We start from the raw sequence: 56,942 nt of genomic DNA on the forward strand, positions 1-56,942 counted from the left end.
CGGTATCTCATTCGGTGTATCTACATCTGTACAAGAAGTTACGGTCGATCAATACGGTGAGACGCCTGTAAAATCGATTATGAAAGGTCGTAAGGCTGAGACGACTGTACCGTTCGCATTGCACGATCTGAAACGATTATCAAAAGTAATGCCGAACTCTAAATTCGTAGAGAATGGCGACAAGCAAGCGTTATTCGTATCTGCGCAAGCGGGCTTCGATATGTTATCGACTGCGAAGAAAATGGTTATTAAACCGACTGCGCCTGACACTACGCCGAATGACTGGATCACTGTACCAAACGCAGCGGCGTCAGCTGATCCTGATTATACGTTCGATCCTGACAACGAGCGTATCGCAAATATTACGTTCAATGCGTTCCCTGAGGCTGACGGCACTCTATATATCTTAGGTGACGAAACTGTCAAGGAAAAAGAAACGGTAAAGGCTTCGGTAACTAAATAAGTGTGACAAATCGGGACTAGGGCTGCGGCTCTAGTCTTTTTTGTCGTTTATCGGCGTTTATGTTCTTGTAAAGCGCATTTTTGTGTTTTTGTCAAACCTGACAAGGAGGAAGATATATGCTTAGAAAAATCACCAATGTTTTTACAAAGAAAGAAGCGAATACGGCGATGCTAGCGCCTGACACGTTAACGCTAGGTACGAAGAAGGTTCGTATCAGAAAGGTTACGCCGAAAGAGTTCAAAGAGTTGATCGCCGTATCAGGTAACGTTCCGAATCTTATCATTCAAGTGATCAACGCACCTGCGGATCAGTACGCTGCATATGCGATCGCGGCCGTAGAAGCTGCGACAGACGACTTCGTAACGATCACTTCGCAATTAACGGGTATCGATGTTGAATACCTGCAAGGCGAAGTGGGAATGTCGGAGGTCATAGAATACCTCGTACAAATGGTTAAATACAACGATTTAGAGCGTATGGTAAAAAACCTTCTAAGCCTGTTACCAAAAGCGAAGAAGACAGAGGAAACGACGGAGACGATCGAAGCTACGACGGAAGCCTAGACGATCCCTTCGAAGATTTCTTACTCGAAATGGCCTCGGTAATGGGCGTTACACAAAGACAGATCGAAGAAGACTATTACCTTATCGATCTTGCTGCGTATGCTGAGAAATCAAGAAATCGAAAAGCTACGCGCAAACTGGATCTACTAACGATCATAAATGCTAGAAACCTAGAGCAAAAAGAGTACCGCGAATTAATCCGCACATGGACGAGAGAAGCAGGAATCAAACCGAAAGCAGAAAAGTTCAATCGTAGCAAATTCGAAGAGCTACGAGCACTATCGTAAAGGAGCGTGGTTGTATGGCAGCAAATGCAGGCGAAGTACGGGCGCGGCTCGTACTCGATAACGCTCAGTTTAGACAGGGCGTAAGTCAAGCAAGACAAGATATGCAGGGATTAAATCAGAATGCGCAATCATCTTCGCAGGGTATGTCGGCGTTAAGTAAGGCGTCGGCAGCCGCAGGGGTTGCCGTAGTAGCTGCGGTCGGATCATCGGTCAAAGCAGCGGCAAACTTCGAACAGTCAATGGCGAAGGTTAAAGCGATATCAGGAGCAACGGACGAAGAATTCAAACAGTTAAACGCAACTGCGAAGCACTTAGGTGCGACGACGCAGTTCAGCGCCTCGCAAGCGGCGGACGGTTTGGCGTTCTTATCTTTAGCGGGATTCAAGGCGCAAGATAGTATCGACGCAATGCCTGCCGTATTAAACTTAGCGGCTGCGGGTGCTATCGATCTAGGATCTGCGGCAGATATCGCATCTAATATCATGACAGGTTTCGGACTATCCGCGAAAGATACGGGATTCGCGGCGGACGTGTTAGCGAAGACCTTCACGACTGCAAATACCGACATGAATCAGTTAGGTATGGCGATGAAATACGTCGCACCAGTAGCGAAGTCGTTAGGTTGGGATATCACCGATGCAGCGACGGCAGTAGCGAAAATGTCCGATGCGGGTATTCAAGGATCGCAAGCGGGTACGTCTTTACGTGCTGCGTTACTATCGTTAGCGAATCCAACGGGACAAACACAAAAAGCATTCGAGAAGTTAGGTATTTCCGTAGTAGATGCAAACGGACAATTCAAACCACTTCCCGAATTGATCGGTCATATTAGTTCGAAAATGCAGGGCATGACGGACGCACAAAAAACTGTAACGGCTGCGCAATTAGTAGGTACGGAAGCATCAGCAGGATTCCTCGCATTATTAGATCAAGGACAAGGATCGTTACAAGCGTACAAAACGGCGCTAGAGCAATCGGGCGGAACGGCGGAACGTATCGCAAAAGTACAACAAGATACTCTTATCGGAGCATGGACGCAAGTTAAGTCGGCAGCGGAAGGCTTAGCGATCGGAATCGGCGAGGCTTTATTACCTGCGTTTACTTCGTTAGCACAAGGCGCGACGACTCTTATCGGAGCACTAGCCGAAATCGATCCGCGATTCGTGGCGGCAGGTTTAGCGGCTGCGGGAACGGCTGCGGGGTTAATGATCTTCGTAACAAATATCGGTAAAGTTGTATCGGCATTAAACGTACTGCGTCTCGCAATGGTTGCGAATCCATATACGTTAGCTATCGGAGCGGTAGCGGCTGCGGTTGGCGGTCTCACGTACATGTTATCAGGTGCGAAGGACAAGACCGAAGAGTACAAAGAAGTCAACATGGACACGTATAAATCGTTAGGCGAGCAATCTAGATCACTAGAAGATACCGCAAATCAGTACGACAAGCTGAAAAACAAGGTCGGCTTATCTTCCGAAGAGTTACTTCGCTATCGTGATCTACAAACGGAAATACAACGAGTCGAAGATCCCGAAACTAAGAAGCGATTACAACAAGAATTGCAAGGACTTCGAGATAAGACGAAAGCGAGCAACGACGAAATCGATAAGACGATTCAACTATCTGACGATCTTATCAGTAAAGCACCGCAAACGGCGCAAGCATACAGTACAACGGGACAAGCGATCGCAGAAAATACGGACGCAGCTCGCGAACTTGTAAAAGCGCTAAAAGAGAAGCAGCAAATCGAACTAGCGCAGCAGATCGCACAAGGCTATAAAAATCAGGTCAAGGATCTGCAAGACTACAAGAAAGCCGTAGACGAAGGTAACGAGGCGATCGGTAGGCGTAAGCAACTACAAGATAGCGTCGATATGTTACAGAATCGCGTTAACGAGCGTGAGAAAGAGTATAAGCAGCACGTAAAAGAGGGTAACGAAGTGCAAGCGTTCTTCGCTGAACGAAAGTTAAATAATGCGAAAAAGAGTCTAGAAGCTGCGCAAGAAGAGCAGCGAGCGAACGAGCAAACGATACAACAATCGCGCGCCGCTATCATGGACTTAGATACAAAACAAGCGAAGCTCGAAAACGCCGTACAAATTCGTATTCAAGAGCAAATGGCACAAGCAGGCGTCGCGGCAAAATCAGGCGAAGAGATCGCAGCACTCGACAAAGCTATCGCAGGTCATAATAAAAAGCTAGAAGCACTAGAGAAGGTGAAGAACTCGCAGGACGGTCTTAACGATAAGCAGCAGGAAGAGTACGACAATCACCTTAAATCGAAGGAAGCTGCGGAGAAGGCGAAGCAAGTTATCGAAGAAACGCGAGCGAATCACGCAAAGAACACCGAAGAGATCAAGAAGCAAAAAGAAGAGTACGGCAAACTTAACGAAGAGGCAGGAAAGCCCGTCGATAAAGAGGTCAATCTTAAAAAGGAGAAAGCCGAAGCCGATAACAAGAAGTTAGAAGACGACATCAAGAAGAAGGCGGACAAAGAGGCGGGACTAGATCCTTCGGAAGCCGAAAAGAAAAACGCCGACTTGAAAAAGAAAGTCGAAGAGCAGGCGAACAAGAAAGTCGATGTCGAGAAGTCGGAGGCCGATGCGAAGGTCAAGCAGCTCGATAAAGACGCAACTGCGAAGAAAGTCAAAGAAGTACAGGCGAATACCGCACCCGCTAACAAAGATATTAAGGATACTGACAAGTTAGCGACCGAAAAGAAGATCAAAGAAGTACAAGCAAATACCGCACCCGCTAAAAGGGACATTAAAGACGTCGATAAAGCGGCAACCGAGAAGAAAATAAAAGAGGTTCTCGCTAACAATGCGCCCGCAATGAGGACGATCAGCGATACCGACAAGAAGGCAATGGAAGCGAAAACGAAGCAGATTAACGCTGACGCATCGAAGGCGAAGAGTGAAGTAAGCGACCTAGATAGCAAGGCTACCGCACCAAAAACGAAACGAATTTCGCTAGAGTGGCTAGGTAACCTAAATCCGCTGAAATACTTCCATTCAGGCGGTACAGTAGGTGCGTCACCTTCGAATAGATCTACGAGACCGAAGTATCATAACGGCGGTAATCCTCGCGGACTAGTCGGAAGAGGTGCGAAGTTCGACGAAGTAGATGCGCGACTACTTAAAAACGAAATGGTACTAACGCAAGCTCAGCAGGCGAATTTATTCAACTTTATTCGTACTGCGAATCGACCTACTACGGTAGCCGCGTTTAGTCAAGAGAAGCCGCAGCAAGGTGGTGGAGGCGATCGCCGAGTAACGAATAACTTCCAAATCGCTGAATTACATGTGCGTGAAGAGGCGGACGTGGAGCGCATTGCAGCGGAATTAAAGCGCATGGAACGAGCGAAAGAAAGATCGAGGGGGAGATAGAATGTCATTCATCTATAGAGGACGACACGCAAGCAGATACATGTTAGTAAATACGATCGAGCGGGATCTACTACCGCAAAAAACCGCAAATCTATTAAAAGCGTCGGGTAAAATCGGCGCTTACGATTTCGGATCAGAAACGGACGTAATGCGTTATAACGTTGTCGCTACGATAACGGCAGATACGGAATTAGAGCGAGAAACGAAGCTAGATGACATTCGGCGTTGGTTAAACGTACCTGACGGCGAATTAATCTTCGATTTTAAGAATCACGTAAGTTACACGGCAAAGCTCGACGGATCAACGCCTATAACGCCAATTGGAACAAGCTGCATGATTCAATTCACATTACTATGTTCTGATCCAGTAGGTGACGGACTAGAGAAAGAATATAATATAGAGCGCGGAAATATGAAAACCGAAGTCGTGAACGACGGAACGGCCGAAGCGTATCCGAACGTACGTATTACATTCGCCGAAGATACACCGACAGTTTCCGTTATCGGAAAGGATTATGCGGTAACTGCGGGACAAGCGCCTGACTACAATAAACAGACAGTTCCATACGAAGAGCGTGTTTTATACGACGAGCTGATCGATGTACGACAATGGACGGATGCGAGCGAGATTTACGACGGGATCGTGTACGGTACATTCGAAAGTAACGGCTATCTATTCCACCAAAAGGGGTGGGACTACGGCGGAAACAAAGACAAGCCCGAAGATCGCTTCGCAGGTTGGCACGGCGCATCTATGTATCGTAACATTCCTGAGCCGATCGATAACTTTATGGTCGAGCTGCATTCTACGTTTAGATCGTGGGATCGCCGAGACATGGGAAGAGTCGGATTCTATCTACTAGATCAGAACGGCCGCAAGTTCGGTAATGCGCATCTAAACGATGTTACATGGCTTAAAACGCAGCAAATTGCGACAGTTAAGTTCGGCGACAATAAGAACGGTATCGCGATGGTTTACGATCGCGGCGGCTTCGATGGGGTTTGGTCTGAATGGAATAACGGAATTATCCGATTCGGACGCAAAGAACGCAAGGGCTACGTTACATGGTTTACGTACTTTGCGTTACAAGATGCGAAAACAGGACGATTCCATACCGAACTATATCGAGAGTATGCGGATTACACAGGGCGATACCTTAACAAATTAGCAGGCATACAACTCGAAACATCGGCGCTAGGTAATGGCGACAAACGCTACTACATGACGTTAGATCACATCAACGTATACAAGTACAACGAGAATCAACGCGAGCAGGTTAACGATATGGCGTTTAAGCGAGGCGACACGTTAGAGGTCGATATGGCTTCGGCGTCTATCTACAAAAACGGACTTCTAGCAAATGATATGTTAGATCCGTCTAGTGATTTCTTTAGCATTCCGACGGGACGATCAGAGATTGCGATCTACCCACCATCGGCAGGTGAAACAAGCATCAAATTCACAAATCGATATCTATAACCTAAAAATGCGAGTCTGTCAAATTACGATAGGCTCGCGTTTATGTATATGTGGGGATTCCACGGAAAGGCGGGATAAAATGACAAACGATGTTAACAACATGATTATCGTAACGGATCAATACAGAAGACAATTAACGATCCTTACGAATCACCTACCGAAGACGCCGCAGTTTTTCGAAGACGGCCACTTCGAGCAGTTAGACGGACTACTAACATATGAGTTTAGTACGCTAGCAAGCGATCCTGACACAAAACACTTAGTCGCAGGAAATAACGTAATCGTACGAAACAAAGATCGTAAACTCATGTTATTTACGATTATTCGTACGGTAGAAGAGCGAAAAGACAACAAGTATGTGCGTCGAGTATTCGCAGAAAATGCGGCCGTAGATGATCTATACAACCATATCGTAGACGGTCAAGCACTAGTCGCAGTTACGGCGAAAGATGCAGCGGAGAAAGTACTAGCGGGTACAGGTTGGAAACTAGGTATCGTAGATTATGCGGGACTACAAAATGTCAATCTACACGAATATCCTACCGCACTAGCTGCGTTACATCAGATTCGCGATCAGTACGGTTTAGAAATGGAATTCACCGTTTCATTTATGGGTATGAAAGTGCGAGATCGTTTCGTACATCTAGTTAAGCGACGCGGTAACGTTACTGGGAAGCGATTCACGTACGGAAAGGATCTAACAGGTGTAACGCGAGAAGTAGATCGATCAGATATCGCAACCGCGATTATTCCAATCGGTAAAGCTGACGAGACAGGGAAGCGCCTGACGATCGAAGCATTCGAGAATATCCACGACGGCTATGTATCACCTAAAGGGCAGAAATGGGTAGGCGACGAACACGCGATGCAGCTATATGGAAAGAACGGAAAGCACCTATTCAAGCGCTTAGATTTAAATAGCGTGGATAATGAGTATGAGTTAATGAAAAAGGCAGTAGAAGAGCTAAAACGCGTTAAGCAGCCACGAGCAACATACGAAGTTAGCGTCTTATTACTGGAATCGTTAACGGGCTATGAGCATGAAAAGGTACGTCTAGGCGATACGATCTTAGTAAAAGATACAATGTTCGAGCCTGCTCTCGCAGTTAATGCGCGCGTTATCGCAATCTACCGATCATATACGAATCCTGCGAAAGACTACGTATTACTGGGCGAATTCGTACCGCTAGTGATCGATAAGAATAGACAAATCGAAGCGATTCAAGAAACGATTAATCAAAATATGACGAAGTGGGAGCAAGGCGGCGAAGTCGTTTATAAGAGCGCCACTGAGCCACTACCTAGCAAGAGAACACCCGATATGCTATGGCTAGATACTTCTCAGCGTCCCAACGTTATGAAACGTTGGGACGCTGAGAAAAAACTATGGGTTAATGCGTCAGTAACTACACCGCAGGAGATCGGAGCAGAAACGCCCGAAGGAGCGCAGAAGAAAGCGGACAAAGCCGAAGGGACTGCAATCGCAGAAGCAGCGGAAGACGCGGCGATCAAAGCGAAGAAGGCCGAAGAAAAGGCGATCGAAGTAGCCGAAGAAATGGACGAAGAGATTAAGATCGAAATGAAGTCATATGTCGAAGGACTAACGGAAGAAGTCGAAGCCGAAGTCAAGAAACATGCGGATCAAAAGGCGAAAGACGCCGAACTGAATGCGAAACTATTCGCGGAAGGTTATGCGGAAAAAGAGTGGCATTACGGTGAAACACCGCCCGAAGATCTCACGCAGATATGGTTCGATATGTCAAGTACACCAAACAAGATCCGCAAGTATAACGAAAAAACAAAGAAATGGGAAGCAGCTTCGCCAACATCGCCGAAGGATATCGGAGCGGAAACACCTGCGGAAACATTGAAGAAGGCACAGGACGAAGCGAAGAAGGCACAAGATACAGCGATCAAGCAAGCCGAAGAAATGGACAGGGCGATCAAGACAGAAGCCGAAAGGATCGCTAAAGAAGCCGAAGGAGCAGCGAAGAAGCATACGGACGAAGTTACGAAGCAAGTCGAAGAAGCGTTAAAACAAGATGCTGATACAAAAGCGAATGCAGCGAGAGACGCAGCGATTAAAACGGCGAAAGAACTAGACGCAGCCTTGAAAACAGAAGCCGAAAGACTGGCGCAGCAGGCACAAAAAGAAGCAAATGCACATACGGACGAAGTAACGAAACAAGTCGAAGAGGCACTAAAGCAAGATTCGAAAAACAAGGCAGATGCAGCAAAGCAAGGCGCATTGACTGAAGCCGATAATCGTATTCTAGCAGCTCGTAAGGAAGCCGAAAAGAATGCGAAAACAGAGGCAGAAAGACTGGCGGAAGAAGCACGCAAGAAAGCCGAAGAAGCCGCGGCAGCAGATGCAAAGAAAAAGGCAGATGCAGCGCAGAAAGCGGCAGAAGAAAGGGCAGCGAAAGAACTAGGGGACAGAATCGCAGGTTTATCGAATGTCGGCCGCAACTTACTACTAGGTACAAAGGGCGTAACGCATATCGTAAAAGACGGTGCTACAAAAGATCATACGTACTTTAAATTCGCAGATTATGCGATCAAGGATATTCAAGGGAAGCCGCTAACGGTATCACTAAAAGTGTCGGGTAAGGTAGCGACGATCGGCAATACAAATCCGTGGATCGGTATGGAAGTAAGGATCGATTATGTAGATGGAACATCGCAATACATCAGCGGTAGAGGCGAGAAGATTATAAAACCAAACGTCGAATATAGTCGCCTTTTACTATCGGGGACAGGTAGCGTATTCGATAAACCGATCAAATCACTATCCGCGTATGTATTGGCTCGCGACTTTACAGGCGGGACAATTACGTTAGAAGAATTCAAAGTCGGGATCGGTACAATGGCGACCGACTACGACCAACCACGAGAAGAAGAGCTACAAGAAGTACGAGACACTATCGGATCAGCAAGCGGTCAAAACTTAGCGTTAAATAGTGCTGCGAAATTAGGTTGGTTGGGTTGGTCGGCTACACAAACAGGAGTCACTGATAAATGGACGATCGGAACTACTGGCGCATTAAACGGGTTTACGCACGTATTCCGATTAATAAATAAACAACCTTCAACGGCCGAAAACTTCTTAATCAATACAATTCCAGTCGCAAACGCTCGAATCTTAGGGAATAAAGTACAGTTCGGCGGGTGGGTTTATACCCACTCAATGACAACGGGCGGTATTCGTTTCTATGCGAGATTCCGAGGTATGGACAAAGACGGAAAAGAGATCATGAAGTACGCAAACGCAGGCGCAGCAAACGACATTCGCGGCCGCGGGTGGGAATGGATTACGTTCGAATTTAACGACTGGGCAGGAATGACAAGCCTCGACGAAGTTCGAATCACGGCGAACTGTCTAAAAGGATCTAACGGCGAGGCTTGCGTCACTGGCGTAATGATGAAAGTAAGCGAGGTATCTTCACAATGGACGCCATCACCGCTAGATTTCGAAGAGCTAGCAAGCGACGCGGGTGTTCTCACAAAGGGTACGTTATCCGCTGAAAGATTATACGGACAAACGATCGATGGGAATAAAGCAAACTTCGTAAACCTTAATGCTAGCAACATTAGTACAGGTACGTTAAACGCAGAACGTATCGGAGCAAATTCGATTAATGCCTCGAAGCTGCAAGCGAATTCCGTTACGGCTGAAAAAATCGCAGCGAATGCGGTCACGGTAGACAAACTCGCAGCAAATTCGATCAACGCTTCGAAGTTACAGGCGAATTCCGTAACCGTAGATAAGATCGCAGCAAATGCGGTTACTGCTGATAAGGTTGCGGCGAACGCGATCACGACGGACAAGCTGCATGTACTAGCGAAAAGTCTAGTCGCTAACACTTCGATAACTGGAAATGATTCTACAGGGTGGCAAGTATCGAAACATGCGACATCTACGGTAAACCTTCGAGGATCTGAAAATATGGGTGATGTTCTTGTCCATACGTTCACGACGACGGAGCACGATACACCTACGCTATATCATTCAGAGTTTTTCGAAGTAGATCCAAACCAAACATACAAATTCAGTATCGGAATGTTTGTCGAGAAGAACGAGAGAGAAGGATCGCAGTACTTCGGTGTACAAGCATACGACAAGAATAAAAAGGAACTTCCGATGCAGCCGCTAAATCCAACTAACGGCGCACTAAGCGGAACACCTCGTACGAATCCGTATTTTTGGTCAGGATTGGGTACGGTTGGACAGTGGCAGTTCATGGACGGTTATGCGGTAGCTTCGCAATCAGACGGAAACGAAGCGCCACAAGGTAGAAACATACAGTCGTCATATCGAATGCACCACGCTACAAAGTACTTACGTATGCGATTCTATAGCGGGTATTATCCGAAAGCGAAGAACAAAGCAGCGTCTATTTTATGGCATTCACCTTCGGTTACTGCGGTAGATAGCGGCGCAATCGTAGCGGATCGTATTACGGCAGGTAAGATCGATGCGAACAAAGTAGACGTTGTGAACTTAAAAGCGAATAACATTACGTCGGGTACTATGACTGCTGATCGAATTAATGGCGGTACGATCAACGCAGCGAATACGAATATTATCAACTTAAATGCAGGTAATATCACGAGCGGTACGATCGATGCAGCGAAGATCGGCGTTACGAATCTAAAGGCGGAGAATATTACGTCAGGGATTCTAAACGCAGCTAGAATCGGGGCGAACGCAATTAATGCAGACAAACTTGCAGCGAATGCAGTAACGGCAGCAAAGATCGCAGCGGATTCGATCACTACCGATAAGATTGCGGCGGCGGGTATCTCAGCAGATAAGATCACGTCGGGTACAATCGATGCACGTAAGATTACTGTAATCGGAATTAATGCGGCAAACATTACATCGGGTACAATCGACGCAGCGAAGATCGGTGTTACGAATCTAAAGGCGGAGAATATTACGTCAGGTATCTTAAATGCAGGTCGTATCGGAGCTAAGTCGATATCCGTCGATAAGCTAACCGTAGGTGATTTTACAAATATGTGCCCTAATCCGAATTTCGATAGAGGGTCGGGCGCAGAGTGGAACGGAATAACTGTCAAGGCATGGAATGCTACGGGAATCCCTGCGGGATCACCAACCCCTAACGTCGGGTCTATGAAAGATAGAAGAGACGCAACATGCGGGCAATTAATCCCAGTTAACGGCGGCGATCGTTTTCTGATCGAATATTCATCGTGTCATATCAGCGGCAACAATCAATTCGCAGTCGGGTTCTTCGTATTCGATCAAAATAGAACGGTATTTAATTACCCTGCTATACGACGCAATGCGGGCGGTTGGTCGAAGATGTCGGGCGAAATTCAACTACCTGATAACGCTAGATATATACAAGTATGGACGCAGATTAATGCAACGGAAAAGCACGGCGAGTGGGTGTTTACTGACGTAACGATCCGACGAATGACTGACAACAAACTACTCGTAAACGGATCTGTACATGCAAGTAAAATCGCAGCAAATGCGGTTACTTCTGATAAAGTGGCAGCGAATGCGGTAACTGCGGATAAGATTGCAGCCAATGCCGTTAACGCTTCGAAGATCGCAGCAGGTTCGATCACTACCGATAAAATCGCAGCAGCAGGGATTACGGCGGATAAAATCACGTCAGGTATTCTCGATGCGAATAAGGTACAAGTACGAAACCTAAGCGCAGCCGTTATCACTTCGGGAACGATGTCGGCGGATCGTATTACGGGCGGAACGATTAACGCTAACAATACGAATATCATTAACTTAAAGGCGCAGAACATCGCGTCAGGTACGATAAACGCCGATAACGTAACGATCAGTAACGGACGTGTAACGATCGGTAAGGATGGTGTACAAGTAACACAAGCCGACTTCCTAGTGAAAGACGCGAAGACAGGGTTTACACATTCTCTACAATCGCAAACCAACCTGATTGCCGACCACTCATTCGAAATGTTATCGGCGGACGGCGATATATGGAATCAATGTTATAGATTCATTAACTGGGAATTCATTACCGAGAATGATCGTTACGGTAGATGGGCTAGAGTCGGTTCACCTCGTATGATCGACGGATACAACACGGATGTACCCGAAGGATCAAGCGCATTCGGACGAAAGGCCGTCCTAGTTAATTCGAGCGCTTACGTATATCAAGACATCGATGCGAAGGCTAACACAAAGTATACGATATCATTCCACGCGAGTAAGCCGTTTTATATCGGAGCAGGTGCGCCACAAGTACAAGTCGAGTATGTCAAGAATGGTAGTGTCATAGGGTCGGAAGTTAAAAACTTCGCCATACCTTCGACGCCTGCGGGAGAGTTCGTACGTTATGGATTCACCGTAACCACGCCATCAACACTAAATCACGAGAGAACGAACAGGATTCGCCTACGTTTCCGTGTAAATGGCGGTGAACATGCGTTAATCGACGGCGTACAGGCGGTTCAAGGAGATAAGGCCGTACCTTACGATTCAGAAGATAGTCTATGGGTGATGTCAAATGGACACTTATCACCCGTTCGTATGCACCTTCGAAATCTTATGATGCAAGGTAATACGCGAGTAGAGGGCGGCGGATTAAGTATCGCAGGTCGAAACGCAAACGGCGTAGGTCTTGAAATGTCTGAACGTCTTCGTATATGGGGAAATAACCCAATCGAAGTTCGTCAAAGCCACGTAGAGGCTATGGGATATCGTTGTATTGATTCACGTCCTGCGGGGGTTGATCGCATGATATGGGTCGGTTGGCACGATCAGGCGGGTAACGCAATCTACGTATATATCGGCGGTTCGTGGAAAGTCGCAGTAAGACTATAACCAAAATAGAGGGCGGTCTAGCGTTTATGTTCGTGAGGCGCTAGATTCGCCTTAAATACAATCATGGAGGTACGCATATGACACAACAAACAACAATACAAGAAGACGGCGTTATTAAGTTGCCTCACGAGATCGTACGAAGAACGGGCGTATTGCCTGACATGGAAATGAGCATCGAAGGAGATCCATCGGGAACGATCACACTACGACCAAAAAAGCAGCGCCGAGACTTCTGCCAATCGTGTTTTAAAACGATCAGCACGATCAACTGGTCGGGAATTCGCGTATGTCGTGAATGCTACACAAAATTAACAGGTCGTATATGGGTAGATCCAACGCCCGAAGAAATCGAGCGCATTATTAAGGGTGAGCCTGCAAGACTACGATATTACGTTGTCTATGAGCAATTACGAGAGCTAGACGAAATCGAGCGGCTATACGGTGAGCCATTGCCGTACGACGAGTTATATTGGTTTCTTCGACTTAGAAATCGTACGCCTATTGCTATGATTCACGGTGATTACACGGATTTATACGAGGAACTAGTACCATCTCTAGAAAAGCGAGAAAAAGAGCGTATCGCAGCATTAGAAGCATTTAGCGATAAGTACAGATTAGATCTTCGAGGCGCAAGGGAACGCGACTCATTCGGAATTGCTACACATCTAAATTGGAGACTATCGAACGACGAGTTTCTAGAACTACGTAAAATTATGGGAGGTAATGCGTAATGTCACAAGTACACATCGACGTAAATCACGATAATATCAGAAACGATCTAGCATTACAGATCGCAAGTTTAACGACGGATAAAGCGATCTTGTCCGAGCAGGTGCGAGTACTAGCTAACGATAAATTAAATTTAGAGGTACGAGTACAGAAGCTAGAGGCGGAACGATCCGCAGTTAACGCCGCGAAAGAGCCTTCGCAACCTATGACGGAAGTAATCGACGCACCACAAACACCCGAAATTTAACGAGAGATAGGGCGGTAAATTACCGCTCTTTTTCTTTTTGGATAATTTAGCAATCTGCGAAAGGGGGTGCGTGAGTATGACGGCAGAAGCAAGGGAAATGACGCTAGCCGACGTTATCTTCAAGCAGCAGCAATTAGAGCGAGAGATCGCAAAGCTGCGAGAGGTTACGTATGACACGAAGCAAGAGGCGGAGGAAGCGCATAGAAAGATCGCCGTACTAGAAAGGCGTATGGACGAAATAAACGCCCTCCTGATCGAATTAACGAAGTCTAGTGTTAAGCAAGGCGAGAAGATCGATAACTTCGATAAGAAGCAAGATGTTTTCATGTCGAATCAAATGCAGTTAGTCAAATGGTTCGTAGTGATTATCATTGCGATCTTAACGGTACTAGGCGGCCTAGTCGGAATAAAACTCGCAGTTCCGATCTAAATACGGGACGATCCGCGTTTATGTACATGTAGGGCGGCTCACTCGTTCTATAAAAATCAAATAGGGGGGAATTTAAATGACAAACGTAGATGTAGTAATCGACGCAGGACACGGAGCGCACGATAGCGGCGCAGTAGGAAACGGATTGCTAGAGAAAGAGCGAGCGTTAACACTATCGCACATGCTAAACGAAGAACTTCAAGCGAACGGTGTTAGTACGTATATGACTCGTACGACGGACGTATTCGTAACGTTGTCTGGCCGAGCTAAAATGGCAAACGATCGAGGCGCAAAGGTATTCATTTCGAATCACCTCAATTCTTCGGACAATCCTAGCGCATTAGGGTACGAGTCATTCGTATACAACCGTAATGACGCCCGTACGAATCAGCTACAAGACTTACTTCATGCGGAAGCGATGAAAGTACTAGCGCCTTTAGGTTTCCGAGATCGTGGTAAGAAAACGGCAAATCTTGCAGTAGTTCGCGAAACTAATATGCCCGCAGTTTTAACAGAGAACGGATTCATCAGCAACGCGTCAGACATGGCACATATCCATAAAAACGAAGTGCTACGAAAGTTAGCGCAAGGATATGCAAAAGCAATTTGTACGTTCTTAGGTAAGAGCTACAAAGGCAGTGGGAACACTGGCAGCAGCACATGGCAACCAACGCCACCACCAACGAGCGGCGGTGGATCTTCGCAGCAAGGTATCGGAACAATTACGATCAATGGCGAAGGCGTTCGAATCCGTACAGGTGCGGGCACAAACTATCCATTCAAACGATACATTCCGAAGAACGTTTATATCGTATTGGCTATGGAAAACGGTTGGGCTTGCGTAGGTAATGGCGAATGGGTATACGCTGATCCATCGTACACAACGTTAAAACTATACGGACAACAACCGCAAGCAGTAACAGGCGTTGTATACGTTACAGGTACTAACGTACGTGTTCGTAAAGGCGCGGGCACTAACTACGAGGTCGTTAAGCACATCAATAGCGGCTCATTCAAAGTATGGGGAATCGTAGGCGACTGGGCTTGCGTCGGTACAGACGAATGGATCAAATTAGATCCGTCATACACACGTTTCGTACGTGACTAATAAACGAAAGAGGCGATCATATGTTAAAAAAAATCGGTAATAAGCTATACTTCCGAAAGCTAAAAGCTCGTCTACTTAACAAAGGGACGTTGCTAGCGTTAGTAGCGTTCCTAGTTAAGCAAGGACTGGCATACGGCTATATTCCAACGCAGGAAGTCGCAGACAGTATCGTAACGTTGGCGGATTGGTTAACGACTGTCCTGATCGGTCTAGGCATCATTAATAACGCATCGATCGGTAGCGGTTACGGTGATAAACCTAGCGAGGCCGTAACGTTCTTAGGCGCGAATGAGCGTTGGCAGCACGCACAAATTACGAAAATCGATCAAGATTTAACCGAACGCGGGCTAGGCTAGGCGTTTATGTACATGTAAGGGTTGTGGCGATCCTTATTGCATGGTAGTTTGTGGCAAACTGCCGCGCGGCTTATTCTTATTCTTCATAAAACATCTATCTCCAAAAACTGCGACAACGTTGCGCCCTACTGACGAAGCTCTAGGGCGTTTCGTTTTGTTTTTAAAAAGGCTTTGAATAGGGTACGTGAAATTATTACGTAACCTGCGTAAAATAATAATAGACAATTTCACGATATCACTTTAGCGCTAAATTAACAAATATGAATGTAGCAAAAAACGACGAAAGAGGGTATTCGATGATTATCGATATATTAATAGGAAAATTCTCGATATTAATAGTCGGAAACGTAGTCTATGAAATTATAAAAGAAAGAAGGAAAGAGAAATGAAAAATTACAAAATTGAAACGTTCAGGAGATCACTAAAAGTAGCAGTATGTCTAGCTTTTATGTATTACGCACTTGTGTTATTCTCGAAAGCAATAGTAGCAACGATGTAGAGCGATCAGCGGCGATCGCTCTTTTTTATTGCGAAAAACGCGTTGGTTGCAGTCCGAAGTTGCAGGGTCATTGCATGGCAAAAACTACGCAGCAGGGCAATATTTCGACGAGATTCCCGACGGTGCAACTTTTTCATTGACAATACGGCGATATCGGTGTATTCTAGTTTTAGGCAAAGAAAAAACCGCCAACGATTGCAGTCGCTAGCGGTAAAGGTAAAGCCTAAATATCAAATTAAAAATATAAAGAATATAAAGAGTAACAACGTACTCTATATAATTCGTAAAGCCGTTGGCGCGGCAGAACGAAACCTACCACGATTATACTACATATATCCCCGTAGGTAAAGAGGCGTTGTTATATAAGGAGAATATTTATTATGACAAACGCAACTACAAACAAACACTACATGAGCGAATACGCTAATTTATCGCAATTCGATTCTATCGAAGCAATGGACGAGACGATCGCAATTGCTAAAAGTTACCACGCTGAAGAGTTAAGTTATACGCAAATGGAAGTTCTAGACTTCATCGCACAACATGCGGTTAAGGTCGTAGGCGTAGCGAAACTACTCGTAAAAACTATCGCAGGTGCAGTCGGCAAATCAATCCGTACAATTAACTACGCAACTAAGAAACTAGAAGATCTAGGAATCTTGTACAAAGTCGAGACTCGCCGAAAGAAATCAGGCGGACTAGGCGCAAATGTATATGTATTTTCAAACGCTATTGCAGAGTCAGTTGCAGGATCAGTTGCAGAGCGACCATGTGACGAAATCCCTTGCGAGAGTAAGGACGAGCAGCCGAAAATCGAAAGTGAAACTCTTTCTAAAACCCCAGTTAAAACCTTAAACAATAAAACATTAAAAGACTTCGAAAAGAATAACAATACTAATCTAGTTAAAGATCAAGAAGTAGGGGAAGTCGAACTATTTGCAGATACACCACAATGTTTACGAACTGCATACGCAGGTTTAGAAAATGATCTAGGCAATAAACTAACAAAAGATATTATTCTAGCATTCAAAAATAGCGGACTATCTCAAAAGACAGAATGGACACTACAAGAGCTTTGTATACAAGACTGCTTATTTTCTACGGAATTAGGAAACCGCATAAGAGATTGTGTAATTAGGCACCGTAACGGCGATATACATACGACACTAGGCGGCTATATTTATACTACTGCGTTAGAAATGTTTAAGAATCGCTTAACTATGATCGAAGCGCCTATCGTTGATCCTAACAAAGAACTAGATCTATTTAACAACGAAATTGCAAATATATTAAAAAACGCGAAGATTGAGCAGCCTACCTTCGTAATGCCTAACGTTTATGGTAACGTACATATAGTTCCAAACGACTTCAATAACGACTACCTACCGTATTGACTATAAATCTATACATTTCGCTACACTTTTTTGGTATTATGTATTCAACAGATGTAAATTATGCAAAATACTACCGTTGACTATATTGCGCTAAAATATCAAATGTAGTATAATGTAGTTAACGATAGTTAAATATATTAATTTGGTGGGGGTCATACACATGGCGGTAGATTATATCGGCGTAGAGGCTGCGAATTCGTTCGTAAAAGTTGCATCAGTAAACGAAGATTTATGCTATTTGAACACATCGCGAAGAGTGGAATCATTCGAAGATACAACAGGGCTAACGGTTTATACATACGAAGGCGTACGATACGTTATCGGTGAAGAAGAGAGCGCAAGCAGTAGCGCAAGAAATGATGATCGTTATTCTAGCGCGGGATATCGTACAGAAACGATCCTAGCAGTAGCGCAACTAGTTAAAGACGGAAGCGAAGTTGTTATCGGCACGGGACTTCCTAGCGAAGATTATAAAAACGAAGAGAATCACGAAAAGGTAAAACGTAATTTGATCGGAAAACATACGGTTAAGATCAATGACATAGAAAAGACATTCGAAGTAGTTCGCGTTTATACGCCTATGCAGCCGATCGGATCGGTAGTAAATCGCATTTATGATTACAACCTAAAGATCCGTAAAGGTATGGAATGGGAAAAAGATGCGCGTAAACTAGTAATCGATATCGGGTTCGGTACTACTGACGTATGCGAAGCGAAAGGATTACGCACAATACGTTACGACGGCGTACAAGTCGGAATGATGGAAGCAAACCGCATCATTAAAGACGAGCTTACGAAACAGGGCGCTAGAGGTATCGTATCATTCTTGCATATGGACAGCCTGTTACGAAGTGCTAAACGTGAATACATTAAAGACGAATTCACCGACAAGGAAGTCTTATCGAAAGTAATAATTGAGACGGGCGGTAAAGAGTACGATATTAAAGATATTATGGAACAAGCGCTAGAATATACGGCACGTACTGTAATGCAGCGTGTAGATAATTTAGGCTATGTGTTAAAAGACTATGACGTAGTACTATTCACGGGCGGTAGCTTACTAGCATTACACGAATACATTAAACCGTACTTAACAGGCGTTAACACGAAAGCAGAACAAGGCGCACAAACGGCAAACGCTAAAGGCTACGCAAAATATGCGATGGTTCAAGACGTGAAAGCAGCGGTTTAACTAAGGGGGGTTACTAATGGCTATCAAGCAGCATTCTTTCAAGGCGGACTCGTCAAAACCCGACGAAAAGATGATTAATGATTTTCTCGAAGGCAAGCCAACGCAGTACCATATAATAGAAGCAATGAAGATTTACGTTAGGATAGAGAACGCAAAACAGGCGGCAATTGAAAAGATGATTGCAAATATGCAAACAGGACTATTCGCGCAACCTAGCGAACAAGCACCACAAGAAGCGCCGAAAGCTAATGACGCAATTAAAGAATTCGACCTCTAATTTAATATAAAAATGACGAAAAGGCGATATCGTTAAGGTGTCGTCTTTTTTGTTGGGCGAAACATAATACGACAAGCGTTTATGTACGTAAAGGTATCGAAAAAAAGGAGGGGATTTACAACAATGGTTAAAAACGATTTATTCGGCGGTTACGTCAATATCACGGGGACGGGTTTCGATAATGAAATACGCGTCGAAGTTAAGACCGACAAGGGCTACAAGTACGTACAGGTAGACGAACAGGTGTTTTACAAAATGCTCGAAGAAAATCTACACGTAAAGGTCGTGGCGTCATGATTAAAATAACAATAGTCGCCTTTGTAGCGGCAGTATTGTCGGCGGGGTTGCTTTACTATTATAGGAAGTTTAAACTCGATCACAAAATATTAGAGCGCTGCTATCGAGGTGTTGAATAATGCACTATCAATTATGGATCGACTACCGTTATGTAAGTATCGGAACGTTGGGCGAAATGCAGGAAAAGGCGAAAGACTTCATTAAAAACTATCGACAAGGATGTAAACATATAAAAGTAGAGTATCGCTATGCAGGCGGGATCTAAAAGATCTCGTCTTTTTTGTGTTTACGGCGTTTATGTTCGTAGTCGAGTTTTTAGGAGGCGATAAGATTGCGCAACGATGAAATGCAAAACGGCGAAGTATTCGTCAAATTTTTCGTGAATGCCCGTAACGGCTTAATGGCAGCAATGGGCGCTGAATTGTGGCATACGTACTGCGTGCTTGCAACGTACATGGATCGTAACGGCAAATGCTATCCGTCGCAGGATCAACTAGCGCGAAATTTAGGGATTCGTAGGGAGACGGTGAGTCGTCGTATGAAACGATTATTAGATTTCCGTTGGAAAGGCGAGCCGCTTGTAACTGCGGAATGGGTACGTACAAATGATAATCAATTTACGAATATCGTATACACGGTAGATCCTTCGAAGGCTTTTCGCATATTTACCGAATGACACACGATCCCCGTGTGATGTCTACGTAACATGGATCAGCGTCACACTAACTAGAACTAGTATTAAATGATAGCTATATATAAATATACGCAGTATTGATATGACCTAAAAGATCGTCGTACTTGCGTTTATGTACTCGAAGGGAGCTGATAGCATGGCACGTAAAAAATTACCGCCTGCGAAGTATTGGAAAGAGCGAGACATAGACGATTGGAACGCAGTTACGTTTTTCAATTTCCTATGCGACAAACATCGAGAGGTACGAGGGTTCGACTATTTTGCTAGTCGTGGCGTGAAATTGGATAACGCGATGATTAAACAAATGTATGAAAAGCACGGCAAACTCGAAACAAAAATGTTTATTGAAGAGTGCCTAAAAGAGTATAAGTCGTCACCGAAGTATAAAGTCTGCTCATTTATGTTCATGAGAACATATATGCTTGCTCAGGTGATGCCGAAAGTGCTCGATAGTATAAAATGTATTGAAGAGCTAGAAATCGCGTCAGAGGATAATCTCGACGATCTGACGTTCTAAGGAGGCGATAGTATGGAAAAGGGAATTCTAAGAAACGCACTACATGACGGACTAACACAAGCGGAGATCCTGCCGCATGTAATTGCGATACATGGATATAGCGGAAACGGCGGGCGTGTACACGCTGCAAATGTACCGAAGCAATATCGAAACGAGCTGATCGTAGACACGAAAGTACGCGAAAGCGAGCTGAAGATATATAGCGCACTAGATCGTTACGTTAAAACGTTCTCTCGTCAATTCTCAGGCGAACAAATTATGGGGCTATACCTTTATTCACCTAACACAGGAAACGGCAAGACAACGACCGCCTGCGCCCTTATAAACGAATTCATTCTACGTCACTACGTCGGATCGCTAAAACGGGGTTTGCGTCCATTGCAGCAGCCTGCGTATTTCTTCGATGCGAACGAGTGGCACATGCTCTATACGCAATTCAATAGGCCGAATGTGCCGCGACATATTGCTGAGGAAGCAGCCGCGGAATATTACCGAAGGGCAAAGATCGCGAGAGAAGTTCCGTTCCTTGTAATGGACGATATAGGAGTCAGAGAAGACATAACAGAGCCATTCCGAATGGACTTACATGCGTTAATCAATCACCGCAATGTCGAAGAGTTACCGACGGTCTACACAAGTAACGTACCGCTAAAAGAGTTAGCGGCGTTGTACAAAGATCCGCGACTACCTGATCGCATTCGTGATATGACGCGAGAATTAACGTTCACGGGAACAAGTAAGAGAGGTAAACGCAAATGAAGAACTTCGAAAAAGAAACGCTAGAAGAAATCGAGTCACTTTACGACTGGGCGGATCGCAGGGCGTACGGCAGCGCAGGAAGTCGAAGGCTATCAAAGCAGAATGCACAATATGTATTATCTGAATTTCGTAAACTAGAAAAACGATACAAGGAATTAAAGGGGGCGTCGGCAGATGTCGAGAACGGGCGAGAAGCTACTATCGAAGATCATTCAAAATAACGATCCGCAAGCGATCATACGCTTTAATTTACGTTCAGATCATTTTAGAACGAAAGAAGAGCGCGACGTACTACGATTCATTAAAGGTTATGCGGAAAAGAATCGAAATCAAGCGCCGCCATTCAATACGGTAGTCGAGGAAGTACTAGACTTTAATTACGAGCCGAACGTAGGCGATACTTACGAATATCTAGTAAACGATCTAAAGGGTACGAACGCAAAGTATATGTATCTACAACTCTTACAAGGAGCAGCATCGAAGAAGTTTACCGAAATGCCCGATAGTGAGGGGATCGAGTACGGACAATGGCTATACGATCAGGTTAAGAATGTACTAGACGTTAACTCGATCGGCGGGAAAATTGGTATGGACGCAAAAGTCGATACCGAAGATTTCTTATACGAACTGAAACGAAGGCAGCAAGGTGAATCGTTTAAAGTATGGCTATCAAAGTTCGAAGATATAAACGAAGCGATCGGCGGCTACTTTACAGGAAATATGTATACGTTCTATGGGCGATCAGGTCGAGGGAAGTCGGCGACGACTTTAGCAGAATGCGTACATATGGGAATGGAAGGAGCTAACGTTTTAATATGGGCGTTGGAAATGTCGAAATACGAGGTACTTGTACGTATCTACTCGATCGTAGCTGCTACGAAAAAGCTATTCAAAACAAAGATCAAGGGCGTTGAGTACGGCGCAGGATTTAATACAAAGGATCTGTTAATGGGTACGATCAGCGACGAGCACATGACGCACTTCGAAAACTTCTTAAAGAATATCAACGATCACATTAAAGGGAATATCGTTATTCGCGGCGTAGACTGCGAAAATTTCACAGACCGTAGTTATAAGGCACTAGAAAAAGACATCATTAACAGTAATGCGGACGTTGTACTAGTCGATCCTTTTTACTACATGCACACACCGAAGAACGAATCAGGCGTTAACGGCGGGAACTTCGCAGCTCTATCGATGAAACTGCGGGCGCTCGCAGGTCGCACGAAGGTTGTTCTCATGGTAATTACGCAAGCAGAAGAAACAAAAGACGAGAATGACAAAGAGAACGACGAGCGGATCTTACGACCGCCAATGCGTGACGAGATTAAGAAGACGAAGCAAGTTCTCGAAGATGCGACGAACACGTTCGGAATCGACACGTTAGACGGCGAAGGAGTTATCAAACTAGGTAAGGGACGTAACGGCGGTGAGGGCGTATGCGTGAATATGATTTACCTTGCAGGGTACGGTATTATTTCGCAAATGCCTACAGGAACAGTCGCAGCCGAAGCGTTAAAAGATGATTGGTAGGGGGCGATAATATGATTATGTTAGGTGTATCGATATTAATAGGAATTATCGTAGGATTTATAATCGACGAATTATGCGACAACGGTATAAAAGGATTTCTAGTTATGTTGGGGATCGTCGGTACTGCGCTCGTAATATTCTTCGGTCTATTCTTCACTATCGATAAAAATGTCGAAATGGTAACAAAACGCAATGTAACGGAATTAGTCGCATTAGGTGACGGACAACAAACGAAAGGTCGAATGTTCTTAGGTTCGGGATACGTAAACGGCGAATTAACATACAAGTATGCGTATAAAAAGGGCGAAGGTTATGGAATCGATATGGAGCGAGCGGATTACGTAGATGAATTACGATACATCAAAGACGGATCAAAACCACGTATCGAAAAAACCGAAGTCGTATATAAATCGACGTGGGCGAATGTACTAGTCGCGCCATTCTTCAATACTGCGAAACATATCTATGTACCCGAAGGTACGATACAAGAGACGTTTAATATCGATCTGAATTAGGGGGCGCACATATGGCGATCATTAAAGTACACGGAAGAGAGATCGACGTAGATGTAGAAAAGGAAATACAAAAATATTCGTGGGATCGTCCGAAGTGGAGGGCGGACAGGCTGATCGCTTGTTCTCCTTTCCGTGCGGATTCGTCACCGTCATTTTACGTTTACTTCGAAGATACTGCGACGGCATTTGCGGGGTCATGGGGCGATAGTGGTGGCGGCGAATTTCAAAAGGGACATTTTACGCAGCTACTCGCATTTCTAGAGAATTGCAGCGAAGAAGAGATCATCGAGTATCTATTATCTGAATATGCGTCAGAATGGGACGGTGAATCGAAACTAGAGATCGACCTGTCACGTTTAAAAATGAAAACGAAGGAGCGAGGACTAGATATGAAACTACTAGATAATTTAGCGATCACAAGTGAGTATCTACTAGGTCGCGGGATCTCATACGAGACGCAGCGATACTACAATAACGGATATGACGAGGCGAATAACATCGTTACTTTTCCGTACGTAACGCCAAACGGTCGTCTAGCTGCGTTGAAAAAACGACGTACAGATTCGAAAATGTTCTTTTATGCAGGTGGTGGTATTCCGATGCGCGAGCTTGTTTATGGTATCGATCTTGCATATCGTGACGATCATAAAATTGCAATCGTAACCGAAGCCGAAATCGATGCGGAATATGCATACGAAGTTACTGAGATCTTAGGTATTGCGATGGGAACGTCTTCGATCACTGACGAAAAGGTATCGGTAATCGAACGAAGCCCGATCGAAGAGCTTATCATCGGGTCGGATAACGACGAAGCAGGCGAAAAACTAAAGAAACAAGTAATTAACAAATTCGGTATGATCCGACTATATACGATCGAGTTTCCCGAAGGCTGCAAAGACCTTAACGATATGACACCGCGGCAATTAACGGAAGCGATCAAAAACAAAAAAGCCGTAGAAACTTCGCTATTTAATGTAGCGTAGTTCGCGGCTTTCTGCTATATTATATTAATACAGTAAAAAGAACACTTGTTCTCTATTTTAGATAAAATTCGCGTGTTACTATATCTATTGTGATAAATATACGTATATATATATAATTCGCGCTAACTACTTGCTATGTCTTCGATATAAAGCTACGAAATCATTAAAAAGCTCGTCTTGCTGCTGATCGCTTAGTGCTTCACTGTTTGTAACGTCGTAGATCATTCTTAAAATATCCTGACGTTTTGTTAACGTCTCTAGTACAGATGTCGGTATTTTACGATACGCGATCGCTATTTCGCATTCGTCCATCTCGTACACTCTCGCGATTCCGCTAATAGCTGCGGTAGAGGGTGCTTTTAAAGCTCGTTCGATTTCGCTTAGAAAAACGAAACCGATCCCGATCTTATCGCTCGCTTCGACTAGAGTAAGGCCTTTTCCCTCTCGTATGCGTCGAAGTTTCTGCGAGATATCAACAAATTCGGGGTGAATCTGCGGTTTCTTTTGCACTCTCTTTTTAGTTGATTTTTCTGCATTTTCTTTCATTAAAAACACCTCTGTAATGTAGTGATATCAATGCTTATATAAACCGACTATATACATCGGAATATCGTTTACAGTATGGATAAACTTTGCTATAATAGAAAAGTGTGGAAAAAGACTAACCACCTTTTACACAACTTGCGAAAAGAGGTCTAACCAATCTCTATTTTACGTATAAGGCTAACCATCTTATACCTTTATTTTTTTTGCGCAAAAACGAACTAAGGGAGCGTCACCACAACGCACCCCTAATCAAAAATACTATAAAAGTAAATATCGTTTGTATCGCTCACCACAAGCGAAACAATGCTTTATTGTACATGTTTTCTACCACAAAAACAAGTAGTACAATTCTGCCAATTTTTAATATGACATATATTGTAATAATGTAGAATATATTACCTATTACCTTCTACAAAACTTATTATATATTAGGATTTTTGAGTTGAAAAGAGAACGACTGTTCGGATTTAGCTCTTTTTTTCGCATATTGCTTAATTTTTCTGGGTGAGTACCTGACTATTTTAGTCGGGTTACTCGCCTTTTTTATTTGCCTGAATTTAGCAAGTTGCGTAAATAAATGCGTCAACGGCGCGGGTTGGGGCGTACATGCGTTCTCGATTACGCAACTTGCGTAATTGATCTGACGAGCCGAAAACCCGACGAAAAAACTTTCCTAAAAATTTTTTAAAAAAATTTAACCCAAACGGAAAACAGGTCGGCGTTTATGTCCTTGTAAGCACAAAAACACATTTGAAAGAGGTCATGGATCATGAAAAGAAAAGAAACGAAATTGACAATGGATTTTACGAAAGCAATGCATACGGAATTAAACGAACTAGCTGCGGTTGCGGGCGAAGAGATCCGCAATGCATACGGAAAGGTATCGACTGATCGTATCTTCCAATCAGTAAACGGTGAATTCGATAAGGCGCAAGAGTTGTTCGTGTATTTCCTGGAAGATTTCGAGGCGATCCGCGAGAAGTACTGGCACGCAATGAATAGCGAAGAAAGTTTTATTATCGACTGCTATAACAAATTACGATATGCGGCACGAACTTACGACATCAATAAAGGTAATTTCATCGCAAGAATTGAGCCGTTAATCAGACGAGTGACAGGCGATCATTGTACGAGACGAGGCGATCGACGTAAGGTACTCGAATCTAGAGACGCAATTTTAGAAAAAGACGAGGATACGAGCGGCGTTCAAGGGAAAAATCCAGTATTTAACGACGTGGACGAATCTGTAAATGTACAAGCTAGTGCGATCGAGACTGCGAGAGAACGTGAGCTAGTCGAAAAGTACGGCGATAACGACCGCAATAAAGCAATCTTGGAAATCATCATGCAAGAAAAATCATACATAAAGCAAGCTGACATTGCTAGACGTCTAGCCGATAAGTTATCTATATCTTTCGATAGCGCTCGCGGATCAGTACGAACATTCATTAAAAACATGAAGGAAGGTATCACGACAAATGACTACATCAGCGCTTAAATTTACATATCACGCAATTAAAGAAATGAGAGAAGAGTTACAACAAGACGAAATGATCGTCTCTAGTGGCCGCATGAGTGACGAAAAGGTTCGCCAATATATGCGCGAATTCATGAAAGAATCTACATATTTAGGTGAAATCACGGATCATACAGAAAAAACTGACCGATTATTCGCATATCGTCGATATTGCTTCGTATTAGATCGTACCGATGATGTAGTAATCACGGCGTATCGTCGAAACATTGCATCGGACGAGCTGCGCGACATTATCAAGCCGATCTTAATGTCGAAGCTAGAAGACATGGAGCGAGAGATCGCAAAGTTACAAGCTGAGTTCGATAAGCGAGATCGCGAATATAAGCTAGAACAAAAGATGTATGACTCACTAAGACGTAATGGCTATTCGACTGGGATTCATCGTCGATTGAGAGGCGAAGCACGATCGAAACTTATTGCGGCAAAGGTCGAGAAAAGCAAGATCGCAAAAGGAATCGCGCTATTTATATAAACAGGGGGAATTAACATGAAAAAAGGATTCACGTTAAATCTAGATTGGAAACAACAAATCGCATTAATGGGCGCACTAGCTGCCGTCATGTCCGAAGAGGATATCGAAATTAAAAACGAAGATCAGTACGATTTCGATGCGTGGCAAAAGGCGGGACGAGACGAACAATTCGAGCGACTGGGTAGTGACATCGATACGTACCAGTCAAACGAAGACATCGGCCGTACACTTAACGAGATCTTGGAAACCGTAGCGAAAACATTCTTAAAATCAGGGGGTAACGAATAATGAAAATGCAAGAATTCAGACTAACACCAATCGAATAAAAGGTAATCGCGCTATCTATAATCGGAATTATGGAGCGCAACGGGGTTAAGGATCATGGCGTAAATGACGCGGTATTAATCTTCGACCTAGATAACGAACTTATGGCGCAGGTGGCCGAGGCTATTCCACCACATGAAATTAACAATCACGTAGTTAACGAAATGCGATCACTATTACCACTGTTTACCGAAGGGTACGGCAAATAAGGCGGCATATAGTCGCTCTTCCCTTTTTCGACTTGAAAAAAGTTATTGACATTTGACCGATCGTGCGATCGGTAGGGCGTTTATGTCTACGTAAGGCAATCGCCAAATAATCGATAAAGGGGAAATGTGAATATGTCATACATCGTATCTACAGGAACAGAGGCAATCGACGCAGCACTAACGGAGAAGGCAGATACTTCGAAAATGTTAACGTCCGTTAAAACAGGAAAAGTATTAAAGGTTCGTGCATTACCTACGGCGGTAGTTCGTTACTTCGCACATTCTGCGTACAAAGTGTTCTATACAACGCCATGTACGAAAACTAGCGGAAGGCCTGATCTATACGATTTAGCTTGCGACTTACTATACAAAGACGCAAAGGCTGCCGAAGATGCGGGCAAGTCTGCGGACGAAGTAAAAGAAATTAAGGATCGTGCGTATGCGTTAAAGGCGAAAGAACGCTATATGATCGGCTTCGTCAACTTAGAAGACGGGCAACCGATTATCGTAGACTTTACATCGAAACAAGGTAAGGCAATTGTAGCGGATCTTAAAAAGTATGCGAAGAAGTTAGACAAATACCCGTTCGAATTAACGAAGACAGGTTTGTCAACTGATACGCAAGTATCGTTCTCACTCGTGTTAGATCCTGAGGACGACTTAAAAGAATCCGAATACAAGAAGTTCGAAGAGTCAAAAGGCTTCGAATTCCCGATGAACGCATTCGGCGAAGTGTTACAAGTTAACGATCTTGAAAAACAGATCGAAGACTTAAAGGCATTCGGCTTCGATGTATCTCGACTAGGTATCGAAGAGACAACGCAAGAAAACGAAGGTGACGACGATACAGGATTCTAAGAGATAGGGCGCTATATGCGCTCTTTCTTTTTATCTAAATTACGAAAGGATTGATCGTATGAAACTAGATTTACAAATCAATTTAGAAATGGCGGATAATAGCGAGGCTAAGCGAAGCCGCTCGAAAGAAGTCAAAAAGAAAGTCGCGGAAGCGAACGAAACCGTCGAAGAAGCGCTACAAAGGATCTCGCAAATGTCGTTAACGAAGAAAGAAGAGCGACAATTACAAGCCGCAATCGAAGCGTTTGCCAAAGGTAAGGCGGGACGTACAAAGAGCGGTAAAATGGCGAAGGGCGAAGTGTTATCGATCGGCGAGAAGTATCTACGTAAGAAAGAAGCGCAAACCCGAAAAGAACGCATACAAGATGTACTCGACAATCACCCGAAGAATTTCCACGTATTAACGGACGATTCGCAACTAGAGCCATTCTTGCAAAGATTACGTAAAGAAGTGCGACAACAAGCGAAGCAATGGGCGGATCGTTTCGAAATGCTAGACGTAAAATCGTTAACCGCAAATGATTTCGAGGGAACGGGCATAGATTCGTTCTTAGATTTATCGATCGGCTTTTCGATATGGCTGCCGATCCTTAACGAAGGTTACTATCTTGCGTATGGTCACGTTGACATAAACGATCCCGAAATCCCGCGCGAGTACGCATTCAAAGAGGGCGACAAGCAACTAACGAGGTCGAAAGTTCTCGCCGCAATTTCGCCGTACTTATCGAATAAGGATCACGGAAAGTCGTTTCATATGGGAAGCGCCCGTTACGATTTACATATCGCCGAGAATGACGGCTACACAATTAACGGTTGCGTATGGGATTCACTGGACGCAATGAAGATCATGACAGAATCGCTAGACAAGTACGGACTAAAACCGTTGATTCAACGATACGGAAGTCGATTTTTAGGGATTCATAACGAAGTTTATACGTTCGAAGATCTATTCGGAAAACGATCACCTGCACCATTTAATACTACTATCGTAGGGATCTACGCAATATACGACGTTTACTACGGTTGGAAGTTGACCGAATGGCAATTCGAAACTATGAAGAAAACGGATCGATTGCTAGAGTGTTACGCAAAAATCGATAGTAGGCTGCCGCAAGTTGATACGTACTTAATGCGATCAGGATTCCACGTTGACCTAGACGAATTAAGCGGACTAGAAAACGAATTCCGAGAAAAAGCCGAAGAAGCTACGCAAGCCGTATTCGAAGCGTATCAAATCGACGATAAATTCTTAGAGGCCATGTCCTATACGAATAACAGTAAGAAGATTATCGAATGGCGCAAAAAGAATAAAAAGAAATTAGATACGCTAGACAAGCGATTATCGAAGCTATATGCGGATCGTAAGAAAGCCGAAGAAGACGGCAAGACTCATACGAAACGTTATGCGGACATTCTCGCACGGATCAAGAAATATAAAGACGAACGCGCCGAATTGAATGTGTTAATTAAATCGGACGATCACCCGCACAAGATCGAATCCTTCGAATTCACTAATGGCAATCACATCGGCTATCTTATCTACGATCATCTAGGCATTAAGGATTGTACGCACAAGATACAAAAAGGTAAGAAGCGATCGACTTCGGCGGACGTACTAAAGATCTACTTCGAAGACGAGCCGACATTAAAACCGCTCGCAACGGTGGCGGAATATCAAACGTTATTAAACACATTCGTACTAAAGATCCCGCAAGTAATGGAAGTAGACGGTCGCTTTCATTCGAAGTTTGATGCGGGCGGAACGAATACGGGTCGATACAGTTCGGCTGCGTACACTGGAAGACCGATCGATATACTGGACGAATTTAGATAGGGCGCTATATGCGTCCTTTTTTCTTTGTCGTTAACCCAGTTCTGAAAGTTTACTGCGTTTATGTACGTGTAAGGGGAAAACACCTTAACAAACAATTGAAACGAGGTAATTAATTATGACAAACACATTCAAAATCGGACAAAAGGTATCGGGCGGTTTAGCGCTTTTAGCGATGGAAACGCACAAGATTAAAAATATCGATCACGGCGGTTTCGTATTTTGGTATGAAAACGGCAAGTTAATGGGATACGCACCTGACGTAAGAACAAGCGAACGCGAGCGTAGTATCGCATATTTCCACAAAAACACATTCGAGGTAATCGGACTTATCGAGTCTCCATTCAAAACAGGCGATTTCGTACGAGTAGATTCACATCAAGTGGACGTATTACTAACTATGGGTGAGGTCGTGGAGGTAGTCGGATATGACGAAACGAAGCACTTCCCGATTCGAGTTAAGAAGGAAGATGGGCGCGAAGCGGTAATTATCGAGAAGTTTGCTAGGAAGCTATCAGAAAGCGAAGTTGCGGAGATCAAAGCCGCAAGACATAGAAAAGCAATTAACGAATTAGAAGTAGGCGCATTCGTGCGAATTACAAAAGGTAGTCAGTTCGGCGATGATTTCGAGACTGGCGACATTGTAGTCGTAGTTTATCAGGAAACGAAAGAGAGTAACTGCCCGATCAAAGTAGCGCCGCTACATAATCCGAAAAAGGCATTGGCAGAGTGGGCGCGATGTCAAGAAGTCGAAGTCGTTACGGAAGAAGAAGCGATTAATGCGAAAATGAGCGAAAACGGTTTTACGTTCTCAATTCATGCGTTCGATTTCGAGATCATGACGCCGAAGGAGATCGAAGAGTACGAAGCGTCTCTAATCAAAACGGAAGTTGGATCATATCTAGTCGTAACGAACAGTCACGGAAATCCGAAGTTTAAAGTAGGTGAAGTTGTAATCGTAACGGGGATTCCAAGTGCTAGCGGCATCCATGTTAAAAGCGTAGACGGTAAGGAGAGCGGGTATAAGTTCTTAGAAAACGTACGAAACGCAACGGCGAAAGAGATCCGTGATGCGCAAACAGTTAAGTACAACGAAGGTGATTACGTTGTAAGTGTTGGCGGCTGCAACTACCCGATCGGGGAAGTGCTAGAAATTACGAAAGTCAACGGTAACGATCACTACGACGTAATGAATTTAGAAGGTAAAACAGGCGGAAAGCAATCATATAACATTCGCAAGGCTACTGAAGAAGAAGTTAAGAAGGCGAAGAAAGAAGCTGCTGCGAAAAAAGAACGCAAGATTTTCGAAGATTTAGGACGCAAATACGGCGAACTAAAAGAGTGCGATGTCGTACGAGTTATCGACAATTGCCTCGGTCGATTAAAAGAAGGGGATATCGGCGTAGTCAGACATCAGGATCGATTTAACTTCGCTGACGATGATCGATATAGCGCTACAGTAACGGTTAATGGTCGCGATAAGGTCGCAAACAATGCACTAGTTAAGTTAGTCGTATCAGTAGAGCACCGATTAGATAAATAACGAATAGGACGCCTTCGGGCGTTCTTTTTATATCCAAATAAACGAAAGAAGGATGATAATATGGCGGCATTTCCTATCGACGTTAACGATAGCAATTACATCGATATAGTAAAGAAACTTGTACAGAATGACGATAAAGTATCGAAGGGATCAAACCTGCAAAACATTCCCGCAAGATCGAAAGAAGGTAAGCGAGTACGTGGCGCGTTTAAGCCGAAAGAAGGTTGGTTCTATCTAGCGGCCGATCTATCGCAAATAGAGCCGCGAATCATGGCACATATCATGTGGATAGTGTACGGCGATAACTCGCTGCGATCAATCTTCCTAGAAGGTCGCGACCTATATACGACAATGGCGATGATGGTTTTCAATCTAGAAGAAAAGTACTGCGTCGATAAAGCGTACGATCCTACAGGACGTTTCCAACCTCGCACAATGATGAAAACGGGCGTACTAGCGAAATCATACGATCAGAAAGTCGATAATTTCTGTACGACGATGGGCGTATCTCGTGAAGTGGGCGACATGTTCTATGAGAAATTCGATACGGCGTTTCCATCTTTTATACAAATGGTTCGTGATAAGCGTAAATTCGCGTACGATCACGGCTATAGTGAGACATTGTACGGACGAAAACGCCGATTCCCGTATCTTGCTGAGTACTCGAAACTAGTTCGACGTAATGAGCGCAAACTAATGGATCTGTACATCGAACGTAAGCGAGTACGTAGCCAATATGTGAAATCAAAAGCGAAGCACCTGCAAGAAAGACTCGATGAGCTCGAAGAAAAGATCAAGCCACTGGCGGAAATGCGAAACCTTGTATCGTACTGGGAACGTGCTAGCTTTAACTCAGTAATTCAAGGTACGGGCGCGGACATTCTAAAGATCAATATGATTCGATTATACGAAGAATGCGTTAAGCGCGGTTGGTATCTAAACGCAAGTATTCACGATGAAGTAAAGGTCGAAGTACCTGCGAAGGATCTAACGAAAGAAAACTGCGATCTTATTACGGAGATCATGACGAAATCCGTAGAACTATCTCTACCGCTGAAATCCGATACAGTAATCGAGACTGTATGGGGTGCTGAATACGATCCCGACGACTGGGACTTCAAAACACAACAACCGAAATCTGCATAAGTTAACCGAAAAGGCGATCGACCTGCGTTTATGTACGTGTAAGGCTGATCGCCTTAATTCATTTGAGAGGATTGATGTAAATGTTTAAGAGAAAGTTTAGTTACACACCGCGTACAAAGTTAGGTGAAAAGATTTCCGAAAAGCTAGACGGCAAGACGTACGCGCCATTTAGCGGCATAAAGTGGGACGTGTTCTACGTCGTATCGTTCGCGATCTTCGCATATATATCGGCGTTTGTGAAAGGTAGCGTGGTTTGGTTCGTACTCGATACGATCTTTCTAGTCGCTGCGTCTATTACATTAGGGATCAACATCAAAGGATTGGAGGAAAAGAAATAATGACAACACTATATAACTACGAAAATGTACTAGCGGAAGCACCTGCGAAAGAGGTATTTACGGTATTCGACTTCGAGACGACGGGACTCGATTACAATACGGAACAGGTCGTAGAAGTGGCCGCAATTCGTACGGATCTAAAGCAAGAACTAGGACGCCTACATATGTACGTAAAATTACACGAAGGTAAAAAGCTACCTGACTTCCTGATCGATAACACAGATCTACGTGAGCACATGCTAACAAATGGCGTACACGAATTACAAATGATGATCGTACTTAACGCGTTTATCGGTAATAGCACGTTAGTAGCGCACTACCTGCCGTTCGATTCTGCGTATCTATCGAAGTTCGGTATTAATCACGAACATTTCCTATGCACACGATCAATCGAGCGTTTCTTAAATCCGAATGAAAGCGCAAGTTTAGGTCCTACGGCAAAACGTCGCGGCGTTAAATTAGAGGGCGCACATAGAGCGATGAACGATATCGAAGCTACGATCGGCGTACTGAAATCGCAACTACAGGAGATCGAAGAACGCAAGATCCCGCGCGCTCACATTTCGAATATAATTATCGATAGCGAAGAGCGTCCGAACAAATTCAGCCCTAAGTATGCGAAGGTAAAAACACCGAAGGAAATCGATCTAGTAGGTAAGCGTGTAAAGGTACGAGATAAAAACAATCGATTCCATAACGAAAAAGGGACGATCATCGAAGCGTACTTACAAAACGTAGTCAAAGAAAACAAAGGCATGAAGATCGAAGGTAACGAAGGTGAACGCATTCTAGTAATTCAGCTAGACGAAGGGATAGGACAGGTCGTATTAAACGATAAGTTCGTTAAGTACAACGGGGGTTACAAGGCATGAGAGAATACACAATCAATCGAATTATAAGTGAACGAAACGTAGTTAAACGTACATTCGTTGTGGATAACTTCGGGCTACGTCCCGTTGCGCTGCATGACACGATCATCATTATCGAGATCGGAGCACCAAACTGTACGCAACAAATTACGAAACGATTTCCTACGAAACAATGGCAAGAAATTAAAGAACGCGGCTTCGTAACAGTCGGTTAATATAGATCGGAATAGGGCGGCATATGGTCGCTCTATTTATTTATTTATTTATTTATTTATTTATTGTCGACATGACGTAGGTATCGGTGAAATATGATAGACAAGAAAACAAAACAGCCAATCTACGGGCTTAACCTCGGATGTGATGACTAAGTAGCGGGATTAAAATATAAAATGATGATAAGTTTGTTATATCAATGGAAGTTACAAACGCATTTAACGAAAGAAGACATAAATTACTAGCCGAAGGCGAGAGCGAGCCGAAGTATTACGCAATCTTCGATCTAGGTAACATTTTCCTAGCGGGTGTAGTCGGAGCAAGTGACGAAGACAAGGCGGCAAGATTCTTCGATAACGTGATCGGCTGCGAGACGGAACTAGGAAAGAAGTATGGTTGTACTGCGGTAGAAATTACGGACGATAAAGCCGTAGAAATGATTGGATCAGGTGCAACATATTATGACGCATTCACATTCGAAAAGGTGGCAAAATAACATGATGAAATTTTACGGAATTAAAGACTTTAATATCAAGAAAGGTAGCGAGATCGTGGCGGTAATACAGACGAAGTCGCACGTAGATGCACGTTGGTTCTACGTTAATAAACTGAAAGACGGCGAAACGTTTATCGTAGATATCTCTTCGCATGAATTGGACGGAATGCAAGCGACGAAACTGCATAGCGGCGTAGAGTTTCATACGTTCGAAGGTGTAAACGAATATCTGAACATCGCATAGGGCGACATAGTGTCGCTCTTTTTTGTGCGCAAAAATAAACTTGACATATCGCCTAGTGTATGTGTCGGACTGCGTTTATGTACTTGTAAGGCACGAACGATCCATGACAACTATATAGGAGGCGATAAGGTGGAATTATTTACACCCGTAGACGTTTTAGGGACGGCGAAAAAGAAAGGCGCACCTAAGGCGAAGAAAGATATCTCAGAACTACCGAAGCGTGGCGGTGATAGCGAAGTCGCAAATCGATTCATCGAAATGCTCGATAAGTGGCACGGCCATAAAGAGGTTTGGGACGACGAGCTAGACGCACAGATCCATTATTGGGAATACGAAATTCGTACGACTAACAAGAAGCGCTTACCGTGGGGTAAGAAGGGCACGAAGTACTTTACGCCATCGAGTACGAATAGCGATAGCCGCGAATTGTACATGAAACATTCGGGCGCTGCTCGCGATCAACACACTGGGCGACCGCATCAGGGACGTTGGACTCGAATGGGTACGGCCTTCGGCGATATGGTCCAACGCGATCTATTATTCATCGAGAAACACTGGAAACGTGAATTCGGTGAAGATCCGCCGTTCGTTCCGTACTATGTCGAAGTCAACGGCAAGCGTTACCCTGCGTGGGAAAAATTTAGCCAAACGATCGAGCACGTAGAGCATAACGGACAAATTGTATCGATCTTAGGTCAATGTGACGGCATCTTAGTAGATACGAAAACAGGCGAACTAGTATTGCTCGAAGTTAAGTCGAAGCAAACGACGTCTGCGCAAACTGGATTCTACTCTATGAAGGAAGTCGGCGAGGATCATAAAATGCAATCGATCACGTACTCAATGCTATTCAAAAACATGCACATCAGCCGAGGTATCGTCCTGTACGGCAACCTATCGAAAAAGGCTTGGATCATGAGCGAAGAGGACTACGTAGCAAACCCCGATATCAGGGCTTTCGAAATCAAATTCGATCGTGAGACACAAACGCAAATTCTCGATAAGTTCAAGCATGTGCTAGATTGCGTAGAGAATAACAAGCCGCCGAAGTTCGATATTACAAAATTTACGTTCAACTCATATAAAGAGGCGACTGTATCTTCGCTAACGGCCGAAGAATACGCGGAAATAGGCGAGCAAGTCAAACGTATTTCAAGATCCCGTATGCCGCAATGGAAGAAAAATAGCGTGTTAGAGGCATGGCGCTATATCGAGGGAAATTGGAAAGGTGACGACGCGCAATGCGACGCCGATTTTTAGGACTCGATCTTTCTTTAGCGAGCGCGGGCGTGGCGATCATCGATCTAGAAGGCGGGAAGCTAGATCTTGTTCACAAATTCCGAATTAAAACGAATCCGAGGCAACGACACGGCCAACGACTACACGTAATCGCAACGGAATTAAAAAAGGCATCAATAGAATTCGCGCCATTCGATACGATTATTCGTGAAAAAGGGTTTAGTAGATTCGCGCAAACTACGCAAGCACTATTTAAAGTCGTTGGGATCAGCGACCTTGTACTTCGCGATTATGCGATCGAAGAAATTTCACCTACTACTATCAAACGCGTAATGACGGGCGACGGCAAGGCGGATAAGGCTGAGGTAGAGAAGTCCGTACGTCGCTATCTAAATTTAAGCGATGATTTTATCTTTATATCTGACGATGAATCGGACGCCTGCGCGGTAGTTCTGACGCATCTAGTAGAGAAAAAGATCATCGAGAAGAGGGGTTTCTAATATGAACAAGGGGGAAAAGAATGTGATAGTATGCGACGGAATCGTAGGCGTTGGTAAGACGACGCTAGCGAAATTAATAGAGAAAGAACTAGGCATCAAACTATACGAAGAAATCGGAAGTCGGGACACTCTAAACCTGCTCGATCGTTTCTACGCAAAGAAAACGCGATGGGCGTTTACGACGCAAATCCACTTCCTTAATACGCGATTCGCACAAATTAAAGAGATCCATCGTACAGGCGGCGGCATCTTAGATCGCTCGATCTTCGGCGATCGTATCTTCGCGGAAATGTTAGCGGAAGATCTCGAAGACGGCGGCGAGGGCATGACGTGGGAAGAATTCCGCACATACGATACGCTACTAGATTCAATGCTAGAACATGCGCAAGCACCTACATTACTAATCTATCTAGATTGTGACGTAGATACGGCCATGAAACGAATTGCGAAGCGTAATCGCGGCCTTGAAAGTGAAGTAGAGCGCGGCTATTGGGATCGCCTTTACACAAAATATACGAAATGGTACGAGAAGTACGATATTTCACCGAAGATCAAAATTAATGTTGCCGAGCTAGAGTACGTCAATAACGAAGAAGACAAAAAGAAAGTCGTACAGATCGTTAAGGACGCACTAATTAAAATCGGGAGGTTGCCCGCATGAACTGCGAAGCTGTAGCCAGAGGTAAAGAGTGCGGAAAGCCTGAGGTATGTAGCGGCGTTGTTCTAACAATGAGCGGCGGCGTTACTGTACACGCCTGCGAAACGCATCATAAAAGAAGCGGATTTTTCGAAGACAAACAAATAGATAATCAGGAGGTAACAGAATGATTAGAGGGATCTTAGGCATTATCGGAATTCTAGCGATCGCATTCTTATTATCAAAGGATCGCAAAAATATTAAATTACAGACGGTAGGCGTTGGGCTGGCAATGTTGATCGGCTTCGCTGCGTTCGTTATGAAATCGGACATCGGGATCGCTGCGTTAGAAGGCGCTAGTAACGGCGTTCAACACTTCATGGATTATTCGAAGGGTGGTATCGAATTCGTATTCGGTGATCTAGCGACAGGGAACTTCGTATTCTTCTTCCATGCGTTAATGGTTATCGTGTTTATTAGTTCGCTAGTATCGTTACTATACTACTTCGGGATCATGCAACGAATCGTTAACTTCTTCGGCACAATCATTTCGAAATTAATGGGTGTATCAAAGCTAGAGGGCGTTAATGCGATCGGCTGCGTAGCGTTAGGCGCATCAGAAGCGCCGATCTTAATTAAGCCGTATCTTACGAAGCTAAACAAAACTGAGTTATTCACGATCATGACGTCGGCGCTAGCGTCGGTGGCGGGTTCTATCCTAGTCGGATACGCTGCGCTAGGCATTCCGTTAAACTACTTACTTACGGCTGCGGTTATGGCGATTCCTGCGGCATTACTAATCGCGAAGATTATTATGCCAACTACGGAAGAGTCGCAAATCAAAGACGTAAATCTAGTTAAAGATGAAGAATCTGCGAACATGTTCGACGCAATGGCGAAGGGTGCGCAAGAGGGTATTCAAATCGTAGTTTCCGTAGCTGCTATGTTAATGGCGTTTATCGCAATCGTAGCATTCGCTAACGGTATTCTAGGCGGAATCGGTTCGCTATTCGGCATTGAAGGATTAACGATCGAGTTAATTCTAGGTTACTTATTCGCGCCGTTGGCGTGGCTTATCGGCGTGCCTAGTGGCGAAATTATGCAAGCCGCATCATTCATCGGCCAAAAGACGGTACTTAATGAATTCGTAGCATTCGGGCATTTAGTTGACGTCACAATGTCACCGAAAGCGATGCTAGTAGTTACATTCGCATTGTGCGGGTTCGCTAACTTCTCAGTAATCGCGATCTTACTAGGGTCAATCGGAGCGTTAGCGCCTTCTATTCGTAAGGACGTAGCGCGACTGGGATTCCTAGCATTGATCGGCGGGCTGCTAGCGAATTTATTAAGCGCTGCGGTTGCGGGTATGATGTTCTAAAAAATAATGAGAGTTAAAAGACGAGGTCTTCGGATCTCGTCCTTTTTGTTGTTTAATGGCGTTTATGTATGTAGGAGGCGATAGTATGAAAAAGGATCTACAAATTAAACCCCGATACGTGTTGGTAATTTATGACACGCCCGAAGAGAGGGACGAGGCTAACAAGCTATACAACGAATACGACGAGGATCTAGTGTTTATTCGTAAAAACGTAAAGCTCGAAGCGATCAGCGTAGGACAATCGATCCACGGCAAGCAATGGCGAGGGCAACGACCAACGAAAGTAATCGATTGTACGGTACGCCGACCTATCAATTTTGAATGGTGGTATCGAGGTGTGAAGCCATATCTCGTGAAAGATTGCAAATTCGATAAAGGAGAGCGATTCGATGTCTAAAGAAAAAACATTCGTAATCAAATTCACGGGCGATGTATCTGCGCGAAGACTAGAAGACGCGCTATATCATGGCATAGAGCGCAACGAGGAAGTGTGGGAAAAGTTTAGTATTGAAGAGGTGGCCGAAGATGATTAAGCTAACACATGCGAAAACAGTCGGCGAGCTGATCTAAGTCTTATCGCAATGTAGATTCAGTACACCGATCAATACGTCTTGTAACGAATGTCGTCACGGTTGGTCTGGCGGATCAGTAAGTGTCGAAGATTTCACGGATCAGACATACGGCTATATAGATCTACACATAAACCAATTAGGCTATAAATCGAATTTAACGCGCGATAAGAAGGTATTTAAATGCTATAAAATGGCGCACCTACTAGGACATGATACTTCGGAAATGCCATGCTGCTTTTACGATATGTTAGACGGAAATTTACATGTCGCATATACGAGTTTATGGAAAGAGCTATACGAAAGGTCTACGAGAATATGAACGAAGCTATTCGCGATAATATTACGCAAAGACGTCATCAGATCTTAGTACATTCGTGCATTTACTATCAATACAATACAAATATCATAGACGATCACACCTACGATCGTTGGGCGATGGAGCTAGGGTGACTACATGCGGAATATCCTGCGGAAGCAAAGGCCGCTGATATGGCGAAAGAGTTCGAAGGATTCACGACGGAAACCGCATCGGGATTCGACCTGCCGTACCACGATCCGCGAACGGTAAGTACGGCGGCATGGCTGATCGATTATCATAAAAAGCAAATAAAAAATAGGCGCTCAAATTAATGAGTCGCCTTTTCTTTTTGTCGTAGATTGTGAATGCTATCGCTTTCCGTGTATTCCGTATTCTGTATCGGTACTGTAACCATAATATCAGTGATGTTACAACCCAGTACGCTGCATATACGCACAAGATGTGTAACGTTTAGTAGTAACGCTCTATTCTCACAAATGTCATTTACAGTCGGCTGATTTAATCCGCTTAGTTCGGCTAGAGATCGTTGTGATAAACCTATCTTTTCTAGATATTCACGTAATACGAATCGTATGCCTGTACCTGTATTTGTTCGATGTAGTGGCTCGAAATCCTTGTATTTAGCTTTTTCCCAACGCGGATCGTCTTTCGTGGCGTTGTGGAAATTCACATACTTTAAGTTGTTCATCTATATAACCCCCGATAATATCGATATCCTATTAATATGCACTCATTTTATCACATTTATTCGCATTGTTGCAACGTTTAAAAATTATTATTGACATACATGCGATATCGTTATATGGTTAGCTCAACAAATTAATAATATGTAGTTATCACAATGGAACAGTTGAATTTATTTGAAATCCCAATAAATACTGTAATAGGAGCGCGATTAGAGGTAAATGTGAACATCTTATCACTAATAATTGAAAAGTTAGGGATATCGTAAAGATCATTAGAAGAGATCGAAGCGATCGATTAATTTTTAAATATTACTCAAGTTGCGTAATATTTAAAAATAAGTCTATATGGGGGTTTTGTTATGGTAAAACTTACAACTACATTAGAGATCAACGTATTAGTAGAAATGGCGGCACATGCTCGACTAGTCGCGTCGCAATCCGATAATATGGATCTAGTGATCGCATCAGGTGAATTGGTTAAATCGATCGAGGCAATGATTGATAAGACTTCGTATACGTCTGCGGAATTTCATCAAATGTCTATCGATAGGTATAAGAAATTAGTAGAAGAACAAACGAAGGACGCCGAATAGGGCGTCTTTTTAGTGCTCAATTACTTGATTAGTTACGCAAGTTGTGTAATGATGTTCGTGGATAATTAAATTTGGAGGTTATTATATATGAATTTACAACAAAGCGTACGATCGTCTATCACGGTAATCTTTAGGCTGGCCGCTCTAGTTACTGCGGTTCTCTTCGGCATATTCGCACTAATGAGCTTTTTGTCGACTGATTACGCGGAAGACGGTATTTTTAACGGAATAGTATTTCTAGTATCAGGCGGACTAACTGCCGCAGTGTTTATGTTCATGGCGGTAGTAATCGAATTAAAAGAGGCTACATTAATAGAGCTACGACAACTTAACGAAAAAGAATAGAACGACGACGAACGACGACGAAGGACGCCTATGGGCGTCTTTTTTTGCGTTTATGTACTTGTAAGCAAAACGGAAGGAGGGCGATATATGAGTTCGAAATTATACGCAAAACTGGGAACAATGGCGGCGGGGAAGTCGCTAGAACTTCTAAAGACTGCGGACACCTACGAAAGATCGGGACGTCGTGTATTGATATTTACACCAAATATCGATAACAGGTACGGCAAAGATCGCGTCGTAAGTCGTACAGGACTAGGGCACGAAGCTACGTCGGTACATATCGACGACGCCGAACAAATCTATCGATCAGCGGTATTCGAACGGCCTGACGTAATTCTAATAGATGAATGTCAGTTCTTTACGAAGCGAGTTATCGAAACGTTAGCGGTCGCGATCGTTGACGGCCTTAACATTCCTGTAATCTGCTACGGACTAAAAACGAACTTCAAAGGCGAGTTATTCGAAGGATCTGCGGAACTATTCGCACTAGCGGACGACATTTCCGAAATTAAGGGATTGTGTCAATGCTGCGACCGCAAAGCTACGATGAACTTACGTTTTGTAGACGGGAATCCCGCAAAAGAGGGAGACGAAGTACTGATCGGCGACGAAGAATATCGAAGCGTTTGCCGCAAACATTTCTATAACTGGGAGGAATTTTAATGCAACCACAAACAAACGAAAGGCCAAAAGCGAAGCCGATTCCCTGCGAATTGAGAGTCGCACCAACAAACCCGAAAGGCTTTCACCTGATCGAACTTAAAACAGGTCGTGAGAAGGTTGTAGCATTCGGCAATATCTTTCCGCTCAAAGGATCAAAGAACTTCTTAAATGGTTTGAAAAAAGAGCTAAACATTACGATCGACAATCAGGTCGAGTATTTCCGCGGCGTGCGTAAGGCAATCAAAGAAGGATTGATGTCGTAATGAGGAAAATCAAATTTCTGTTACTGATATTCGGTTTTATGCTGCTATTCGTCGGCATGACGGTATCTATCGATAAGATGCGATCGTCTGACGCGAAGATCGAAGCACTCGAAAATGATCTAGCACGCGAAAAAGTTGCGCACAATAAGGCGAAGGGTGATCGCAAAAAGCTAGAAGACGAGACATTCGATCTATACAAGCGCATTAACAATCTAGAAAATGATCTAGGCCAAGCGCAATGGGATCTAGCGGTCGAAAAAGAGAATCACGAAAAGACGAAACTCGAAGATCGCACCAAATCGGAAACGATCGAACACCTGACGAGCGAGGTCGAACGCTTAAAAAAGTTACGAGCGTCCACCGTTAATAAGTCGAAGAAGGTAGAGATACCGAAGGAAGTTCCGAAAGAAAAGGATCAATCCGAAGAGGCGAAGCCGTCCGAAAATAAGAATGGTGGGCGCAAAATAGATATGAGAGTTACGGCGTACGGCGCTGATTGCAACGGCTGCGAAGGAAAGACGGCAAGCGGAACGGACTACACACAAGGTCGTACGCTCGCATGTCCACCGCAATATAAGTTCGGTACAAAGATCGAAATCCCCGATCTAGACGGTACTTATGTGTGCGAGGATCGCGGCGGCGCAATACAGGGCAATACGTTTGATATGTTTCGCGGATCTAGCGAAGCGGCGACGTCTTCGTTCGGTGTGAAATATGTAACGGGATATCTACGAGAGTGAGGGCTATACGCCTTCGCTCTTTTTTATTTGCCTAAATGCCGATATGACGCTGCTGCTGCGTTTATGTACTTGTAAGGCAAAACAACGAAAAGAGGCGAAGAAATGAAAAAGATGATGGTAGATAGATTATTTGTATGGCTGGGTGCGGGTATGTTTGCGTTAGGCATTCGATACGGCATTAATCAGATCGTGGAAGGTGGTAAGGAATCATGAAAAACACAGTACTAATCGGCATCGCGGGCAAGATGCGAACGGGAAAAGATACGATCGCCCGATTAATGGCGAAGGATCGTCGCGGAGGTTTCCAACGTGGTGCATATGCGGACGAGCTGAAAAAGCAGGTGGATCGCAAGTACGGAAAGCAAGAAGGTGGAAAGCGTCGTGCATTGTTGCAACACGAAGGGCAAGAAGAGCGCAAACATGATGCATTAGTTTGGATCAAACGACTACAACCGAAGATTGACTTCTTACGATCAACAGGCCATAACGTGGTTATCACGGACGTACGACAACAAAATGAAATCGATTCGTTGCGAGAACAGGGCACATATATCATTCGTGTAAACGTAGACGACGAGATCAGAAAGCAACGTATTATCGATGCGGACGACGAGTTCAAAGAAGAAGACTTCTATCATGAAACGGAAACGGCGATCGATAAATTCGAGGTAGATTACGAGATTTACAATAACGACGGCTTAATTCAGCTCGTACAACAACTAGACGCAATCTTGATCGATATTGATAGAAAAGAAAAGCGCCGTATTGCTGCCGATAAGTCATGGCGCGAATTTATGAAGAAGATCAATCAGGATATGAAGACTATTTCACGTAGGGAGGCTATGCGATATGGGCGTATCTAACTTCGATAAACAAGCGGCAACGAAACGATTAGAAGTACGTTTCGAGCTTTGCACGGTAGCGGGCGTCGAGGCGTTACTAGAACAACAACATAACATACGATCTGCTGCGGAATCACGAGGCGATACGGCTGCAATCGATCTACTGGCGGATCTAGAAAACGCAATCTATCAGGCGGAATTAACGGACTTACAAGCACGCTGCATGGATCTTCGATTCGGTAGAGATCTATCAAACATAGAAACTGCGCAAATTATGGGCGTCGATAAGTCTACGACAAGCCGTAATACAAAAGCTGCATTAAAAAAGATCGCCGATGTATATACGGCGTGGGATTACTAGGAGGGCTACATATGGAAAAGCAAATTACTAACATCGAAGAATATAAACTCAATTTCACGAGAATGTTTGTCGGCGACTTTAAAACGGTCTTCGTCGAAGAGGCTCGCAAACTAGTTGATCTAATGCTACCGATTCATGATCGTATGGCTGCGGTGGAATTCTTAACGGATCAATACATTAAACAGGTCGGAAAACCGCCTGCGGACGTACGACTACGCAACGATAAAAATAAAATGATCGGCGTACTTGAATATCTAGCGGATCATATTCTATACGAATCGCTAGAGGGCGATACACGCGTCGATAAAATGACTTTAGAAGAGTACCCAGTAATGACGGACAATCAGGCGAAAAACCGCATCATCAGTCGTGGAGAAATTACGGTAGATGTACAACGCGCATGTAGAACGGTTGGTGCTGACGATATGAACTATCGCAAACCTACACGACGTATTCTGCGCCCGTACGAAGAGGATAGCGTAAATAAGCGTAAAGACGCAAAGTTAGCGAGCGAGAACGAGGCGTACCGCAAGGCGACGCAATCTAGCAAGATCACACGATCAAAGGTAGCTGCGTAATGACACTAGGACAGTTACTCGCGTATTTCAGAAGAAAGCCGCACGTACGAAAAGTTCTTAAAGCTAACTATCTTGATCTAACGAAAGCCGAATACGCTAACTTATGCGACTGGGAAAACATTCGTGTAAATAGTAACCCGATCGATGAAGATTATCGACTCGATGACGGTGTTAATATAGTCGAAGTATATAGTAATACCCAACCATTTAAATTGTGGGTAGAAGTCAGTAATAAGCAAGTAGTTAGAGCCTCTTTAATGTAGGTTCTAACTTTTTATTGAAATCTTCAAGATATCGTATTACTTATTTAATTAAGCAACATGCGAAATAACAAAAGGAGAGCGGTCACTATGAAGAAAGAGCAAGTAAAACAAAGTGTTGGCGCGCTATTACAGGAAAACGACGAGCTTTTAGTATCTGAGATCACAACGAAACTAAATACGCGTTATCACGGCGGCTCAATCGAATTGACCGCACCGATGCAAGAAGCTGCGGCACAACCTGACGTTATCTTCGTTCCGATGCCGTACGACTTATTCTACAAATTGAAACCGTGGAAACGATATACGCCTAGAGCGATCAAAAGACGTGCGGTTCGTAAAATATTCTATTAAATCGAAAGTGGTCGATCATATGTTAAAGAAAATCACGAAATTGACAACTGCTGCAATCATTGTCCTAACGATCGGAGGTTGCGCAAATACGGACGTATATGACGGCAATTTTACGAAAGAACAATATACAGTATCCGCATTAAATCATACAGATTCCGAAATCTGGGCGGAAAACGAAAACGGCGACGTAGTGTTATATGAAGACGACATCTTCGAGGTCGTTCGTACATTAGAGGTAGGCGATAAGATCGAAGTTACATTCTGCGACGGACACGACGAAATTACTAACGTGAGATTAATCGAAGGAGGTAACGTAAAATGATCGAAAAGTACATGAAATTGCTAGAGCGTGTATATGATCTATTTGAAAATCGTAAATGTACCGCTGCATGGTTCGATGATATTGCGAATCACATACATAATGAATTATGGAAGATCGAGACAAGGGACGCCGCGTAGGGCGTCTTTTTTGCGTTTATGTACATGTAAGCACAAACGATAAGGAGGCGGATATATGAGTAAAATCTATATCGCGGTAAGCAAAGAGACAGGGCAATTATTGACGGGCGCAAAAGGACAAGCGGCATTTTTAAATCGTAGTTTCTTAGGTCGTTCGATGGGACAAATGAGCAATCGGAAAGGCACGTACGACGTAATCGAACTAGATTCGCAAGAATTGATCCGAACGGCGCTTAATGAACAAGAATTTAAGATCGTAGTAAGACATACAGAAGGCGGAATGTGTAGCGGATCACATGTAGAAATGGAAATGCCGAAAGGGATCTGCGACATTAGTATCGGCGATCTACACGAATATCCCGAAGACGCAAATCTAGAGCGTGATCTAGACTTCGTTTTAGATATTCCCGACATGATGGAAGCTGCGTATAAAGCTGGCTTACGTGGTGATAAATTCGTCGTAACCTATGAAGAAGAAGAAGGCGAAGAAGAATAATGCCAAATGTAAAGAAACGACTGATACGAGGATCTGCGGTATTGGCCACAATGGCCGCGATCCTTATGTATGTATTAATTACACAATAAAAGGGACGCCGAATAGGGCGTCTTTTTAATAGGAGGGCGTTATATATGTTCAAAACAGGCGACAAGGCAATATTAAAGATCTCATTCGAAATGGTAGAGCGCGGCGGTGACTATACATTCGACGATCACGAAGATGTAGAACGACACGTACGCGGCGATATGGTCGAGATCCTGCGAGTGATCGATAATAAGACGGACAAGCGCAAGCACGATAAACTGGCGGTTATTTATAACCCGAAAACATTCGCATCGACTACGGTAGCAATTAACCACCTAGAGCAGATCAAAGGCGAAATCAATATAAATGTACCTGTAAAGATAGAAGTAGATGCGAAGAAAATCGCGGACGCACTAACGAACATGAACGAAGCAATTAAAAAGGGCGTAAAGGTAAATGCAGGCGATCCGAAGAAAATCGAATAAGGTACCGTTAGGATCGTGCGATATGAAGGCGACTGGCGTAAGGACTTATTTAAAGATACATCGATACACGTTGGCGGAATGCTGCGACCAAATAACAAAATAACATTCTAAGAGGTGGGCGAAAATGGGGAAATTACAAACGAAAATATCGAAAGTCGAATATATACTGCGAAAATATCCTGCTACGAGGATCAACGATAGACTACTTATTCTTATGTACTGGAAGCACTTCGATAACATTACGACGATCGACGATTGCGCTACGGCGACGCCTTCGGAAACGATCACGAGATTAAAGCGTAAGATCAACGAAGAAGGGCGATACGTGGTATCGGATCAGGAACGTAATGAGATCTTAAAAGCTGAATTCGAAAAGGCTGCGGAATTTAAAGAGAAACTACGAAATAACGAATACGACGACGGCATGATCGCAATACAACCGCCTAGCGTACGAAAAAGTGTGTTCGTAAAACACCTAAAAAGCGATATGAGAGCGATCGCGGATCTACAATATGTAGGCGGTGTATATGTATTCTATGATAAGTTCAGCAATCCGTTATATGTCGGCATATCAAACGACTTATTAAAACGGACAGGACAACATATAAATCATGCGAGTTCTAACGAACGATTACGTGAGTTAATCGCAAATGGTACGGCACATCGTATCGACTATATGTACGTTAACAAGATTAGTCATAGAGAGATTTACGAGACATACTTAATTAAGGCATTGCGCCCTTTCTGTAACTTCGGAAAGACTGGGCTGCGCCGTAATGGTAACGAAGACATACAAAGCGAATACATGACTTATTATAGGAGCGCTTAACGGCGCTCTTTTTCTTTTTGACCTGCTGCGGCTGCGTTTATGTACATGTAAGCAAAAATACAATTGAAATGAGGCGTTATATATGGGATTAGACGTACAGGTAAAACAATTTATACCTACGGTTGGCGACATCGTATCGATTAAATGGCGTGGGGATTCGAAGTCGAGCGGTTATATACTATCGGATCAGTCGAGTATCGGCGAAGCACGTACGTTCAAACTACTGAATTTAACAGGCGAATCAATCGCATTCGAGGTATTTCCGAAAGATAAATATAAACTATCGTTAACACCGATCGGAGGCGCTAAATAATGAAAGTAAAAGTAAATAGTAAAGAGAGAACGAGAACTATACGAGGCGGTAACATTGTATCGCTGCGACATACGGGATCAATACGATCTAGCTACTATATCGTATGTAACGATAACTACTTAATTAATATGGGAACTGGTAGTTTCCGCTATAGAAACGACAAACCTGCGTCGTTAGTCGAGATATACGATCGTGACGATTACGAGTTAAACCTAGTAGAGAAGGGCGGTAACTAATAATGATTAAAGGACAACCGAAAATCAGCGATAGGGTAGTAATTAGATGGAGCGCCCCCCTGCTTATAGAGTGAGAGGGCGCAATGATTTAGATATCTGCAAGATTGTAACGGACGGTAAGCGACTATACATCGAAGGACATAGCGCATATACGGGCGTAAGTATGGACTCATTCAAACGTAAGCATTGTAGAACAGTGGGCGCATTATTTACGGCACTAGGGCAATACGTACACATGGGCGTCATTAAGTCGTTTCATGTGAGACGGAAGGCGTAAATATAAATAAAAAAAGGCGGGGATCTCTTGACAGATCGCCGCCTTTTATGATTCGTGCTATTATTCGCCTTGTTTTTATGCCTTGCGTTCCCTCTTTACCATATCGGTAATTACCGCTGCGGCTACTGATAGGGCGAAGATTACGCCGAATGATGATACGTATAGGTTTCCGAACGCTTTCGCTACGCACATAAAGACGAATGCGAATACAATTAGGAACGTTACATTTCGATTCTTTTTCATAGTATATTCGTGAATCTTTCGTGTTATAATTAAGTAATAGATAGAGCGTGCTGTCACACGCCCTACGCTATTTTACTTTCTTGAGAATCGACTAGCGATTTTGAATCTACGCTTTTTCTTACTATCTTTGTTTATGTACTCAAATTCCCATTTGATTGCGATAAACGGTAGTAAGTATTTAGCGATATCAAATCCGTATGTCGATATGAAGTGTAACACGATATCCACTTCGTAACCTCCTTTCGAAAGTATTGTACTCTCTCAAGCACATATTCATTATAACGTTGATATGACGAACATTTCAATAATATTTTTAAATTGCAAGAAACGGCGTGATTGATACTATTATTATAAGCCGATTTAATCATATTTATTCGCTATATATATACGTATAAGTGTGCGGTATATGTTCGATAAACAATCGACAAATGTACGATATCACCGCCGTTTCATTTGTGCTTACATTATATTAACGTATGTACGTACAATAGAAGACATGCTTTATATGTAATTTTTCGATAAATGTATCGCTAAATATAACGACAAATGTAGCGTTAATTAATACATAACTACTTCGATCGAATGGCGATAGATACACGTCAATGTAAACTATTTAAATGTGCGGTAGATATACGTTACCAACACGCATAATGTACGTTAAATAGAGCGGTATATAACAAGGCGTATATAGGTCGGTAGTAATAGGCGGTATGTGTACGTACGTTTACGTATAATAGATATCTCATACGAATAATAATGTACGTTGTGTGTACTGCATATGTCGATAGTGCATACAGTTATATAGTGATAGGTGTACGGTGCACTACGGTACGACATGATATAGTATGGCGGTATATGTGCGCATAGATATATTAGTAGTGTGTGCGTTGTGTTATCGAATGTTTATCGAAAAGTATTTGCGATTGAATTCATCAACAAACTTCGCTGAGAAAGAAGAACTTCAAAATTCAGGGGGTTGAAAAGAAGAGTCGAAAGTTTTATTCATTCTTTTATGCATTCGATTGAAAATTCTTGCGTTAAAAGAATGGCATTAAATCAACGTTTCTTTTTGTGCATAAAACTTTTATCGAATTAAATTGATTGTGAAAGTCTTTCGAATGCTTTTAAATCAACGTTTAAAAGAGAAGTTTGAAAGTAACAGAATGTCATTCTGTTGTATTCGTTATTCATCTAAATGAATTTGATATTCACCGACGAGCCAACCCAAATCGAAAATTTCCGAATCCCCCCAAGCCGCCGCCGTCCCCCCTCGCAGCAGTGGTATTCAAAAAGCGCGCATCATTTTTAACTCAGGGCGTTGATCCTAGCGCAGCACCTTCCGATCTCATACACACAACCTACTTCAATATAATTTGCCAAATCCTATCGAATCCCAACGATCCCGACGGCTTCCTACCGAAAATCCTCTTTTTATGATCCTATCGACTTCCTAACGATCAAATACGCATATCTATCGTTTATAATTACGCAACTAGCTAAATTAGCGATATTAACTACATTTCGAGACCTATCGTATTCCTAGTGCATAAAACGTCATACAAGCGAATATGAGGCATTTAAGAGATATATCGTATTTTCTAGCGCATTCTTTTCTATCGTAATTAACGCATAATCTATCGGCCATTATCTTTTATTACTTAATATACGCAGTCTAGTCGGCCTTTCTTGCATCATTTATGTACTTGCTGCGTAATCCCTGAGAGTAATTTATTACGATCAGATATATTTATATACTAGCTATCGTTTATTAATAGTTCTAGTTAGTGTGACGTCTAGCCATGTTACACCAACGTCACATGGATTATTATTCAAATAATACAATATACATAAAAGCCCGAGATTGCTGCGTAAATAGAATAGTTTACACGATGTATACAATTAATTCGTAGCTAGTCGTACCTATATTATGAAGAGATAAACGCAAATAAAGCGCCGCCCGTCGTGGGTAGCGCTTTTTCTATTACAACGATAGTGAAACCGTGTTATACACTTCGTCGATTGTATCTTGCGTGATTCCAATATAATGTAGCGTAATTTTTTCGCTCGAATGATTGAAAATGCGTTGCAATGTCGCAATATCGACGCCGCCTTTATATGCGTGGTAACCGAATGTTTTACGTAGTGTATGCGTACCGATCTCGCTTAATCCTGCGCGATCCGCAGCATCGTTAAGAATTCGATAAGCCTGTACGCGTCCGATCGGCTTCGATCCCTTGCGTGAAGGAAACAGGTATTCTTCGCTATATTCCTTAATTCCTGCATCTTTGATCTCTTTTTTAACTGCGTCGCTGATCGTCAATTTGCGGCGTTTTTTCGTTTTGGCCTCGATCAATTCGATATGAGACTTAAAACGGCCGCTAGGCGTATAAATGTCCGACGCTTTTAACGAAAGCAGATCCGAGATTCGCAGACCTAAATTAATTCCTAAAACGAAAAGCAATTTATTACGACCGTGTAGGGCGCGTTTCATTTTGTTGATATTGCGTTTATTTCTGATTGGTTGTACTTCTTTCATATTTGTTGACCCCCTGAATGTATCGTGTTCCGTGTTTTTGTTACATTCATTATTTCATGATACCGCGAGGGTGTCAACGGATTTTTAAATAAAATTAAGGGGGTTTTATAATGGCAAATAAAAAAGAACTAGAATCAAGGTTAAATCTAAAGCAGCGCGAAGCCGCTTTTATGTTAGTCGAAAACGAGTTAGCGATGGATGAAGATCGCAAGACGCAGGAGGAAATCGCGAACGAACTAGGGATTACTCGCATGTGCCTGTACAAATGGCGCACGAAAAACAAAGCATTCATCGACTATAAGAACATTATCGCGGACGAGTTTCTAGCCGAAATGAGACCGTTCGTATATAAACAGTTAATGCGTACGATCGGCGGCGCACAACCATCGATCAAAGGTATCGACTTATACTTCCGACGTCATGCGTTACTTACTGATAAGAAAGTTATCGAAGACAATACGACGGACGGCGCTCGCAGCAACGCGGATCTAGCGAAAGAATTAGAGGAAATCAAAGCTATGACGCAGAGCGCGAAAGAAGGCGATCTATAATGTGGATCGGCAGCAAGTTTTTAAATCGCGAAGAAAGAGCGGAAAGGATTGCGATCGTAAAAGATCGCCTTTCTTCTCTTTTAGATCTTTACGAATCGGGAAACGCAAGCGAATACCATATCGATATGATGATGCGGGAGAAAAACGAACTCGTTCGACTAGAGCGCGTTCACCGCGCCGAAGTAGATAACGCATTCTTTACGATGGAATATCTATCGGATCAATGCAACCCCGAAAATGACGATAATATTATTCAAAATTCTGACGATGGTACACCGCATCAAGGTCTTGACGAAATGGCGGGAATACATCGCGAGTTCTTCGGATTATGTGACGATGTAGACGCGGGAACAGGTACAAACCTAGCGATCGCCGCGCCTCGTGGACACTCGAAGTCGGGTGTCTTCTCGAATGCGTACGTATTGAAGGGCTTAGTATTTCGTCAGTTATCGCATCGTTACATACTAGTAATTTCGGAAACCGACGATCTATCGAAAAAGTTGATCGGGTGGTGTAATAAGCAGCTTAAATTCAATAAGAAGCTGATCGAGGACTTCGGATTACTTCTATATGAAAACCCAATGGCAAACGAACGCGATAATGAGTCTTCTTTCATTACGCGAGCGAATCAATTAGTCGAGGCGAGTTCATCAGGGAAGCAATTACGTGGTAAACGTCACGGCGCGCTGAGACCGACAACGTGCGTGGTCGATGATCCATCATCTATGAATAACGAAGGTACTAAAGAAGCTCGACAAAAGCTGATCGACTGGTATAACGCCGTTGTATTACCGATCGGCGGGAAAACTACGAATCACATTCTAGTAGGTACGATGGTTTCTGCGACTGGATTACTAGCGCACGTATTAAAGCGCCGAGATTTCCGACCGTGTTTCTATGATGCGATCGTTTCCGAGCCAAAATTTCCGAAGATGTGGGAAGAGTACATCGATAAATACCTGCATGGTACGGACGGCGAGGCCGAAGAGTTTTACGAAAAGAATAAAACCGCGATGATGCTAGGCATTGAAACCGCGTGGGAATGGCGTTGGACGTATAAAGCGTTAATGGAGCGTAAAGCCAATATGGGTACGAAGACGTTTAACTCAGAGTATCGAAATCGCGCATTTAGCGAAGATGAAAAGTTCTTCTTTACGGATCAATTCGGGTATTACGTATACGACTTCGATCACTTCACGGGCGAAAGAGCCTGCGTATACGACGGGGAAACGTATAGACTACGCGATATGTCAATATCGGCCGCGTGGGATATCGCAATGGGTAAAAGCGCCCGCTCGTGTTACAACTCGTTAGTAATAACGGGACGTCACGAAGCGTCAGGGCGTATTTTTGTGTTGGACGAGTATGCAACCAAAGAGCCTCCGCACAAGTTCATGAAGGGCATTATCGATCGTGTGCGAGCATATCGACCAAACCTACTCGTCGTCGAGACGATCAACGCGCAGCACGAGTTCTACCGTCAATTACAAGAAGAGTTGCCACGTCAGGGATTGTATTCTACGAAAGTAATCGACGTTAAAGGGCACAAGTCTTCGAAAGAGCAGCGCATCGAGTCACTAGAGCCGTATTGTGTTAACAAAACGTTGATCTTTAATAGACATCACAAACTATTACTAGATCAGCTAGACGCATATCCTTACGGTGACTATGTAGATTCTGCCGACGCCCTTCAAATGTCTGTAGAGCACGTCGCACGTCCACGATCCGTTATGCGAGATAAGCCTATTTGGTTATAGTCTAGCGTTTATGTACATGTAGGGAAGATACGCCTTCGGGCGGTCTTCCCTAACATGAAAATCGGAGGTTGTTAAATATGGCAAAAATCAAAGCATCTTACGTTAATCATAACAATGTTCTTAAATTACCGAAACGACCGTTAAAAGTCTACCTGGCATCGCCGTTCTTCAATGACGAAGAGATCGAATGCGTTGCATTCGTAGAAAAGGTATTACGCGATAAAGGCCTAGAAGTATTTAGCCCTCGCGAACATCAAAATGAACATTTAGAATTCGGATCGGTAGAGTGGCGAAAAGCTACGTATTTAAACGACTGTCACGAGATCTTAAAGTGCGATATCGTTGTCGCAGTTCATTCGACTGATAGCGGCACAAACTGGGAACTAGGAGCAGCATCGGCCGTACAACGTCCAGTAATCTTATTCGACGATAATACGGATCTACCACGAAATATCATGTTAACCGAATCATGTCATGCATTCTTAGAAGGTCGCGAAGCATTAGAGAAGTATAACTTCGATGTACATGTTCACGAACTGGAAAAGGTGTACTACGAAGGCACGGTTATTTAATTGCAGTGCTCTATAAGGGCGCTCTTTTATTTATATAGGAGGCGATAGAATGACGAATCATAATTTTCATGACAAGCACGATAGCACACAAGAAACGGAATTCAAACCGAATGACACCTTATTCGAAGTCGGGAAGCTATTTCCGCCGACGGACGATCTAGAGCGTCTAGCAGATTACGAGACAGGTAAGCGACTGTATGAAGGAGAATTCAAAACGCTACCTAAGCGAGCGCAGGAAATGTTAAAGGATACACCGCACGCAGAACGATTAAATTCGTTATATCTAGCGGTCAATCTTCTCGACATTATCGTCCACAAGCCCGCTGATCTTATGTTTAACGAAGATCCAACGTTCGAAAGTGGCCTAGATCCCGATTCGATCGAGCAGCAGCGATTATCCGCAATCGTAGAAGAGAACGATCTTTCTGCGTTAGGTCAAGAATTAGTCGTGGGCGCAGGTTTCCGAGGGGATTCGTTCATTAAGACGTATTTCTCATACCGTCAAGACTTTAGCGAACTGCCGTACATTCCGAAGGGCGTCGAAATGGAAGCGATCATCGAGTCGCAAGATCCATCGACTGTATTCCCTGAGTTAGCGCGAGGATCAAAGAAGAAATTCAAGGCCGTAAATATTGCGGCGATCGAATGGGTTATACAAAAGGACGGAAGCGAAACGCCATATCTGAATGTAGAACGCCATATCGCAGGATACATTCATTATAGAAGATTCCGACTATCCTCGAAACCCAACATCATTACGAAGTACGGCATTAATCAGCCACAATATGAGATTTTAGACGAAGTACACGAAGGTTTCAGAGTAGTAGAAACGGGCGTACCTATGATCCTAGTACGACATATTCCGTACAAGGCAACCGATACACACTGGCGAGGCATTAGTACAACGAAGAAAGTCAAATCGTTAATCTATGCGATCAATGACCGCTTAACTCAGATCGACTATATCTTAATGAAACATAGCGATCCTACCGCATACGGCGTAGACTTACAAAACGTCAATCTTACGTGGGGTGGCCGTTATATTCCAGTAAGAGACGGAGAAGTCGCACCCGCTTATATGACGTGGGACGGAAAGCTAACAGACGCGTTCAAGCAACTAGAGACGTTAATCAATCTAGTTTTCCAAATCTCAGAGACGCCACAATGGTTATTCGGTACATCGATCGGTAACGTCGGCGGGACTGGGACGTCACATACGGACGGTTCAGCGATCAAAGCAAGATTTATGCCGATCCTATCGAAAGTCAAACGTGTTCGTACGAACGTAGACCGTGCTTTCAGAGACTCGTTATATTGCGCCCAGTTACTAGAGAACTACGCAAACGAAGGATCATTCGAGCATTACGAAGCGATTTACCCGAAAATCAGATGGAGAGACGGATTGCCTGCGAACGAGAAAGAGCAAGCGGAAATCATGCAGATCCGTACTGGTGGTCTTCCTACGATCGATCGATTAACTGCTATCAAAGAAATGGATAGTCTAGACGACATTCAAGCGAAGGCCGTAGTCGATAGAATTCTAGAAGATGAAAAAGCGTTAAAGCCTGCAACGCCTAACGTCTTCAACGAAGAAAGCGAAATCGAACTAGATCTTCCAATGAATGAAGAGGACGAAAAAGTAAATGAATGATAAGCGAATCGAGCCGTCTTACGTATATAACGTTGGGCGGCTTGTCCGCATTTATAGACGGGCATTACAGAACATGCAGGCACAAATCGATCAGATGGAAATCGCTGATCTGAATAGAGCGACTGGAATTGCACTTATGCATAATATTCAATTAAAGCTTATCAAGGTAGACAAAGAAGCGGACGAGTGGATCAAAGAAAATGTCCCACTTGCTGCGAAAGAGGGAATCGCACAAACGCTACATGCGCTAGGATACGCGGACACGATCGAAGCTGCCTATCGAATTGCTCGATTTAGTCAGACAAACGCAGATATGGCACGAGTAGCAGCAGCGGACACGATGAAAAACGTTCTTGCGATTACCGATAACATGGCTACGGAAATGCAGCGAGGTATACGCGCCGTATCAGCCGAGGTTATAGCGACAGGGATCGCAACGTCTCGTAATTCTACCGTTATGTCGGATCAGATGAAAGAAAAGATCAACGAGCTAAAGCAGCAACTTAAAGATTCCGTTGATACTGGGATCATCGACAAGAGCGGTCGCCGTTGGTCGGTCGAGCACTATACGGAAATGCTAGCACGTACGAAACTAATTGAGATCCAAAAACAAGCTACGGAAAACGAGGCGATCAGTCGAGGCGCTTATTATGCGACGATCTCATTCAACGGATCTACAAAAGATGCGTGTCGATTCCATCAAGGGCGGATCATTAAACTAAAGGCCGAAGCCGAAGGATCATACCCCACGTACGACGAGTTGAAAGCAACAGGGCAGATTTTCCACCCGAATTGCAAACATCATATCGTGCCGTTTCGTGATTACGATAAACTAGACGATCACTCGAAGGAACTTGCGAAAAGGCAGCAGATTATCGGAGAAGCTGCGGAAAAAGTAGGCGGACGCGATCCAAATTTAAGAAATGAAGAAAAAAGTTAAAAAGTTTACGCAATGTATACAACAAACGATCGATTAGTTGTACCTATAGTATGAGGAAAGAGATAAA

69 protein-coding genes are annotated in these 56,942 nt (G+C 43.7%); 64 read left to right on the forward strand and 5 right to left on the reverse strand.

Going from position 1 to position 56,942, the window contains the following annotated elements:
* The 23 genes from ACQGSG_RS05755 to ACQGSG_RS05865 all read left to right on the forward strand — a co-directional run.
* On the forward strand, positions 1-463 hold a 463-nt coding region (locus tag ACQGSG_RS05755; protein ID WP_426947074.1), incomplete at its 5' end, for a hypothetical protein.
* 116 nt (positions 464-579) lie between these two features.
* A complete protein-coding gene (locus tag ACQGSG_RS05760; protein ID WP_317188229.1) occupies positions 580-1,026 on the forward strand; it encodes a hypothetical protein in 447 nt (148 codons plus the stop codon).
* A 29-nt stretch (positions 1,027-1,055) separates the two neighbouring features.
* The gene (locus ACQGSG_RS05765; RefSeq protein WP_325842846.1) at positions 1,056-1,313 is read left to right on the forward strand and encodes a hypothetical protein; all 258 of its coding nucleotides are present in this window, start codon (positions 1,056-1,058) and stop codon (positions 1,311-1,313) included.
* A gap of 14 nt (positions 1,314-1,327) precedes the next feature.
* Positions 1,328-4,702 (forward strand): phage tail tape measure protein, encoded by a 3,375-nt coding sequence (locus ACQGSG_RS05770; RefSeq protein WP_214632208.1) that lies wholly within the window; start codon positions 1,328-1,330, stop codon positions 4,700-4,702.
* Between the two features lies 1 nt (position 4,703).
* Entirely contained in the window at positions 4,704-6,182 is a 1,479-nt protein-coding gene (locus tag ACQGSG_RS05775; protein ID WP_325842845.1) for a distal tail protein Dit, read from the forward strand.
* A gap of 79 nt (positions 6,183-6,261) precedes the next feature.
* Positions 6,262-13,017 carry a phage tail spike protein gene (locus tag ACQGSG_RS05780; RefSeq protein WP_346264952.1) on the forward strand — a complete coding sequence of 2,252 codons (6,756 nt, stop codon included), beginning with the start codon at positions 6,262-6,264 and terminating at the stop codon, positions 13,015-13,017.
* Positions 13,018-13,094: 77 nt separating this feature from the next.
* A complete protein-coding gene (locus ACQGSG_RS05785; protein ID WP_317188140.1) occupies positions 13,095-13,748 on the forward strand; it encodes a hypothetical protein in 654 nt (217 codons plus the stop codon).
* An 89-nt stretch (positions 13,749-13,837) separates the two neighbouring features.
* On the forward strand, positions 13,838-13,993 hold the full coding sequence (locus ACQGSG_RS05790) for a hypothetical protein (RefSeq protein ID WP_266009560.1): 156 nt from the start codon (positions 13,838-13,840) through the stop codon (positions 13,991-13,993).
* A 76-nt stretch (positions 13,994-14,069) separates the two neighbouring features.
* Complete coding sequence (locus tag ACQGSG_RS05795; RefSeq protein WP_325842827.1) at positions 14,070-14,423, forward strand: hypothetical protein; 354 nt, start codon at positions 14,070-14,072, stop codon at positions 14,421-14,423.
* A gap of 76 nt (positions 14,424-14,499) precedes the next feature.
* Positions 14,500-15,531 (forward strand): N-acetylmuramoyl-L-alanine amidase, encoded by a 1,032-nt coding sequence (locus ACQGSG_RS05800; protein WP_266009561.1) that lies wholly within the window; start codon positions 14,500-14,502, stop codon positions 15,529-15,531.
* A 20-nt stretch (positions 15,532-15,551) separates the two neighbouring features.
* Positions 15,552-15,887, forward strand: coding sequence for a hypothetical protein (locus ACQGSG_RS05805; protein ID WP_266009562.1), 336 nt, complete (start codon positions 15,552-15,554; stop codon positions 15,885-15,887).
* An 879-nt stretch (positions 15,888-16,766) separates the two neighbouring features.
* Positions 16,767-17,780 (forward strand): helix-turn-helix domain-containing protein, encoded by a 1,014-nt coding sequence (locus tag ACQGSG_RS05810; RefSeq protein WP_325842828.1) that lies wholly within the window; start codon positions 16,767-16,769, stop codon positions 17,778-17,780.
* 160 nt (positions 17,781-17,940) lie between these two features.
* Positions 17,941-18,972, forward strand: a complete 1,032-nt coding sequence (locus tag ACQGSG_RS05815) for a ParM/StbA family protein (protein WP_325842829.1) — start codon at positions 17,941-17,943, stop codon at positions 18,970-18,972.
* Between the two features lie 16 nt (positions 18,973-18,988).
* Positions 18,989-19,249: a hypothetical protein gene (locus ACQGSG_RS05820; protein WP_266009565.1), complete on the forward strand. Its 261-nt coding sequence runs from the start codon at positions 18,989-18,991 to the stop codon at positions 19,247-19,249.
* Between the two features lie 123 nt (positions 19,250-19,372).
* Entirely contained in the window at positions 19,373-19,546 is a 174-nt protein-coding gene (locus ACQGSG_RS05825) for a hypothetical protein (protein ID WP_266009566.1), read from the forward strand.
* 118 nt (positions 19,547-19,664) lie between these two features.
* Positions 19,665-19,811, forward strand: a complete 147-nt coding sequence (locus ACQGSG_RS05830; protein WP_154695878.1) for a hypothetical protein — start codon at positions 19,665-19,667, stop codon at positions 19,809-19,811.
* Between the two features lie 66 nt (positions 19,812-19,877).
* Positions 19,878-20,222, forward strand: coding sequence for a helix-turn-helix domain-containing protein (locus tag ACQGSG_RS05835; protein ID WP_061655089.1), 345 nt, complete (start codon positions 19,878-19,880; stop codon positions 20,220-20,222).
* 154 nt (positions 20,223-20,376) lie between these two features.
* On the forward strand, positions 20,377-20,757 hold the full coding sequence (locus ACQGSG_RS05840; protein ID WP_426947081.1) for a hypothetical protein: 381 nt from the start codon (positions 20,377-20,379) through the stop codon (positions 20,755-20,757).
* Positions 20,758-21,177: 420 nt separating this feature from the next.
* The gene (locus ACQGSG_RS05845; protein WP_226800209.1) at positions 21,178-21,516 is read left to right on the forward strand and encodes a hypothetical protein; all 339 of its coding nucleotides are present in this window, start codon (positions 21,178-21,180) and stop codon (positions 21,514-21,516) included.
* Positions 21,513-21,737: a hypothetical protein gene (locus ACQGSG_RS05850; protein WP_098605652.1), complete on the forward strand. Its 225-nt coding sequence runs from the start codon at positions 21,513-21,515 to the stop codon at positions 21,735-21,737. Before ACQGSG_RS05845 ends, ACQGSG_RS05850 begins: the two co-directional genes overlap by 4 nt.
* The gene (locus ACQGSG_RS05855) at positions 21,691-23,049 is read left to right on the forward strand and encodes a DnaB-like helicase C-terminal domain-containing protein (protein WP_098926581.1); all 1,359 of its coding nucleotides are present in this window, start codon (positions 21,691-21,693) and stop codon (positions 23,047-23,049) included. The genes ACQGSG_RS05850 and ACQGSG_RS05855 overlap by 47 nt, the downstream gene beginning before the upstream one ends.
* 11 nt (positions 23,050-23,060) lie before the next feature.
* Positions 23,061-23,564, forward strand: a complete 504-nt coding sequence (locus ACQGSG_RS05860; RefSeq protein ID WP_098605650.1) for a hypothetical protein — start codon at positions 23,061-23,063, stop codon at positions 23,562-23,564.
* Positions 23,565-23,926: 362 nt separating this feature from the next.
* Positions 23,927-24,547, forward strand: a complete 621-nt coding sequence (locus tag ACQGSG_RS05865; protein ID WP_240514384.1) for a toprim domain-containing protein — start codon at positions 23,927-23,929, stop codon at positions 24,545-24,547.
* Between the two features lie 126 nt (positions 24,548-24,673).
* Here ACQGSG_RS05865 and ACQGSG_RS05870 read toward each other — a convergent pair whose 3' ends face one another.
* A complete protein-coding gene (locus tag ACQGSG_RS05870; RefSeq protein ID WP_061655096.1) occupies positions 24,674-25,093 on the reverse strand; it encodes a helix-turn-helix domain-containing protein in 420 nt (139 codons plus the stop codon).
* Between the two features lie 769 nt (positions 25,094-25,862).
* On the opposite strand from ACQGSG_RS05870, the gene ACQGSG_RS05875 reads away from it, so the two are divergent.
* From ACQGSG_RS05875 to ACQGSG_RS05965, 19 genes are all read left to right on the forward strand, one after another.
* Positions 25,863-26,591: a hypothetical protein gene (locus tag ACQGSG_RS05875; protein ID WP_098605649.1), complete on the forward strand. Its 729-nt coding sequence runs from the start codon at positions 25,863-25,865 to the stop codon at positions 26,589-26,591.
* Positions 26,572-27,102, forward strand: a complete 531-nt coding sequence (locus tag ACQGSG_RS05880; protein WP_098605648.1) for a hypothetical protein — start codon at positions 26,572-26,574, stop codon at positions 27,100-27,102. Before ACQGSG_RS05875 ends, ACQGSG_RS05880 begins: the two co-directional genes overlap by 20 nt.
* A gap of 15 nt (positions 27,103-27,117) precedes the next feature.
* Positions 27,118-27,390, forward strand: coding sequence for a hypothetical protein (locus tag ACQGSG_RS05885; protein ID WP_098605647.1), 273 nt, complete (start codon positions 27,118-27,120; stop codon positions 27,388-27,390).
* Between the two features lie 377 nt (positions 27,391-27,767).
* Positions 27,768-28,493: a hypothetical protein gene (locus ACQGSG_RS05890; protein WP_061655100.1), complete on the forward strand. Its 726-nt coding sequence runs from the start codon at positions 27,768-27,770 to the stop codon at positions 28,491-28,493.
* A gap of 58 nt (positions 28,494-28,551) precedes the next feature.
* A complete protein-coding gene (locus tag ACQGSG_RS05895) occupies positions 28,552-30,327 on the forward strand; it encodes a DNA polymerase I (protein ID WP_325842834.1) in 1,776 nt (591 codons plus the stop codon).
* A gap of 115 nt (positions 30,328-30,442) precedes the next feature.
* The gene (locus tag ACQGSG_RS05900) at positions 30,443-31,867 is read left to right on the forward strand and encodes a hypothetical protein (protein WP_266009573.1); all 1,425 of its coding nucleotides are present in this window, start codon (positions 30,443-30,445) and stop codon (positions 31,865-31,867) included.
* A 60-nt stretch (positions 31,868-31,927) separates the two neighbouring features.
* Complete coding sequence (locus ACQGSG_RS05905) at positions 31,928-33,013, forward strand: DNA polymerase (RefSeq protein WP_098605644.1); 1,086 nt, start codon at positions 31,928-31,930, stop codon at positions 33,011-33,013.
* Between the two features lie 253 nt (positions 33,014-33,266).
* Entirely contained in the window at positions 33,267-34,223 is a 957-nt protein-coding gene (locus ACQGSG_RS05910) for a 3'-5' exonuclease (RefSeq protein ID WP_226800213.1), read from the forward strand.
* The gene (locus ACQGSG_RS05915) at positions 34,220-34,435 is read left to right on the forward strand and encodes a hypothetical protein (RefSeq protein ID WP_098605643.1); all 216 of its coding nucleotides are present in this window, start codon (positions 34,220-34,222) and stop codon (positions 34,433-34,435) included. Before ACQGSG_RS05910 ends, ACQGSG_RS05915 begins: the two co-directional genes overlap by 4 nt.
* 197 nt (positions 34,436-34,632) lie before the next feature.
* Entirely contained in the window at positions 34,633-34,929 is a 297-nt protein-coding gene (locus ACQGSG_RS05920) for a hypothetical protein (RefSeq protein WP_098605642.1), read from the forward strand.
* Between the two features lie 55 nt (positions 34,930-34,984).
* Complete coding sequence (locus ACQGSG_RS05925; RefSeq protein ID WP_142340690.1) at positions 34,985-35,173, forward strand: hypothetical protein; 189 nt, start codon at positions 34,985-34,987, stop codon at positions 35,171-35,173.
* 129 nt (positions 35,174-35,302) lie between these two features.
* Positions 35,303-36,433 (forward strand): hypothetical protein, encoded by a 1,131-nt coding sequence (locus ACQGSG_RS05930; protein WP_061655108.1) that lies wholly within the window; start codon positions 35,303-35,305, stop codon positions 36,431-36,433.
* Positions 36,415-36,912: a crossover junction endodeoxyribonuclease RuvC gene (locus tag ACQGSG_RS05935; protein ID WP_098605639.1), complete on the forward strand. Its 498-nt coding sequence runs from the start codon at positions 36,415-36,417 to the stop codon at positions 36,910-36,912. Before ACQGSG_RS05930 ends, ACQGSG_RS05935 begins: the two co-directional genes overlap by 19 nt.
* 1 nt (position 36,913) lies before the next feature.
* Positions 36,914-37,573: a deoxynucleoside kinase gene (locus tag ACQGSG_RS05940; RefSeq protein WP_098605638.1), complete on the forward strand. Its 660-nt coding sequence runs from the start codon at positions 36,914-36,916 to the stop codon at positions 37,571-37,573.
* Positions 37,570-37,740 carry a hypothetical protein gene (locus ACQGSG_RS05945; protein WP_170950863.1) on the forward strand — a complete coding sequence of 57 codons (171 nt, stop codon included), beginning with the start codon at positions 37,570-37,572 and terminating at the stop codon, positions 37,738-37,740. Before ACQGSG_RS05940 ends, ACQGSG_RS05945 begins: the two co-directional genes overlap by 4 nt.
* Positions 37,737-38,927 carry a NupC/NupG family nucleoside CNT transporter gene (locus ACQGSG_RS05950; protein WP_061655111.1) on the forward strand — a complete coding sequence of 397 codons (1,191 nt, stop codon included), beginning with the start codon at positions 37,737-37,739 and terminating at the stop codon, positions 38,925-38,927. Before ACQGSG_RS05945 ends, ACQGSG_RS05950 begins: the two co-directional genes overlap by 4 nt.
* Positions 38,928-39,012: 85 nt before the next feature.
* Positions 39,013-39,324 carry a hypothetical protein gene (locus ACQGSG_RS05955; protein WP_061655112.1) on the forward strand — a complete coding sequence of 104 codons (312 nt, stop codon included), beginning with the start codon at positions 39,013-39,015 and terminating at the stop codon, positions 39,322-39,324.
* Positions 39,317-39,460 (forward strand): hypothetical protein, encoded by a 144-nt coding sequence (locus tag ACQGSG_RS05960; RefSeq protein ID WP_170950862.1) that lies wholly within the window; start codon positions 39,317-39,319, stop codon positions 39,458-39,460. Before ACQGSG_RS05955 ends, ACQGSG_RS05960 begins: the two co-directional genes overlap by 8 nt.
* A gap of 354 nt (positions 39,461-39,814) precedes the next feature.
* Complete coding sequence (locus ACQGSG_RS05965) at positions 39,815-39,949, forward strand: DNA ligase LigA-related protein (RefSeq protein WP_426947092.1); 135 nt, start codon at positions 39,815-39,817, stop codon at positions 39,947-39,949.
* A 176-nt stretch (positions 39,950-40,125) separates the two neighbouring features.
* On the opposite strand, the gene ACQGSG_RS05970 is transcribed toward ACQGSG_RS05965, so the two are convergent.
* Positions 40,126-40,506, reverse strand: coding sequence for a helix-turn-helix domain-containing protein (locus tag ACQGSG_RS05970; RefSeq protein WP_061655113.1), 381 nt, complete (start codon positions 40,504-40,506; stop codon positions 40,126-40,128).
* Positions 40,507-40,863: 357 nt separating this feature from the next.
* Between ACQGSG_RS05970 and ACQGSG_RS05975 the strand changes: the two genes are divergently transcribed.
* From ACQGSG_RS05975 to ACQGSG_RS06055, 17 genes are all read left to right on the forward strand, one after another.
* Positions 40,864-41,097: a hypothetical protein gene (locus tag ACQGSG_RS05975; RefSeq protein ID WP_061655114.1), complete on the forward strand. Its 234-nt coding sequence runs from the start codon at positions 40,864-40,866 to the stop codon at positions 41,095-41,097.
* 87 nt (positions 41,098-41,184) lie between these two features.
* The gene (locus tag ACQGSG_RS05980; protein ID WP_098605636.1) at positions 41,185-41,442 is read left to right on the forward strand and encodes a hypothetical protein; all 258 of its coding nucleotides are present in this window, start codon (positions 41,185-41,187) and stop codon (positions 41,440-41,442) included.
* An 87-nt stretch (positions 41,443-41,529) separates the two neighbouring features.
* Entirely contained in the window at positions 41,530-42,105 is a 576-nt protein-coding gene (locus tag ACQGSG_RS05985) for a thymidine kinase (protein ID WP_061655116.1), read from the forward strand.
* Complete coding sequence (locus ACQGSG_RS05990) at positions 42,105-42,368, forward strand: hypothetical protein (RefSeq protein WP_098605635.1); 264 nt, start codon at positions 42,105-42,107, stop codon at positions 42,366-42,368. The genes ACQGSG_RS05985 and ACQGSG_RS05990 overlap by 1 nt, the downstream gene beginning before the upstream one ends.
* Positions 42,368-43,108 (forward strand): 3D domain-containing protein, encoded by a 741-nt coding sequence (locus ACQGSG_RS05995; RefSeq protein WP_098605634.1) that lies wholly within the window; start codon positions 42,368-42,370, stop codon positions 43,106-43,108. Before ACQGSG_RS05990 ends, ACQGSG_RS05995 begins: the two co-directional genes overlap by 1 nt.
* Positions 43,109-43,317: 209 nt before the next feature.
* A complete protein-coding gene (locus tag ACQGSG_RS06000; protein WP_325842837.1) occupies positions 43,318-43,971 on the forward strand; it encodes an AAA family ATPase in 654 nt (217 codons plus the stop codon).
* Entirely contained in the window at positions 43,958-44,311 is a 354-nt protein-coding gene (locus tag ACQGSG_RS06005; RefSeq protein WP_098605633.1) for a sigma factor-like helix-turn-helix DNA-binding protein, read from the forward strand. The genes ACQGSG_RS06000 and ACQGSG_RS06005 overlap by 14 nt, the downstream gene beginning before the upstream one ends.
* 11 nt (positions 44,312-44,322) lie before the next feature.
* Complete coding sequence (locus ACQGSG_RS06010) at positions 44,323-44,889, forward strand: hypothetical protein (protein ID WP_098605632.1); 567 nt, start codon at positions 44,323-44,325, stop codon at positions 44,887-44,889.
* Positions 44,889-45,152, forward strand: a complete 264-nt coding sequence (locus ACQGSG_RS06015) for a hypothetical protein (protein WP_098605631.1) — start codon at positions 44,889-44,891, stop codon at positions 45,150-45,152. The genes ACQGSG_RS06010 and ACQGSG_RS06015 overlap by 1 nt, the downstream gene beginning before the upstream one ends.
* A gap of 57 nt (positions 45,153-45,209) precedes the next feature.
* A complete protein-coding gene (locus ACQGSG_RS06020; RefSeq protein ID WP_325842840.1) occupies positions 45,210-45,503 on the forward strand; it encodes a hypothetical protein in 294 nt (97 codons plus the stop codon).
* A 19-nt stretch (positions 45,504-45,522) separates the two neighbouring features.
* Positions 45,523-45,825, forward strand: coding sequence for a hypothetical protein (locus tag ACQGSG_RS06025; RefSeq protein WP_098926574.1), 303 nt, complete (start codon positions 45,523-45,525; stop codon positions 45,823-45,825).
* A complete protein-coding gene (locus ACQGSG_RS06030) occupies positions 45,822-45,962 on the forward strand; it encodes a hypothetical protein (protein ID WP_154695881.1) in 141 nt (46 codons plus the stop codon). Before ACQGSG_RS06025 ends, ACQGSG_RS06030 begins: the two co-directional genes overlap by 4 nt.
* Positions 45,963-46,017: 55 nt before the next feature.
* Positions 46,018-46,458, forward strand: a complete 441-nt coding sequence (locus ACQGSG_RS06035; RefSeq protein ID WP_325842841.1) for a hypothetical protein — start codon at positions 46,018-46,020, stop codon at positions 46,456-46,458.
* A 134-nt stretch (positions 46,459-46,592) separates the two neighbouring features.
* Positions 46,593-46,970 carry a hypothetical protein gene (locus ACQGSG_RS06040; protein WP_098605627.1) on the forward strand — a complete coding sequence of 126 codons (378 nt, stop codon included), beginning with the start codon at positions 46,593-46,595 and terminating at the stop codon, positions 46,968-46,970.
* A gap of 124 nt (positions 46,971-47,094) precedes the next feature.
* Positions 47,095-47,799: a nucleotide excision repair endonuclease gene (locus tag ACQGSG_RS06045; RefSeq protein WP_098605626.1), complete on the forward strand. Its 705-nt coding sequence runs from the start codon at positions 47,095-47,097 to the stop codon at positions 47,797-47,799.
* A gap of 82 nt (positions 47,800-47,881) precedes the next feature.
* Positions 47,882-48,112 carry a hypothetical protein gene (locus ACQGSG_RS06050; RefSeq protein ID WP_098605625.1) on the forward strand — a complete coding sequence of 77 codons (231 nt, stop codon included), beginning with the start codon at positions 47,882-47,884 and terminating at the stop codon, positions 48,110-48,112.
* Positions 48,112-48,348 (forward strand): hypothetical protein, encoded by a 237-nt coding sequence (locus ACQGSG_RS06055; protein WP_098605624.1) that lies wholly within the window; start codon positions 48,112-48,114, stop codon positions 48,346-48,348. Before ACQGSG_RS06050 ends, ACQGSG_RS06055 begins: the two co-directional genes overlap by 1 nt.
* A 352-nt stretch (positions 48,349-48,700) precedes the next feature.
* Here the strand turns inward: ACQGSG_RS06055 and ACQGSG_RS06060 are convergent, their stop codons facing one another.
* The 3 genes from ACQGSG_RS06060 to ACQGSG_RS06070 all read right to left on the reverse strand — a co-directional run bounded on the left by ACQGSG_RS06060 (position 48,701) and on the right by ACQGSG_RS06070 (position 51,404).
* Positions 48,701-48,868 (reverse strand): hypothetical protein, encoded by a 168-nt coding sequence (locus ACQGSG_RS06060; protein WP_180227087.1) that lies wholly within the window; start codon positions 48,866-48,868, stop codon positions 48,701-48,703.
* Between the two features lie 72 nt (positions 48,869-48,940).
* On the reverse strand, positions 48,941-49,096 hold the full coding sequence (locus ACQGSG_RS06065) for a hypothetical protein (protein WP_180232745.1): 156 nt from the start codon (positions 49,094-49,096) through the stop codon (positions 48,941-48,943).
* A 1,753-nt stretch (positions 49,097-50,849) separates the two neighbouring features.
* On the reverse strand, positions 50,850-51,404 hold the full coding sequence (locus ACQGSG_RS06070) for a tyrosine-type recombinase/integrase (protein ID WP_098605747.1): 555 nt from the start codon (positions 51,402-51,404) through the stop codon (positions 50,850-50,852).
* Positions 51,405-51,514: 110 nt separating this feature from the next.
* On the opposite strand from ACQGSG_RS06070, the gene ACQGSG_RS06075 reads away from it, so the two are divergent.
* The 5 genes from ACQGSG_RS06075 (at position 51,515) to ACQGSG_RS06095 (ending at position 56,875) form a co-directional block, all read left to right on the forward strand.
* Positions 51,515-51,955: a phBC6A51 family helix-turn-helix protein gene (locus ACQGSG_RS06075; RefSeq protein ID WP_325843083.1), complete on the forward strand. Its 441-nt coding sequence runs from the start codon at positions 51,515-51,517 to the stop codon at positions 51,953-51,955.
* Positions 51,955-53,712, forward strand: coding sequence for a phage terminase large subunit (gene terL / locus ACQGSG_RS06080; protein WP_098605748.1), 1,758 nt, complete (start codon positions 51,955-51,957; stop codon positions 53,710-53,712). The genes ACQGSG_RS06075 and terL overlap by 1 nt, the downstream gene beginning before the upstream one ends.
* Positions 53,713-53,789: 77 nt before the next feature.
* Positions 53,790-54,284, forward strand: a complete 495-nt coding sequence (locus tag ACQGSG_RS06085) for a nucleoside 2-deoxyribosyltransferase (protein WP_061655958.1) — start codon at positions 53,790-53,792, stop codon at positions 54,282-54,284.
* A gap of 970 nt (positions 54,285-55,254) precedes the next feature.
* On the forward strand, positions 55,255-55,935 hold the full coding sequence (locus ACQGSG_RS06090; protein WP_226800216.1) for a phage portal protein: 681 nt from the start codon (positions 55,255-55,257) through the stop codon (positions 55,933-55,935).
* The gene (locus ACQGSG_RS06095) at positions 55,928-56,875 is read left to right on the forward strand and encodes a phage minor capsid protein (RefSeq protein ID WP_325843082.1); all 948 of its coding nucleotides are present in this window, start codon (positions 55,928-55,930) and stop codon (positions 56,873-56,875) included. Before ACQGSG_RS06090 ends, ACQGSG_RS06095 begins: the two co-directional genes overlap by 8 nt.
* The last annotated feature ends 67 nt before the right edge of the window (positions 56,876-56,942 follow it).

Origin of the sequence: Bacillus sp. GMa5/1 (assembly GCF_050172015.1) — a bacterium.
GTDB lineage: Bacteria > Bacillota > Bacilli > Bacillales > Bacillaceae_G > Bacillus_A > Bacillus_A cereus.

Bases quoted from the DNA above. Each gene is read 5' to 3' on its own strand.
- ACQGSG_RS05760 (WP_317188229.1), top strand. From the start codon at position 580: ATGCTTAGAAAAATCACCAATGTTTTTACAAAGAAAGAAGCGAATACG.
- ACQGSG_RS05765 (WP_325842846.1), top strand. From the start codon at position 1,056: ATGGCCTCGGTAATGGGCGTTACACAAAGACAGATCGAAGAAGACTAT.
- ACQGSG_RS05770 (WP_214632208.1), top strand. From the start codon at position 1,328: ATGGCAGCAAATGCAGGCGAAGTACGGGCGCGGCTCGTACTCGATAAC.
- ACQGSG_RS05775 (WP_325842845.1), top strand. From the start codon at position 4,704: ATGTCATTCATCTATAGAGGACGACACGCAAGCAGATACATGTTAGTA.
- ACQGSG_RS05780 (WP_346264952.1), top strand. From the start codon at position 6,262: ATGACAAACGATGTTAACAACATGATTATCGTAACGGATCAATACAGA.
- ACQGSG_RS05785 (WP_317188140.1), top strand. From the start codon at position 13,095: ATGACACAACAAACAACAATACAAGAAGACGGCGTTATTAAGTTGCCT.
- ACQGSG_RS05795 (WP_325842827.1), top strand. From the start codon at position 14,070: ATGACGGCAGAAGCAAGGGAAATGACGCTAGCCGACGTTATCTTCAAG.
- ACQGSG_RS05800 (WP_266009561.1), top strand. From the start codon at position 14,500: ATGACAAACGTAGATGTAGTAATCGACGCAGGACACGGAGCGCACGAT.
- ACQGSG_RS05805 (WP_266009562.1), top strand. From the start codon at position 15,552: ATGTTAAAAAAAATCGGTAATAAGCTATACTTCCGAAAGCTAAAAGCT.
- ACQGSG_RS05810 (WP_325842828.1), top strand. From the start codon at position 16,767: ATGACAAACGCAACTACAAACAAACACTACATGAGCGAATACGCTAAT.
- ACQGSG_RS05815 (WP_325842829.1), top strand. From the start codon at position 17,941: ATGGCGGTAGATTATATCGGCGTAGAGGCTGCGAATTCGTTCGTAAAA.
- ACQGSG_RS05820 (WP_266009565.1), top strand. From the start codon at position 18,989: ATGGCTATCAAGCAGCATTCTTTCAAGGCGGACTCGTCAAAACCCGAC.
- ACQGSG_RS05825 (WP_266009566.1), top strand. From the start codon at position 19,373: ATGGTTAAAAACGATTTATTCGGCGGTTACGTCAATATCACGGGGACG.
- ACQGSG_RS05830 (WP_154695878.1), top strand. From the start codon at position 19,665: ATGCACTATCAATTATGGATCGACTACCGTTATGTAAGTATCGGAACG.
- ACQGSG_RS05840 (WP_426947081.1), top strand. From the start codon at position 20,377: ATGGCACGTAAAAAATTACCGCCTGCGAAGTATTGGAAAGAGCGAGAC.
- ACQGSG_RS05845 (WP_226800209.1), top strand. From the start codon at position 21,178: ATGCTCTATACGCAATTCAATAGGCCGAATGTGCCGCGACATATTGCT.
- ACQGSG_RS05850 (WP_098605652.1), top strand. From the start codon at position 21,513: ATGAAGAACTTCGAAAAAGAAACGCTAGAAGAAATCGAGTCACTTTAC.
- ACQGSG_RS05855 (WP_098926581.1), top strand. From the start codon at position 21,691: ATGTCGAGAACGGGCGAGAAGCTACTATCGAAGATCATTCAAAATAAC.
- ACQGSG_RS05860 (WP_098605650.1), top strand. From the start codon at position 23,061: ATGATTATGTTAGGTGTATCGATATTAATAGGAATTATCGTAGGATTT.
- ACQGSG_RS05865 (WP_240514384.1), top strand. From the start codon at position 23,927: ATGAAAACGAAGGAGCGAGGACTAGATATGAAACTACTAGATAATTTA.
- ACQGSG_RS05870 (WP_061655096.1), bottom strand. From the start codon at position 25,093: ATGAAAGAAAATGCAGAAAAATCAACTAAAAAGAGAGTGCAAAAGAAA.
- ACQGSG_RS05875 (WP_098605649.1), top strand. From the start codon at position 25,863: ATGAAAAGAAAAGAAACGAAATTGACAATGGATTTTACGAAAGCAATG.
- ACQGSG_RS05880 (WP_098605648.1), top strand. From the start codon at position 26,572: ATGACTACATCAGCGCTTAAATTTACATATCACGCAATTAAAGAAATG.
- ACQGSG_RS05885 (WP_098605647.1), top strand. From the start codon at position 27,118: ATGAAAAAAGGATTCACGTTAAATCTAGATTGGAAACAACAAATCGCA.
- ACQGSG_RS05890 (WP_061655100.1), top strand. From the start codon at position 27,768: ATGTCATACATCGTATCTACAGGAACAGAGGCAATCGACGCAGCACTA.
- ACQGSG_RS05895 (WP_325842834.1), top strand. From the start codon at position 28,552: ATGAAACTAGATTTACAAATCAATTTAGAAATGGCGGATAATAGCGAG.
- ACQGSG_RS05900 (WP_266009573.1), top strand. From the start codon at position 30,443: ATGACAAACACATTCAAAATCGGACAAAAGGTATCGGGCGGTTTAGCG.
- ACQGSG_RS05905 (WP_098605644.1), top strand. From the start codon at position 31,928: ATGGCGGCATTTCCTATCGACGTTAACGATAGCAATTACATCGATATA.
- ACQGSG_RS05915 (WP_098605643.1), top strand. From the start codon at position 34,220: ATGAGAGAATACACAATCAATCGAATTATAAGTGAACGAAACGTAGTT.
- ACQGSG_RS05920 (WP_098605642.1), top strand. From the start codon at position 34,633: ATGGAAGTTACAAACGCATTTAACGAAAGAAGACATAAATTACTAGCC.
- ACQGSG_RS05935 (WP_098605639.1), top strand. From the start codon at position 36,415: ATGCGACGCCGATTTTTAGGACTCGATCTTTCTTTAGCGAGCGCGGGC.
- ACQGSG_RS05940 (WP_098605638.1), top strand. From the start codon at position 36,914: ATGAACAAGGGGGAAAAGAATGTGATAGTATGCGACGGAATCGTAGGC.
- ACQGSG_RS05945 (WP_170950863.1), top strand. From the start codon at position 37,570: ATGAACTGCGAAGCTGTAGCCAGAGGTAAAGAGTGCGGAAAGCCTGAG.
- ACQGSG_RS05950 (WP_061655111.1), top strand. From the start codon at position 37,737: ATGATTAGAGGGATCTTAGGCATTATCGGAATTCTAGCGATCGCATTC.
- ACQGSG_RS05955 (WP_061655112.1), top strand. From the start codon at position 39,013: ATGAAAAAGGATCTACAAATTAAACCCCGATACGTGTTGGTAATTTAT.
- ACQGSG_RS05960 (WP_170950862.1), top strand. From the start codon at position 39,317: ATGTCTAAAGAAAAAACATTCGTAATCAAATTCACGGGCGATGTATCT.
- ACQGSG_RS05965 (WP_426947092.1), top strand. From the start codon at position 39,815: ATGAACGAAGCTATTCGCGATAATATTACGCAAAGACGTCATCAGATC.
- ACQGSG_RS05970 (WP_061655113.1), bottom strand. From the start codon at position 40,506: ATGAACAACTTAAAGTATGTGAATTTCCACAACGCCACGAAAGACGAT.
- ACQGSG_RS05975 (WP_061655114.1), top strand. From the start codon at position 40,864: ATGGTAAAACTTACAACTACATTAGAGATCAACGTATTAGTAGAAATG.
- ACQGSG_RS05980 (WP_098605636.1), top strand. From the start codon at position 41,185: ATGAATTTACAACAAAGCGTACGATCGTCTATCACGGTAATCTTTAGG.
- ACQGSG_RS05985 (WP_061655116.1), top strand. From the start codon at position 41,530: ATGAGTTCGAAATTATACGCAAAACTGGGAACAATGGCGGCGGGGAAG.
- ACQGSG_RS05990 (WP_098605635.1), top strand. From the start codon at position 42,105: ATGCAACCACAAACAAACGAAAGGCCAAAAGCGAAGCCGATTCCCTGC.
- ACQGSG_RS05995 (WP_098605634.1), top strand. From the start codon at position 42,368: ATGAGGAAAATCAAATTTCTGTTACTGATATTCGGTTTTATGCTGCTA.
- ACQGSG_RS06000 (WP_325842837.1), top strand. From the start codon at position 43,318: ATGAAAAACACAGTACTAATCGGCATCGCGGGCAAGATGCGAACGGGA.
- ACQGSG_RS06005 (WP_098605633.1), top strand. From the start codon at position 43,958: ATGGGCGTATCTAACTTCGATAAACAAGCGGCAACGAAACGATTAGAA.
- ACQGSG_RS06010 (WP_098605632.1), top strand. From the start codon at position 44,323: ATGGAAAAGCAAATTACTAACATCGAAGAATATAAACTCAATTTCACG.
- ACQGSG_RS06015 (WP_098605631.1), top strand. From the start codon at position 44,889: ATGACACTAGGACAGTTACTCGCGTATTTCAGAAGAAAGCCGCACGTA.
- ACQGSG_RS06020 (WP_325842840.1), top strand. From the start codon at position 45,210: ATGCGAAATAACAAAAGGAGAGCGGTCACTATGAAGAAAGAGCAAGTA.
- ACQGSG_RS06025 (WP_098926574.1), top strand. From the start codon at position 45,523: ATGTTAAAGAAAATCACGAAATTGACAACTGCTGCAATCATTGTCCTA.
- ACQGSG_RS06030 (WP_154695881.1), top strand. From the start codon at position 45,822: ATGATCGAAAAGTACATGAAATTGCTAGAGCGTGTATATGATCTATTT.
- ACQGSG_RS06035 (WP_325842841.1), top strand. From the start codon at position 46,018: ATGAGTAAAATCTATATCGCGGTAAGCAAAGAGACAGGGCAATTATTG.
- ACQGSG_RS06040 (WP_098605627.1), top strand. From the start codon at position 46,593: ATGTTCAAAACAGGCGACAAGGCAATATTAAAGATCTCATTCGAAATG.
- ACQGSG_RS06045 (WP_098605626.1), top strand. From the start codon at position 47,095: ATGGGGAAATTACAAACGAAAATATCGAAAGTCGAATATATACTGCGA.
- ACQGSG_RS06050 (WP_098605625.1), top strand. From the start codon at position 47,882: ATGGGATTAGACGTACAGGTAAAACAATTTATACCTACGGTTGGCGAC.
- ACQGSG_RS06055 (WP_098605624.1), top strand. From the start codon at position 48,112: ATGAAAGTAAAAGTAAATAGTAAAGAGAGAACGAGAACTATACGAGGC.
- ACQGSG_RS06060 (WP_180227087.1), bottom strand. From the start codon at position 48,868: ATGAAAAAGAATCGAAATGTAACGTTCCTAATTGTATTCGCATTCGTC.
- ACQGSG_RS06070 (WP_098605747.1), bottom strand. From the start codon at position 51,404: ATGAAAGAAGTACAACCAATCAGAAATAAACGCAATATCAACAAAATG.
- ACQGSG_RS06075 (WP_325843083.1), top strand. From the start codon at position 51,515: ATGGCAAATAAAAAAGAACTAGAATCAAGGTTAAATCTAAAGCAGCGC.
- terL (WP_098605748.1), top strand. From the start codon at position 51,955: ATGTGGATCGGCAGCAAGTTTTTAAATCGCGAAGAAAGAGCGGAAAGG.
- ACQGSG_RS06085 (WP_061655958.1), top strand. From the start codon at position 53,790: ATGGCAAAAATCAAAGCATCTTACGTTAATCATAACAATGTTCTTAAA.
- ACQGSG_RS06090 (WP_226800216.1), top strand. From the start codon at position 55,255: ATGAAACATAGCGATCCTACCGCATACGGCGTAGACTTACAAAACGTC.
- ACQGSG_RS06095 (WP_325843082.1), top strand. From the start codon at position 55,928: ATGAATGATAAGCGAATCGAGCCGTCTTACGTATATAACGTTGGGCGG.